The sequence below is a fragment of the Psychrobacter sp. ASPA161_6 genome (assembly GCF_051970285.1).
Lineage (GTDB): Bacteria > Pseudomonadota > Gammaproteobacteria > Pseudomonadales > Moraxellaceae > Psychrobacter > Psychrobacter glaciei.
In genome coordinates this window covers 1-57,671 of record NZ_JBEFNJ010000002.1, presented here as the reverse complement: position 1 = coordinate 57,671, position 57,671 = coordinate 1, and the positions used below count along the sequence as shown (strand labels likewise).

Annotated in this window: 48 protein-coding genes and 1 tRNA gene (1 of these 49 running past the window's edge); 20 read left to right on the top strand and 29 right to left on the bottom strand. The window is 43.5% G+C overall.

The window, feature by feature from the left end:
- Positions 1 to 675, top strand: the 3' portion of a protein-coding gene (locus tag ACTQ9T_RS06320; protein ID WP_440464499.1) for a metallophosphoesterase. 399 nt of this gene lie to the left of the window's left edge; 675 of the gene's 1,074 nt are visible here — the last part of the coding sequence; the start codon falls outside the window, past its left edge; its stop codon occupies positions 673 to 675.
- A gap of 157 nt (positions 676 to 832) precedes the next feature.
- Complete coding sequence (locus ACTQ9T_RS06315; RefSeq protein WP_440464498.1) at positions 833 to 1,960, top strand: metallophosphoesterase; 1,128 nt, start codon at positions 833 to 835, stop codon at positions 1,958 to 1,960.
- Here the strand turns inward: ACTQ9T_RS06315 and ACTQ9T_RS06310 are convergent.
- Positions 1,919 to 3,220, bottom strand: coding sequence for an alpha/beta hydrolase (locus tag ACTQ9T_RS06310; RefSeq protein ID WP_440464497.1), 1,302 nt, complete (start codon positions 3,218 to 3,220; stop codon positions 1,919 to 1,921). The two genes, ACTQ9T_RS06315 and ACTQ9T_RS06310, sit on opposite strands and share 42 nt — an antisense overlap.
- A 701-nt stretch (positions 3,221 to 3,921) precedes the next feature.
- Between ACTQ9T_RS06310 and grpE the strand changes: the two genes are divergently transcribed.
- Together grpE and dnaK are read left to right on the top strand one after the other, a co-directional pair.
- A complete protein-coding gene (gene grpE, locus ACTQ9T_RS06305) occupies positions 3,922 to 4,521 on the top strand; it encodes a nucleotide exchange factor GrpE (protein ID WP_189583952.1) in 600 nt (199 codons plus the stop codon).
- 256 nt (positions 4,522 to 4,777) lie between these two features.
- Positions 4,778 to 6,718 (top strand): molecular chaperone DnaK, encoded by a 1,941-nt coding sequence (gene dnaK / locus ACTQ9T_RS06300; protein WP_194620492.1) that lies wholly within the window; start codon positions 4,778 to 4,780, stop codon positions 6,716 to 6,718.
- A gap of 245 nt (positions 6,719 to 6,963) precedes the next feature.
- Here dnaK and ACTQ9T_RS06295 read toward each other — a convergent pair whose 3' ends face one another.
- On the bottom strand, positions 6,964 to 7,773 hold the full coding sequence (locus tag ACTQ9T_RS06295) for a methyltransferase domain-containing protein (protein WP_440464496.1): 810 nt from the start codon (positions 7,771 to 7,773) through the stop codon (positions 6,964 to 6,966).
- Between the two features lie 176 nt (positions 7,774 to 7,949).
- A complete protein-coding gene (locus ACTQ9T_RS06290) occupies positions 7,950 to 9,182 on the bottom strand; it encodes an 8-amino-7-oxononanoate synthase (RefSeq protein WP_440464495.1) in 1,233 nt (410 codons plus the stop codon).
- A 288-nt stretch (positions 9,183 to 9,470) separates the two neighbouring features.
- Between ACTQ9T_RS06290 and ACTQ9T_RS06285 the strand changes: the two genes are divergently transcribed.
- The 6 genes from ACTQ9T_RS06285 to ACTQ9T_RS06260 all read left to right on the top strand — a co-directional run bounded on the left by ACTQ9T_RS06285 (position 9,471) and on the right by ACTQ9T_RS06260 (position 14,651).
- A complete protein-coding gene (locus tag ACTQ9T_RS06285; RefSeq protein WP_010197225.1) occupies positions 9,471 to 10,016 on the top strand; it encodes a porin family protein in 546 nt (181 codons plus the stop codon).
- Positions 10,017 to 10,126: 110 nt separating this feature from the next.
- Positions 10,127 to 10,681, top strand: a complete 555-nt coding sequence (locus ACTQ9T_RS06280; protein ID WP_201592803.1) for a porin family protein — start codon at positions 10,127 to 10,129, stop codon at positions 10,679 to 10,681.
- Between the two features lie 207 nt (positions 10,682 to 10,888).
- Positions 10,889 to 11,434 (top strand): porin family protein, encoded by a 546-nt coding sequence (locus ACTQ9T_RS06275; RefSeq protein ID WP_440464494.1) that lies wholly within the window; start codon positions 10,889 to 10,891, stop codon positions 11,432 to 11,434.
- 224 nt (positions 11,435 to 11,658) lie between these two features.
- Positions 11,659 to 12,156, top strand: coding sequence for an NfeD family protein (locus tag ACTQ9T_RS06270; RefSeq protein WP_440464493.1), 498 nt, complete (start codon positions 11,659 to 11,661; stop codon positions 12,154 to 12,156).
- A 15-nt stretch (positions 12,157 to 12,171) separates the two neighbouring features.
- Entirely contained in the window at positions 12,172 to 13,032 is an 861-nt protein-coding gene (locus ACTQ9T_RS06265; protein WP_440464492.1) for an SPFH domain-containing protein, read from the top strand.
- Between the two features lie 203 nt (positions 13,033 to 13,235).
- Positions 13,236 to 14,651 (top strand): esterase-like activity of phytase family protein, encoded by a 1,416-nt coding sequence (locus ACTQ9T_RS06260; RefSeq protein ID WP_440464491.1) that lies wholly within the window; start codon positions 13,236 to 13,238, stop codon positions 14,649 to 14,651.
- 233 nt (positions 14,652 to 14,884) lie between these two features.
- On the opposite strand, the gene hemN is transcribed toward ACTQ9T_RS06260, so the two are convergent.
- Together hemN and ACTQ9T_RS06250 are read right to left on the bottom strand one after the other, a co-directional pair.
- Positions 14,885 to 16,426, bottom strand: coding sequence for an oxygen-independent coproporphyrinogen III oxidase (gene hemN, locus ACTQ9T_RS06255; protein WP_440464490.1), 1,542 nt, complete (start codon positions 16,424 to 16,426; stop codon positions 14,885 to 14,887).
- Positions 16,427 to 16,674: 248 nt separating this feature from the next.
- Positions 16,675 to 19,134: a penicillin acylase family protein gene (locus ACTQ9T_RS06250; protein ID WP_440464489.1), complete on the bottom strand. Its 2,460-nt coding sequence runs from the start codon at positions 19,132 to 19,134 to the stop codon at positions 16,675 to 16,677.
- A gap of 493 nt (positions 19,135 to 19,627) precedes the next feature.
- Here ACTQ9T_RS06250 and ACTQ9T_RS06245 point away from each other — a divergent pair, with 493 nt between their 5' ends.
- Positions 19,628 to 21,205 carry a YifB family Mg chelatase-like AAA ATPase gene (locus ACTQ9T_RS06245; RefSeq protein WP_440464488.1) on the top strand — a complete coding sequence of 526 codons (1,578 nt, stop codon included), beginning with the start codon at positions 19,628 to 19,630 and terminating at the stop codon, positions 21,203 to 21,205.
- Between the two features lie 33 nt (positions 21,206 to 21,238).
- On the opposite strand, the gene ACTQ9T_RS06240 is transcribed toward ACTQ9T_RS06245, so the two are convergent.
- Together ACTQ9T_RS06240 and ACTQ9T_RS06235 are read right to left on the bottom strand one after the other, a co-directional pair.
- Positions 21,239 to 21,910, bottom strand: coding sequence for a phosphoglycolate phosphatase (locus ACTQ9T_RS06240; protein WP_440464487.1), 672 nt, complete (start codon positions 21,908 to 21,910; stop codon positions 21,239 to 21,241).
- A 127-nt stretch (positions 21,911 to 22,037) separates the two neighbouring features.
- Complete coding sequence (locus ACTQ9T_RS06235; protein WP_440464486.1) at positions 22,038 to 22,538, bottom strand: DUF4385 domain-containing protein; 501 nt, start codon at positions 22,536 to 22,538, stop codon at positions 22,038 to 22,040.
- Positions 22,539 to 22,717: 179 nt separating this feature from the next.
- On the opposite strand from ACTQ9T_RS06235, the gene ACTQ9T_RS06230 reads away from it, so the two are divergent.
- A complete protein-coding gene (locus tag ACTQ9T_RS06230; protein ID WP_352310839.1) occupies positions 22,718 to 23,089 on the top strand; it encodes a hypothetical protein in 372 nt (123 codons plus the stop codon).
- Between the two features lie 105 nt (positions 23,090 to 23,194).
- Here ACTQ9T_RS06230 and ACTQ9T_RS06225 read toward each other — a convergent pair.
- Positions 23,195 to 23,270: transfer RNA gene (locus tag ACTQ9T_RS06225), tRNA-Phe, on the bottom strand.
- A 122-nt stretch (positions 23,271 to 23,392) separates the two neighbouring features.
- Positions 23,393 to 23,815 carry a hypothetical protein gene (locus ACTQ9T_RS06220; protein ID WP_010197267.1) on the bottom strand — a complete coding sequence of 141 codons (423 nt, stop codon included), beginning with the start codon at positions 23,813 to 23,815 and terminating at the stop codon, positions 23,393 to 23,395.
- 386 nt (positions 23,816 to 24,201) lie between these two features.
- On the opposite strand from ACTQ9T_RS06220, the gene hisB reads away from it, so the two are divergent.
- The 4 genes from hisB to ACTQ9T_RS06200 all read left to right on the top strand — a co-directional run bounded on the left by hisB (position 24,202) and on the right by ACTQ9T_RS06200 (position 27,379).
- Positions 24,202 to 24,867: an imidazoleglycerol-phosphate dehydratase HisB gene (gene hisB / locus ACTQ9T_RS06215; RefSeq protein ID WP_440464485.1), complete on the top strand. Its 666-nt coding sequence runs from the start codon at positions 24,202 to 24,204 to the stop codon at positions 24,865 to 24,867.
- A complete protein-coding gene (gene hisH, locus ACTQ9T_RS06210) occupies positions 24,867 to 25,511 on the top strand; it encodes an imidazole glycerol phosphate synthase subunit HisH (RefSeq protein WP_201592790.1) in 645 nt (214 codons plus the stop codon). The genes hisB and hisH overlap by 1 nt, the downstream gene beginning before the upstream one ends.
- 201 nt (positions 25,512 to 25,712) lie before the next feature.
- Positions 25,713 to 26,102 carry a hypothetical protein gene (locus ACTQ9T_RS06205; protein WP_201592789.1) on the top strand — a complete coding sequence of 130 codons (390 nt, stop codon included), beginning with the start codon at positions 25,713 to 25,715 and terminating at the stop codon, positions 26,100 to 26,102.
- 374 nt (positions 26,103 to 26,476) lie between these two features.
- Complete coding sequence (locus ACTQ9T_RS06200; RefSeq protein ID WP_440464484.1) at positions 26,477 to 27,379, top strand: DJ-1/PfpI family protein; 903 nt, start codon at positions 26,477 to 26,479, stop codon at positions 27,377 to 27,379.
- A 102-nt stretch (positions 27,380 to 27,481) separates the two neighbouring features.
- Here ACTQ9T_RS06200 and ACTQ9T_RS06195 read toward each other — a convergent pair whose 3' ends face one another.
- Positions 27,482 to 28,807 (bottom strand): valine--pyruvate transaminase, encoded by a 1,326-nt coding sequence (locus ACTQ9T_RS06195; protein WP_440464483.1) that lies wholly within the window; start codon positions 28,805 to 28,807, stop codon positions 27,482 to 27,484.
- A gap of 395 nt (positions 28,808 to 29,202) precedes the next feature.
- Between ACTQ9T_RS06195 and ACTQ9T_RS06190 the strand changes: the two genes are divergently transcribed.
- On the top strand, positions 29,203 to 29,919 hold the full coding sequence (locus ACTQ9T_RS06190) for a hypothetical protein (protein ID WP_440464482.1): 717 nt from the start codon (positions 29,203 to 29,205) through the stop codon (positions 29,917 to 29,919).
- A 93-nt stretch (positions 29,920 to 30,012) separates the two neighbouring features.
- Here the strand turns inward: ACTQ9T_RS06190 and ACTQ9T_RS06185 are convergent, their stop codons facing one another.
- The 15 genes from ACTQ9T_RS06185 to ACTQ9T_RS06115 form a co-directional block, all read right to left on the bottom strand.
- Positions 30,013 to 30,726, bottom strand: coding sequence for a hypothetical protein (locus ACTQ9T_RS06185; protein ID WP_440464481.1), 714 nt, complete (start codon positions 30,724 to 30,726; stop codon positions 30,013 to 30,015).
- 102 nt (positions 30,727 to 30,828) lie between these two features.
- A complete protein-coding gene (locus ACTQ9T_RS06180) occupies positions 30,829 to 33,432 on the bottom strand; it encodes an ABC transporter permease (RefSeq protein ID WP_440464480.1) in 2,604 nt (867 codons plus the stop codon).
- Between the two features lie 36 nt (positions 33,433 to 33,468).
- Positions 33,469 to 34,137 (bottom strand): hypothetical protein, encoded by a 669-nt coding sequence (locus ACTQ9T_RS06175; RefSeq protein ID WP_440464479.1) that lies wholly within the window; start codon positions 34,135 to 34,137, stop codon positions 33,469 to 33,471.
- Between the two features lie 52 nt (positions 34,138 to 34,189).
- The gene (locus ACTQ9T_RS06170) at positions 34,190 to 34,906 is read right to left on the bottom strand and encodes an ABC transporter ATP-binding protein (protein WP_440464478.1); all 717 of its coding nucleotides are present in this window, start codon (positions 34,904 to 34,906) and stop codon (positions 34,190 to 34,192) included.
- Between the two features lie 151 nt (positions 34,907 to 35,057).
- Positions 35,058 to 35,909, bottom strand: a complete 852-nt coding sequence (locus ACTQ9T_RS06165) for an arylesterase (protein WP_440464477.1) — start codon at positions 35,907 to 35,909, stop codon at positions 35,058 to 35,060.
- Between the two features lie 197 nt (positions 35,910 to 36,106).
- Positions 36,107 to 37,339, bottom strand: a complete 1,233-nt coding sequence (locus tag ACTQ9T_RS06160; RefSeq protein WP_440464476.1) for an MFS transporter — start codon at positions 37,337 to 37,339, stop codon at positions 36,107 to 36,109.
- Positions 37,340 to 37,904: 565 nt separating this feature from the next.
- Positions 37,905 to 38,150: a (Na+)-NQR maturation NqrM gene (nqrM, locus tag ACTQ9T_RS06155; RefSeq protein ID WP_010197291.1), complete on the bottom strand. Its 246-nt coding sequence runs from the start codon at positions 38,148 to 38,150 to the stop codon at positions 37,905 to 37,907.
- Between the two features lie 158 nt (positions 38,151 to 38,308).
- Positions 38,309 to 39,400: an FAD:protein FMN transferase gene (locus ACTQ9T_RS06150; protein ID WP_440464859.1), complete on the bottom strand. Its 1,092-nt coding sequence runs from the start codon at positions 39,398 to 39,400 to the stop codon at positions 38,309 to 38,311.
- 162 nt (positions 39,401 to 39,562) lie between these two features.
- Positions 39,563 to 40,363, bottom strand: coding sequence for an SDR family NAD(P)-dependent oxidoreductase (locus ACTQ9T_RS06145; RefSeq protein ID WP_440464475.1), 801 nt, complete (start codon positions 40,361 to 40,363; stop codon positions 39,563 to 39,565).
- Between the two features lie 177 nt (positions 40,364 to 40,540).
- The gene (gene nqrF, locus ACTQ9T_RS06140) at positions 40,541 to 41,776 is read right to left on the bottom strand and encodes an NADH:ubiquinone reductase (Na(+)-transporting) subunit F (protein ID WP_010197298.1); all 1,236 of its coding nucleotides are present in this window, start codon (positions 41,774 to 41,776) and stop codon (positions 40,541 to 40,543) included.
- Between the two features lie 123 nt (positions 41,777 to 41,899).
- Positions 41,900 to 42,508: an NADH:ubiquinone reductase (Na(+)-transporting) subunit E gene (gene nqrE, locus ACTQ9T_RS06135; protein ID WP_010197300.1), complete on the bottom strand. Its 609-nt coding sequence runs from the start codon at positions 42,506 to 42,508 to the stop codon at positions 41,900 to 41,902.
- Entirely contained in the window at positions 42,508 to 43,179 is a 672-nt protein-coding gene (locus ACTQ9T_RS06130) for an NADH:ubiquinone reductase (Na(+)-transporting) subunit D (RefSeq protein WP_010197301.1), read from the bottom strand. The genes nqrE and ACTQ9T_RS06130 overlap by 1 nt, the downstream gene beginning before the upstream one ends.
- Before the next feature lies 1 nt (position 43,180).
- The gene (locus ACTQ9T_RS06125) at positions 43,181 to 44,095 is read right to left on the bottom strand and encodes a Na(+)-translocating NADH-quinone reductase subunit C (protein WP_440464474.1); all 915 of its coding nucleotides are present in this window, start codon (positions 44,093 to 44,095) and stop codon (positions 43,181 to 43,183) included.
- Positions 44,076 to 45,311 (bottom strand): NADH:ubiquinone reductase (Na(+)-transporting) subunit B, encoded by a 1,236-nt coding sequence (locus ACTQ9T_RS06120; RefSeq protein ID WP_010197303.1) that lies wholly within the window; start codon positions 45,309 to 45,311, stop codon positions 44,076 to 44,078. Before ACTQ9T_RS06120 ends, ACTQ9T_RS06125 begins: the two co-directional genes overlap by 20 nt.
- 5 nt (positions 45,312 to 45,316) lie before the next feature.
- Complete coding sequence (locus ACTQ9T_RS06115) at positions 45,317 to 46,669, bottom strand: Na(+)-translocating NADH-quinone reductase subunit A (RefSeq protein ID WP_010197304.1); 1,353 nt, start codon at positions 46,667 to 46,669, stop codon at positions 45,317 to 45,319.
- 938 nt (positions 46,670 to 47,607) lie between these two features.
- Between ACTQ9T_RS06115 and hisA the strand changes: the two genes are divergently transcribed.
- The 3 genes from hisA (at position 47,608) to ACTQ9T_RS06100 (ending at position 50,455) form a co-directional block, all read left to right on the top strand.
- Entirely contained in the window at positions 47,608 to 48,348 is a 741-nt protein-coding gene (gene hisA, locus ACTQ9T_RS06110) for a 1-(5-phosphoribosyl)-5-[(5-phosphoribosylamino)methylideneamino]imidazole-4-carboxamide isomerase (RefSeq protein WP_440464473.1), read from the top strand.
- A gap of 75 nt (positions 48,349 to 48,423) precedes the next feature.
- On the top strand, positions 48,424 to 50,070 hold the full coding sequence (locus tag ACTQ9T_RS06105) for a mechanosensitive ion channel domain-containing protein (RefSeq protein WP_440464472.1): 1,647 nt from the start codon (positions 48,424 to 48,426) through the stop codon (positions 50,068 to 50,070).
- Between the two features lie 85 nt (positions 50,071 to 50,155).
- Entirely contained in the window at positions 50,156 to 50,455 is a 300-nt protein-coding gene (locus tag ACTQ9T_RS06100; RefSeq protein WP_440464471.1) for a hypothetical protein, read from the top strand.
- Positions 50,456 to 50,544: 89 nt separating this feature from the next.
- Here the strand turns inward: ACTQ9T_RS06100 and rnr are convergent, their stop codons facing one another.
- The 4 genes from rnr to thrS form a co-directional block, all read right to left on the bottom strand.
- The gene (rnr, locus tag ACTQ9T_RS06095; protein WP_440464470.1) at positions 50,545 to 52,812 is read right to left on the bottom strand and encodes a ribonuclease R; all 2,268 of its coding nucleotides are present in this window, start codon (positions 52,810 to 52,812) and stop codon (positions 50,545 to 50,547) included.
- A 139-nt stretch (positions 52,813 to 52,951) separates the two neighbouring features.
- Entirely contained in the window at positions 52,952 to 54,196 is a 1,245-nt protein-coding gene (locus ACTQ9T_RS06090) for a toxic anion resistance protein (protein WP_440464469.1), read from the bottom strand.
- 381 nt (positions 54,197 to 54,577) lie between these two features.
- Positions 54,578 to 55,081 carry a translation initiation factor IF-3 gene (gene infC / locus ACTQ9T_RS06085; RefSeq protein ID WP_010197324.1) on the bottom strand — a complete coding sequence of 168 codons (504 nt, stop codon included), beginning with the start codon at positions 55,079 to 55,081 and terminating at the stop codon, positions 54,578 to 54,580.
- Between the two features lie 23 nt (positions 55,082 to 55,104).
- A complete protein-coding gene (thrS, locus tag ACTQ9T_RS06080; protein ID WP_440464468.1) occupies positions 55,105 to 57,039 on the bottom strand; it encodes a threonine--tRNA ligase in 1,935 nt (644 codons plus the stop codon).
- Between the last annotated feature and the right edge of the window lie 632 nt (positions 57,040 to 57,671).

Sequence of the window (57,671 nt, the reverse complement as noted above, 5' to 3'; positions counted from 1 at the left end):
GCTAAGCCAATGGATATCGCGCTTGTCTCTGATACGCATCTGGGTAGATGGTTTGGCAATCGACAGATAAAGAAAATGGTAAACCTTATCGATGCACAACATCCCGATGTCGTGGTTATCGCTGGTGACATTATGAATGATAATACCATTGCTTACGATAATACGAACATGCATGAGCAGCTATCAAAGCTAAAGGCACCGCTTGGTGTCTATGCAACTTTAGGCAATCACGATTATTTCGGTTATGATCAGCAGATCACACAGGCGGTGGAAAAGGCTGGCATCAAAGCGCTTGATAATGAGAGTGTGCTATTAAATGACTCGGTATGGCTGGTGGGGCGCTCAGATGATATTGATCGTACTAGACTGTCAGCCGAGGAGTTATTGATGCAAGTACAGACAGACAAACCGGTGATATTTTTGGAGCATCGTCCTAGCGCGATGGGTGAGGTCAGCGCCCTGCCAGTCGATTTGCATCTGTCTGGACATACCCATGGCGGGCAGATATTTCCACTAACGATATTGATGGATTGGTTGACACCGCTAAACTATGGCAGCAAAAAAATAGCCGATACGCAGTTTTTGGTGACCTCTGGTTATGGCATCGGCCCAGTACCTTTTAGACTGGGTACGCGTTCTGAGATTTGGATAATTACGTTGCAATCTGGTGTATAAGCCATTTAAATAAACAATGTTACCCTAATGATAAAGCCTCTACCATGTCTAAATGGTAGAGGCTTTTATTTGCTGTTAGGCTGGCTAATAGCTACTTTGCTCGTCTAGTCAGCTAAAAATATACTGCATTGACGCCATCATACTCAGGGATTTTTTCATGCGCTACGCATTTTTCATTACCATTTTTGTGCTATTGCAGCTGTTTAGTGTCGGCGCAGCTCTAAGCGTGCAATGGTGGTTACAGCCTTGGCAGACAGCAGGTTTGCAAACTTCGGTATGGGTTATCATATTCATTATTACCAACGGTTTGCTGCTACTCAGTGTCAATAGAGCATTTGCCAATAGCTATCGCTGGATCAGTGGTTGGATGTTGGCCATGCACTTTATGCTATTGACGGCTTTAGTTACCAGCCTGTTTTATGGTGGCTATTGGTTAATCACATCGCTAACTGTTAATGTGCTGGCTACAACGGCTACCGTCGATTTTGGGTTGCGCATATTGGCATTGGCAGTGTTTATCGGGTTGTTTGTTTATGCCCTATATAGCGCTTATGCGCCTGTGGTACGTGAGTTATCTATTGATATTGATAAGCCTTTGGCCAAGCCGCTACGTATTGCGGTCGCTAGCGATTTGCATATCGGGAGATTGTTTGGCATTGGCGCAATAGATAGGCTGCATCATCTCATAATACAAAATGAAGCCGACATATTGCTGATGCCGGGCGATATCATGGATGACAATACACAGGCATTTACCAAATATAAAATGGCAGAAAACTTGGCTGAGTTATGCAAAAGTTTGCCGTATGGAGTCTATGCAACTTTAGGCAATCATGATTTATACGGGCACGAGCAGCCGATTGTCCAAGCGTTGCGTGGTGCTGGCGTGCAGTTGTTAAATGACGAAGTCATACGCCTCACGCACCAAGGGCAAGCACTTTGGTTGATGGGACGCTTCGACAATCATAAGCGTCAGCGCGTCCCGACGACTGATCTATTGGCACAGGTTAATAGCGCTGAGCCGCTGATATTGTTAGACCACAGACCGAGCGCTATTACCGAGCACAGTGAGTTACCGATTGATTTACAGCTCTCAGGGCATACCCATAATGGACAAATATTCCCTGCCAATTTTATCGTCAAAGCCATCAACCGCTTAGGTTATGGCTATGAGATGATCAATAACAGTCACTTCGTGGTGTCATCTGGTTACGGCTTTTGGGGTATCCCATTTCGCTTGGGATCACGCTCTGAGATTTGGCTTATCACCCTCACTGGTCAGTAGGTTTTGCACAAAACAAGCAAACTCATTGATGATATAAGTTGTCTGATTGCCAAGACCTTGATGGACGCTCATTAAATGGATAAAACCATGCGGCGCCCCTAGTACCGTATACGTTTGCACCTCAACGCCTTCTTTTTGCAAAAGCTCGGCATAGGCAAGTCCTTCATCTCGCAAGATATCTAATTCCGCAACGACAATATAGCTGGGACACAGTTGCGCATTGTCACCATGCATGACTGAGATAAGTGGATGCGTCTGTGGTAGACCACTGTTCTGAGTATAGGCGGAATTAAAGACTTCTGCATCGTTGTGATCGAGCAGCAACCCTTCACCATAAAGCTCCCAGCTTGGATATTCAGCTTCATAATCAGTGACCGGATACAGCGGCAATTGTGCTAAAGGTCGCGGTAAATCAGCCAGTGAGTTTTTAAAGGTGTCATTGATCTTTTTATCGGCTTTCGTACCTTGATTATTATCTTGCCATAACGCATCGATAGGTTTGATAACCTGCTGTGCAACCAATGCTGCCAAGCATCCGCCCGCACTATCACCAGACAGTACAATACGCGAGGGTGATGCGCCAAGCGACTGAGAATGTTCAGCCAGCCAAGCGTAAGCTGCCAGACAGTCCTTAAGGGCAGTTGGCGCTGGATATTCAGGTGCCATGCGATAGTCGACACTCACCACCGCCCAGCCCGTTTGAGCACAGACCGTATGACAAAACTCATGGTGCGTGTCGATGTCACCGATACAAAATCCGCCGCCATGAAAAAACAGCATGGCGACTTCATCCGCACTTTTTCCCTCATTATTCTGCTTCGACTGCTGGTAGCAGCGCACGGTCATGTCACCGCCATCAGCATTGGCAATGGTTTTATCTTGCCAGCTGACGGTGTTCTCTGCGCTACCTGAAGCATCCGCATTTTGTTGCCAAACGCTAGGCGCTTGCAAGGACACCCCATCAGTGCCAAATTTCTGCCGGAGGTTGGGCAGCTTATCTATTGCTAACGGTCGCTTGAGCTTATTACTGACCGCAAGTATCAGGCGCAGATGGGCGTCAGCGAGGGGATATTGCTCCGCTGTAGACGCTTTTAATTGGTGATTAACTCGTTCGAGTAGCGGCGTTGGCAAATTATCCAGCCCTTTTAGCGTATGGTGCAAAATATGATGCTGGTGCGCATTTTTAGCGGCTGTTGTTTTGACGGTCTTAAGCGTTTTTGTCAATAAAGCATTGAGCGATGGCACTGGTAAAATAGGCATAAACCCTCTCTTGTAATCGATGTTTAAACAAAGTTAATCGGCTTTATAAGTGAACGATTAATATAGCAGTTAATCATAAGATTTATATGAGGGTCTGTTGAACATTCAAATATTAGGACTGCTGATCGCTAAAATCGCATCAAACTAGGCGTAAACCGACGAGAATGTCGAGACCTTAGCTAGGTTTACAACAACGTTTGGGGTGGTTTTAGCATCAGCCCTTTGGGGCAGGGCTATTTTTTGCCAATACATGGCGAAATTATCTAACCTGGAATGACTAGGCGTCAAAAATTTCACTGCGTATTGTCTAAAAAATAGCCACTGCCAGTGCCACATTTGAGTGTTCAACAGACCCTACATTCCAATCTATCTTAAAAGCTGGTCACCATAAAGTTAAGCGTGGCTCGGTGACAAAAACATCATCATTTGTACCCGTCATTTATCTTAACGTTGAGTGCTTTTTATAGTGTTAGTGACGATAATCCCTACGCCTTGCAATGATTTATCTGGCTAAAGCGAAAAATTCCTCATATTAGGCTTGAAATTTATGGTCATCACCTTTATCAAGCAGCTATTGAAGCGCATTTAAAAAAGAATGAACAAAAACAGTTAGGCCATTAATAAAAGCACAATGATCAGCCCTTGGTCGGTTTGTTGTGCCTTAAAACCAACCATTATATTAATAATCCTAAGGAGCTACCATGAGCGAGCAGAATACGAACCAAGAATCTCTTGAGCAAAATGTGTCACATGACAATATTGACCACGATGAGAGCATTTTAGAAGAAACCTTGAAAGAGTTTGATCCACAGAATAACTCAGGTGAAGAGATGACGATCGAAAATGACATCAATCTTGACACTTTTAAAGCCCGTATCGCTGAGTTAGAAGGTGAAGTAAAGCAAGCTAAAGAAGGCACCGCCCGTGCCAATGCTGAAGCTTATAACGCGCAAAAACGTATGGAACAAGAAGCGGATAAAAGCAAAAAATTCGCCCTACAGAAATTTGCCAAAGAGCTATTGGACATCGTTGATAATTTAGAGCGTGCCATGGAAAACGCTGATGCCAATGACCCAGTCGCTGAAGGCGTTCAATTAACGCACAAAGCGCTATTAGCACTACTAACCAAAAATGGCGTAGAAGTCGTTGAACCTCAAGGTGAGAAATTCAACGCTGACTTTCATGAAGCGGTAGGCATTGATCCAGACGCCGAAGCAGATACCGTCGGTACGGTACTACAAAAAGGCTATAGCTTGAATGGTCGTCTGTTGCGCCCAGCGATGGTTCGTGTCGGTCAATAATATTTGAGCCGATATCGTCTGAAGTAGTAACGCTTTAAGTCATCGGTTTATTATATAAGTGGTGAACAATCAGTTTTTAATTGTGCTAAACCTCATTATTAGTAAGGGTTTTCACAAAAAGTCACACAAAAGACAGTTTTTGCGTGGCTTTTGACTTGAAAAAATTAATAAGTAAACCGATATATAGCAACAAGTGACCGACTATGGTCTGAACATATAAGTATTTATATTGAAAATAAATTAGGAGCATTTGATTATGGGTAAAGTAATTGGTATTGATTTAGGTACAACGAACTCATGTGTAGCAGTAATGGAAGGTGACAAAGTCAAAGTCATCGAAAATGCTGAAGGTACGCGTACCACACCATCGATCGTCGCTTATAAAGACGACGAAATTTTGGTTGGTCAGTCAGCCAAGCGTCAAGCCGTCACCAACCCAAACAACACCTTGTTTGCGATTAAGCGTCTGATCGGTCGTCGTTTTGATGACAAAGTCGTGCAAAAAGACATCGGCATGGTACCTTACAAAATCGCCAAAGCAGACAACGGCGATGCATGGGTAGAAGTTAACGGCAAAAAATTAGCACCACCACAGGTTTCTGCTGAAATCTTGAAAAAAATGAAAAAAACAGCAGAAGATTATCTTGGTGAAAGCGTGACTGAAGCAGTCGTAACTGTACCTGCTTACTTCAATGACTCACAGCGTCAAGCCACTAAAGATGCGGGTAAAATCGCTGGTCTTGATGTAAAACGTATCATCAACGAGCCAACCGCTGCTGCACTTGCCTATGGCATGGACAAAAAGCAAGGCGATAGTACTGTTGCTGTATATGACTTGGGTGGTGGTACCTTTGACGTATCAATCATCGAAATCGCTGACGTTGATGGCGAGCAGCAGTTCGAAGTACTAGCAACCAACGGTGATACATTCCTTGGTGGCGAAGATTTTGACTCAGCATTGATTGACTTCTTAGTAGACGAATTCAAAAAAGACCAAGACGTCAACCTAAAAGGTGACTCATTGGCAATGCAGCGTCTAAAAGAAGCGGCAGAAAAAGCGAAAATTGAATTATCAAGTGCCCAAAGCACCGAAGTAAACTTGCCGTATATCACTGCCGATAGCAATGGTCCTAAGCATTTGGTTGTGACCATCAGCCGCTCAAAACTAGAGAGCTTAACGGAAGCGCTAGTACAACGTACCATGGGCCCTTGTAAAATTGCCCTTGAAGATGCTGGCATAAAAATTGGCGACATCGATGATGTTATCTTGGTTGGTGGTCAGACTCGTATGCCACTGGTACAGCAAAAAGTACAAGAATTCTTCGGTCAAGAGCCACGTAAAGACGTGAACCCTGACGAAGCAGTAGCAGCTGGTGCAGCCATTCAAGGCGCGGTATTGTCTGGTGAAAAAACGGACGTATTGCTACTTGATGTGACGCCATTGACCCTTGGTATCGAAACGATGGGCGGTGTCATGACGCCAGTTATCGAGAAAAACACCATGATTCCTACTAAGAAATCACAGGTATTCTCAACCGCTGAAGACAACCAGCCAGCTGTAACCATTCAGGTATATCAAGGTGAGCGCAAAATCGCTAACCAAAACAAACAGCTTGGTCGTTTTGATTTGACGGACATTCCACCAGCACCACGTGGTCTACCACAAATTGAAGTGTCTTTTGATATCAACGCTGACGGTATCATGAACATCTCAGCAACGGATAAAGGTACTGGTAAAGCGCAAAGTATCCAGATCAAAGCGGATTCTGGCTTGTCGGACGAAGAAGTTGAACAAATGGTTCGTGATGCAGAAGCCAATGCTGCTGAAGATGAGAAATTCGCTAACCTAGCGCAAGTACGCAACGAAGCAGATGGTCGCATCCATGCCGTACAAAAAGCGCTGAAAGAAGCCGCAGATAAAGTGACTGATGAAGAAAAATCAACAGTAGAAACGGCTATCACTGAGCTTGAAACAGCGGCTAAAGAAGATGACCATGATGACATCAAAGCCAAGCTTGAAGCATTAGACAATGCTTTCTTACCAATCAGCCAAAAAATCTACGCTGATGCAGGTGCTGGCGCTGAAGGTATGGATCCAAGCCAATTCCAAGAAGGTGCGGATGCTGCTGGTGGCAACCAAGCTGATGACGACGTGGTTGACGCTGAGTTTACTGAAGTAGACGAAGATAAGAAGTAGCACCAAATCCAAAAATGCGATTAGCTGCGTCAAACTCGCTTAGTCTACTCAATGTAGTACTTACGCTTGTTTTCCTTGCTACTCAAGTTTTTGAAAATGGTAGAATCGATAAGCAGTTAAATTAAAAAACGCATCCTTCGGGGTGCGTTTTTTTATGGCTATAATTTCTGTTAGTAGGGTCTGTTGAACATTCAAATATCAGCAATACAGTCGCGTTTTTAGGATGTTTTGACTATATGGCTGATTTAGGGTTTAAACGCACTCACAGTCAGTAATTCATAAGTCAAATTAACGCAAGACTGACCATCTTCGTTTTGTGCAGAAAAATGCTGCCAATAATCTGACTCAAATTGTTGTAAACGCGCTTTCGTCCATCTGAAAGGTTGTGTGTTCCTTGACGATACTTGCGTTTGACTGGTTGAGACACCCGTCAGTTTCATATGCTTCAACACAGCATAAGGGTTGATAAATGGTAAGTCGAAACGCTCAATTGAAAGCTCGATATGCTCGAAATCAGCATTCGTCAATGCTGACTGCCACTCAGTGATATCTGGGTAATCAAGGCCTTGACCAGTTAGCGCTTTAATTTGCAAAAAATTATTGGGCGTAAAGGTGCTGAAGAGGAGTTGACCTCCAGTCTGTAGACGCTGTGCTGATTGCGTGACAAAATTCAACGGATTATCAAACCACTGCACTGCATTGGCACTGACTATCAAGCTGTGTATTCCTTCCAAGTCCATGGTTTCAGCATCGCCAATCGCTATGTCAGCCGTTGGTAAAATTGATTGCAAGGTAGCCGCTTGTTCAGCGCACAATTCATTGATCAGCCAATGCTGGCTTTGGACATGTTCAGCCAGTAGTCGTGTCATTTGACCTGTGCCCGCACCAATTTCTAATACGCTGCTTTGTTTGGTATGAGCAATATTTTCTAGTAAATACTGACAGACTGTCTGCTGAATACTGGCATGCTGGTCATAGTCGCTGGCACTGGCAAAATGGCGAGCGATGGTTTGTTTTCTAGCGCTAAAACTATCAGGTGTAACGAGTATTTCCATAGATCTTATTACATCCAATTGAGCCAATTATCAATCGATATAGTCATTCCACTATAAAAATATTACTGCGTTAACCTCGCTTGAAGTATTAAATATACATCTACGTTCGGTTGCCTTGTACTACTTTTAAATTGAATCGACTATAGTAGGACCATTGTCCTTGCTAGATAGTGGAATTATAACTGTTGTATTAGCCGTTCACAGTCTTCGTTGGTTAGTTTGGCATTCATGACTAAGCGAATACGCGCGGTGTTTGCAGGAACGGTGGGTGGTCTGATGGGCAATGCGTAAAACCCTGCTGCCTGTAACTGTTTTGCTTTAGCAAGCGCACACGCATTGTCGCCTAATATATAGGGGATAATAGGTGAATCATAGCTTATATTTTGAGCAGTTGGCGATGTGCGGTGTTGTTGGTCGATGGCTCGACTAAGCTTGATAGAGATCTGTGCCAGATGTGTGCGTTGGTGGGTCAAGTTTGGCATTTTTGCTAAAATAAATCGGGTCCAAGCGTGATTGATCGGTGGCAATGCAGTACTAAAAATTAGTGGGCGCATCGTATTAATCAGCCATTGTTTGACGGCCTCATCACACATGATATAAGCACCCATTGAAGCAAATGCTTTACCAAAGGTACCGACCAAATAATCAATATCCGCCAACGTGTGTGTTTCTTCCGCCAATCCTAGACCTGTATCGCCAAGCACTCCAACAGCATGTGCTTCATCGACATACAGCTCAATACGAGCATCCCTGGATTTGAGTTGTATTAACTGAAGTAAGTCAGCACGGTCACCATCCATACTAAATATACTCTCGGTGACAATAATGATGCGTTCAACCGTCTCGTCTGCTTGTTCAATAAACTTGGCCAAATGCTCATAATCGTTGTGACGGTAACGACGATAGGTGACAAGTTTGCTTTGGCTTAGCCGCATCCCATCAATAATACTGGCATGCACCAGTTTGTCAGCCAAAATGAGTGTTTTGACTGGTAGCGCCGTCAGAGCTGGCAGGATACCAATATTGGCATGATAGCCACTATTGAATACCAGCACAGATTTTGGGGTAGATAGGCCTTGTTCACCTATGGCAGCTTGATACCACGCTTGCAACTCAGACTCTAGTGCTTGCAACTGGGTATCGTTGCCGGTGAGTAACCGCGAGGAAGTCGCACTCATCTTTGGTCGTTGTGCCGCTGGTAACCGATCTATTTGCTTGAGAAACTCGCCTTGCAACTCTGTATCGCTACCCAAACCTAAATAGTCATTACTGGCGATATTCAGCAGTGTTTTACCTTGGCTCACCACATAACGTCCTTGATGTTCTAAGCTTGGTAAACTGCGGTATTGCTGCTGAGACTTCATATGCGTCAATGATTCTTGCAGTTGCACCACGATAGAACTTGTCATATTGATGTCTTCCTTTATCTTATTTTTGACTTTTTAGCATTCATTGACTGCCTGATAAGTAGGAAGTATTGCACAAATCGGCTACTTGTAACAAAAAATTTCATATCTCGACCTTTGTAACCCATAGGCTGACAAACGCTTGCAAATCTTAACTCTGATGCCATCAAACACAGACAGACTGTATGAAATACTTTGTTACTATATATTCATCGTTAGCAAGCAGGGCGATGAGGCTTAGAAAGCCATTAAGAATAACTTGCTTGCCCATATAAGTTAAAGGAGCTAATAATGAAAACTCTACAAAAAACTCTATTTGCACTAGCAGCTGGTTCTTTACTAACGGTCAGTGCACAAGCAGCCGTCTCTTATGGTAACGGTTATACCGGTCAGCCATACGTTGGTGTTAAAGTCGGTCAATTCGATCTAGACGTCGATAATGCTGATGATCCAACGGCCTATGGTGTATACGGTGGCTATAACTTCGATCCTAACTTCGGTGTTGAAGCAGAATATGTCGGTTCAGATGATGCTGATTACAGAAACGGTGATCTCGATGCCAAGACTTATGGCGCTTACGGTACTTACCGCTATGCTTTCCCAAACACGGGACTATACGCTAAAGGCAAACTTGGTGTCGCCAAAACTGAAGTAGAAGGTGACTATACTGTTGGTCCAGTTAGAGTGTCAAACTCTACTAGTGACACAGGTATCGCTGGTGGTGTCGGTCTTGGATATTCAGTAAACCCTGACTTCGGTGTTGAGGCTGAATACTCAATGATGGACAGTGATGTCGATGCTAAGTTGTTAACCGTTGGCGCACATCTTAAGTTCTAAATCTCAGATAGTTTCATGATAAAAGCAAGAAATGGTCAGTCTACTGGTCGTTTCTTACCCCAATAATTCATATAAAAGCAATTAAAAAAAGACGATATTAGGAGAACACAATGAAAATTCTACAAAAAACATTACTTGCACTAGCCGCTGGTTCTTTAGTAAGCATGGGTGCACAAGCAGCCGTTTCTTATGGCAACGGTTATACTGGGCAGCCGTACATCGGTGCTAAAGTCGGTCAGTTTGACGTAGACGTAGATGGCGCTGATGATCCAACCGCTTATGGTGTATACGGTGGCTATAATTTCGATCCTAACTTCGGTGTCGAAGCAGAATATGTCGGCTCAGACGACGCAGATTATCGCGGCGGTGATATCGATGCTAAGAGCTATGGCGCATACGGTACTTACCGCTACCAGTTCCCAAATACTGGCTTATACGCCAAAGGTAAACTAGGGGTCGCTAAAACTGAGATAGAAGGTGACTTCACCCGCAATATCGGTAACACTGAAGTCAGAACTGAGACTTATTCAGAAAGTGATACCAGTCTTGCTGGTGGTGTAGGCCTTGGTTATTCGGTGAATCCTAACTTCAGCGTCGAAGCTGAATACGACAAGCTAGGTAGCGATGCTGATCTTATGACAGTTGGTGCACAGCTAAAATTCTAAATGATTGCTAGTTAATTATAGAATAAGAAACGATCGCTTCGGCGGTCGTTTTTTTTGTACGAAAAAAACACGCTGCAAGTCACTAAAAAAGAATGCATTAAAAACAATCTTCTGCTAGAATCTCGAATTCAACAATAGTTCAGCTAACTTATATGCCCTGTTATGTTTACTCAGGCTACATTTTAGTTTTATTTAACAGGAATATAGATGAATACTTTACAAAAATCTTTGATCGCATTATCAATGGGTTCTTTATTAAGTGTGAGTGCGCAAGCGGCAGTTAACTATGCTGGTCAGCCGTACGTTGGTATTAAGGCTGGTAAATTTTTAGTAGATACTGACGATTTAGACGATCCCACTGCTTATGGTATTTATGCTGGTTATAACTTTGATCCTAACTTTGGTGCTGAAGTTGAGTATGTAGGCTCTAGTGATACTGACATTGAGACAGGTACTAGTGCTATTAAAGCTGAGTATGACCTTAAAACTTATGGTGCCTATGGTACCTACCGTTATCAATTCCCTAATACGGGTCTATACGCCAAAGGCAAACTAGGTTTTGCTAAAGCTGAGATTAATGTTTCTGCTAGTACTTCAGGATATTCTGATAGCGATAGTGATAGTGACAGCGGTGTCGCTGGTGGTATTGGTTTAGGTTATAACGTCAATCCTAACATGAGTATTGAAGCTGAATATGATTATGTTGCTGAAGACACTACCTTATTAACTGTTGGTGCACATTATAAGTTCTAATATGAATTTATAACTTTAACTTTGATATTTTCAAAGTTGAATCAGTTAAATAAAAAAACGATCACGGATGTGGTCGTTTTTTTTGGTTGAGGCATTTACAAATACTCATTAGGATTTTTCCTCCACTCGGCAAAGTCAGCAGTATATTAATGATTTTTAAGACATTATTAACCTAAAAATGTGCTACATTGAAAGCTAGAATGACAAAGACAGGGAATATATCAATGATTGAGATGCTCTGGATGATTGAACCGTGGCATTGGCTGGTATTAGGCTTTGTGCTACTGATTGTCGAGATGTTTGTTCCGACATTTGCCAGCCTTTGGTTTGGTGCTGCTGCTATTATCGTCGCGGCACTGTCGTGGCTATTACCTATCTCGTTAGCCGTCCAAATTGTTATTTGGCTGGTACTTTCTGCGGTGTTTCTATTGGCATGGTTTAAGTTTATTAAGCCTCTGTCAGTGGATCGTACCAAGGCAGGGCTAGGCGGCAGCGTCATTATCGGTGAGACTGGTATGATTATCGTACCGCCGCAGCCTGAAAGAGCGGGCATGGTACGGTTTAGTGTGCCTATCGTGGGAGCGGCTGAATGGATGTGCCGCACGAAAGGGGAACAAGTGGCGGTCGGTGATCGGGTGATCGTGACAGATATCGTTGGTAATGAATTGGTCGTTAGTAGTATGAAATCGCAGGCAGCGATAAATAAAAGTGTGCAAGTATAATAATAGGGGTGAAATATGGAAAGTTTCAATATCGTAATGGTGGTCTTGATCGCGCTGGTGGTGTTTACCGTATTTAAAGGTGTTCGGATCGTACCGCAGGGGTATAAGTGGGTCGTGCAGCGTCTTGGTAAATATAGCCAAACACTAGAACCAGGGCTAAACCTCATTATTCCTTATGTTGACGATGTGTCTTATAAAGTGACGACCAAAGACATCGTGCTCGATATTCCTTCTCAAGAAGTTATTACGAGAGATAACGTCGTTATTATAGCGAACGCTGTCGCTTATATTAATATCGTTCGTCCTGATAAGGCGGTATATGGTATCGAAGATTATGAATACGGTATTCGTAATCTGGTACAAACATCGCTACGTTCAATCATCGGTGAGATGGATCTGGATAGCGCATTATCTAGCCGCGACGAGATCAAGGCCAAACTCAAGCATGCCATCTCAGAAGATATTTCTGATTGGGGTATCACGCTAAAAACAGTAGAGATTCAAGATATCAACCCGTCAGCGACCATGCAGACAGCGATGGAAGAGCAGGCAGCTGCTGAACGTCAACGCCGTGCGACAGTGACGCGTGCTGATGGTCAAAAGCAAGCCGCTATCTTAGAGGCAGATGGGCGTTTGGAAGCCTCACGTCGTGATGCAGAGGCACAAGTGGTGCTTGCCAAAGGGTCAGAAGAGTCTATTCGTTTGATTACCAATGCCATGGGCACTGAAGAGATGCCGATTGTTTACTTACTGGGTGAGCAATATATCAAGGCGATTCGTGAGCTGGCTGAGTCTGATAACGCAAAAATGGTGGTATTACCTGCTGATATCCTCAGTACAGTGAAAGGTATGGTGGGTGATAAGCTGAAGGTTTAAGCAATGGTGCTTTGATTACATGTACTTTGATCACATGTTCTTTGATCACATAGCTACAACTTATAAAAATAGCCAGTGAGTATGCGAAGCACTGGCTATTTTTTTGACTTAAATTTGATCATACTATTTTTGCTGGTTTTTCAAGCGCGAAACATGAAACACCTTTTCTCACATAATAAAAATACTGATACAAGGAAAAAACAATGACCAAGCAAAATCCAGATATTAAAATAATCTCAATAGAGAATTTCCCTCAAGGCAGCCCATTACCTTATACCGTGCTTGATGCGACCCATATTAATGCCGCCTATCCTGAGCAAAAATTAGAGATTCGTAGTGGCGGCTACGGCTCAGACGCAGCGGCACATCCAACCAATGCCAATCAGTTTTATGTACTTACTGATCGAGGTCCCAATGCTGATTTTGATGGGATTGCGGGTAAAGGTAAGCAGTTTTTAGTGCCGAATTATACACCGTCTATCGGGCTATTTGAGTTACATGAGGACGGCAAAATTATCAAGGTAAAAGAGATAGTGCTAAAAGACAGCAATGGCAATCCTATCTCTGGGCTACCAAATCCAAAAGCATTGGGCGGGACTAATGAGGTGCCCTATGATATCGATGGTCAGCCGATAACCATGAATCCTAACTTGCCTTTTGATGCAGTGAGTAATCCTATCAAGACTGATATCAATGGTTTAGACCCCGAAGGACTCGCTGCACTTCCAGACGGAAGTTTTTGGATTAGTGATGAGTATGGTCCACATCTCGTCCACTATGACGCGGATGGGTTAGAGATTGAGCGTATCAACCCATTTGCTAGTGATGAGCGTAACAATGTGATGATTGATGGCACGCCAATTTTATTACCGATGGAGTTTACCAAGCGCCGCGCCAATCGTGGCATGGAAGCATTAACGATTACGCCAAATCAAATCACGCTGGTAGGCATCATAGAATCGTCAATGGACAATCCTGACAAATCAGGGCGCGGTTCTAGCGTGACACGGGTTATTACCATTAACCTAAAATCTGGCCAGATCGCTCAATACTTATATCGTCTTGATGTAGCGGAGCATGTGGTGTCAGGGTTAGTCGCGCTCAGCGATCATGAATTTTATCTCATTGAACATGATCGTAAATTTCCACTCCAAGATGAGTCGGCAAAAAAATATATTTATAAAATTAACCTCTCTCAGGCAACAGACATAGAAACCATTAGTACTGCCAACCAGCTAAAGGCGATTAAACAAGATGAGCATGTTGGTCTAACCGTCGAAGGAAAAACACTTGAGCAGCTTATTGCAGCTGATGAAGATAACTGGCAGGTACTTGAAAACATCAATATTATGCCCGTTAAGAAAACCTTAGTCGTCGATGTACTTGCTACTCTAGATTATCCACATGACAAACTTGAAGGTCTGTGGCTACGCCAAGATGGCTCACTTGGGTTGCTAAACGATGATGACTTTTCTATCACAGATTCAGCGATGATAGATACGGACATAGTAGGGCGGGATAATAAGAAACCAAAAAGCACCGTTGAACATAAATATCTCGATAAAGAAAAAACCATCATAGATGCCAATAGACTGTACATCGTCATGCCTATTGAGTAGTGATAGGTGGCGGATGGTAAGTCGCCGCATTTATCATAAAAAAGACCTCAAGCGAGGTCTTTTTTATTGCTAATAATTAACTCAAAAGCCAGTCTATAGTCAGTAAAAAGTAATATCTATACATGATGCACTGCTGATATCAATTTTCCTTGCTTGCTGTGCCTGCGCAGACAGAGGCTACAAAAAACCGATATCAGCAATACCGTCGCGTCTTTAGGATATTTTGACTATAGTTAGATGACTTTAGAAAAGCGATTTTGATGCTTCTTTGCCAAGTACTCGTCAAATACCATGGCGACGTTGCGACCGAGTAGGCGACCTTTTGGTAAGACCCGAATCCCAGCGGCATCCATATCGATGAGCTTGTCATCTTGCATCTCGCCCAATTGCTGAATCTCATCAATGAAGTAAGTAATCGCATCGACACCGAATTTCTGATTCACATCTTTAAAGTCGATATAGTCGTGGCAGAGCAAATTCATAATGACATATTCACGTAAGCGATCTTTAATCGACGTTTTAATCACTTTTACCGCTGGCATGATAGTAGGGTTGTTTTTCGACGCAGCGATATTGGCCTGATACGCTTGTAAATCAGTATCATTCTGCAAAATATAACGGGTATTGGCATTGGCAATTTGACTGATAGAGGAGACACCAAAGCCTAGCAAGTCGCAGTCACCCATAATGGTGTAACCTTGGAAATTACGATGCAGTTTGCCCTCGCGCTGCGCCACCGCTAGCTCGTCATCAGGCTTGGCAAAGTGATCAATACCAATGTATTGATAGCCCGCTTCGGTCAGTGTGTTGATGGTATTGCCGAGCATGGCAAGCTTAGCCGCTGGGTCTGGCAGGTCTGCTTCTTTTATTTGACGCTGGGCTTTAAAGCGTTCTGGCAAATGAGCGTAGTTAAATACCGACAGACGATCTGGTGACATCTCAATGATGCGGCGTACGGTTTTATCCAAGGTTGCAGGTGTTTGATGCGGCAGACCATAAATCAGGTCAATATTGATAGAACGGAAACCAAGCTCGCGTGCCTCAGTGAGCACATTCTCGATCATTTCTGCTGAATGCACACGATTGACAGCGATTTGTACTGTTTCGTCCAAGTCTTGCACACCTAAGCTGACGCGGTTAAAACCAAGATTGCGTAGCGTTTTTAACGTCTCGTCACCCAGCTCACGGGGATCAATCTCAATAGAGTAGTCGCCCTCACCTTCGGGTAAAAATTCAAACTGGGTCTGCAAAAAATCCCACAGTTGACCCATCTCTTCATCACTTAAAAACGTCGGCGTGCCTCCACCTAAATGGAGCTGCTTAACGAGTGGTTTACTGCTGCCCTCTGGTGCAGATAATAAACGGCGCTTGTGGCTAATTTCAGTGATTAAGTACTGCAAATAATCGCCTGAGTCGCTATTTTTTTTGGTGATAATTTTATTGCAGGCACAGTAATAGCAGAGATGGCGACAGAATGGGATATGGAAATAGAGCGATAATGGCGCACGGGCTTCGCGATTTTGGAGAATGGTTGTTTCAATGCCATCAGCGATTGGTGAAAACTCTAATGCCGTTGGATAAGAGGTATAGCGTGGCCCTGAACGATTGTATTTATTGATAATCGATTCATCAAATGTAGGTAGCTGCTTGGTCATAATACTGCCGCGCGTACTGGCGTAAGGGTTGTCTGGCTGCATGACAGGGCGTACCGTGGTGGGTTGCTCTCCTGCACGATTATAAGGCTGCTGGGTGTTTGTTTCAGAGTGTTCTGTCATGTGGCATTCCTTTTTGATGCTGTTTGCGCCTATTAAAGCAACCTTATCCACTGGTGATAATAGATAACGTATCAGCGTCTTTTAGCGATAGTAGTGACTTGGTTTGTAAAGGATAGTATAGCAAATCCTTGCTTATAATAGGGTGATTGGCAAGTTCCCTTAGCCTATGGATTTACTTTGTTTTAAAAATAGAAAAACCCCCAGAGTCTATCTGAGGGCTTTTGCTTATATTAAAATAACGAAGAATTTTATTCTCTTAACTCAATTTTAGCACCAACTGCTTGTTTAGATACTTCACCAGCACTAAAAGGCAGACGTATCCAGTCTTTGTCTGCATAACGACGGGTTTGATCACGATGGAAAGGACGTGTGGTATCACCAGCTTGCGAGAAAGCTAACAGCGCTTCCACGACCGGACCTTTGCTATCAAACGTTACCGATTGCATATAAGTTGGACCATTAGTAATTGGACCATAAGTGCCATCGCTGTTTTGACTTGAGCTGGCGACGTTGAAGATGCCTTCACCACCGAAGCCACCATGCATAGGGATTTTTTCACCGTTTTTGTCCGCATCAATAACGAATTGTAAGCTACCTAACGGTGCGTCAAGCGCAATATTTTTACTATTGTAATAGCTAATAGAGTCGCCCAAAGCTTTACGTGTTTTATCATTGATGATTAAGTCACGAGGCGTGTTAACAGGGTCAGCCTTATCGAAGGGAACACTAAATCCTGCATAACTACTAAACCCAAAATTGGTCCAGAATTTTCTAAAGACATGAGCACCTTTACTATCAAGATTGTTACGACGATCCCAGTTACTCAAGACAGTACAAGCTTGAGTGGCATCGATAGTCCCACCGTCAGTCAAAGGTAATGTCGGATTAGCTTGGCAATCTGCCAAAACATCATCAAGCACTAATTCAGCACCATAACTGCGATTTCCGTAGACGACTTGTTGCATATTATCAAGATTAAAGGTATTTCCGCCTAAACCATCTTTATTACTTAATCGATCAAATATTTGAGTAAAGGCCATACGAGTACGTGGAGATAATGGCGCGGCATCTTCAGAAAGCGGTAACAACCCACGTCTCAATAACGGTGAAAACCCTGTCAACGGCTGTTCTGCATTACTAAACCAATAGGAGTCATTCGAGTTTAGAGCGTAGTCATCACGAATTAAGAATGGCAAGTTTGAACCGCCAAAAATACCTGCTTGTGGTGAATCAGCATCATTGCCCCATTCACAGGCAGCTTTACTGCCATCTAGTGCGGGCAAGTCAGATGCAATCAGAGCATTCAGGAAAACCCCCGCATTAGTACCACAACTTTCTAGCTTTTCTCTAGTGACATTAGGTACGGTCGAGATATCAGCATAGAGCGCCTTGCCATTACGATCGGTGGCGATGGTATTAACAAAGCCTAGGCCTAAAGTAGTCTGCATTCTATCGACGAGATCCTCAACGCTAGTGGCCATGTTCATACTGCGCCACTGATTAAGTGCTCTTGGATTTTCAGAGGCGGCATCACGAATCGTATAAGCCAGATTGTTCGCACCCCATGTTGGCAAAAGACCATTGAGCAAGTTAGCCGCGAGCATAGGCCCATATTGAGACAAATAAATAGGTTGAACCAACGTTTGATTGTCTGGCAATTGAACCGTCACATCGACTTTTTCGATATCACGTTCCTCAACGACACCCGCGCTATTTGTGTATTTGTATTTCAAAGGGTTGCTATCTACTAGATTAAGCTGGTAAAGCGTAAAGCGTTTGGCAGTTGATACGGTATGACTCCAAGCAACGTCTTTATTAAAGCCAATATTGATAAAAGGTTGACCTTGTTGGGCGGCGCCCATCACGTCAAGCTCGCCTGGTATCGTTGTATGAAACTCATAAAAACGCTGGACACCGTTCCATGGCTCATGTGGGTTACCATATAGGACACCACTATCTGTCCCTGTCACCTCACTACCAAAGGCATAAGCGTTACTACCGCCATTCAATACATTGATAGTCGTCATGTCAAACTCTTCATCTGACTCTACTGTAGGCTCGACGCTACTCATTCTAGAGCTACCTTGAATGCCAGTAGTTGCAGGAGGAGCTGCCGCTACAATACGGCTGACAAAGTTAGAGAGCCCACCGCGTAGATTGGCTTTACCATAAACTGTCAGTAGGTCATCAATAGTAATCTCTCGAACCCACTCAGCGTTAGCACAAGCAGGATCAATATTCGCCACACCTTTATCTCGCAGATAACGGCTAAAGCCTGCTGCATAGCCTGTGACCGCATCGATAGTTTCAGGATCTTGAGCCGCTAAGAATTCAGCTTTTCTCTCTGGAGAGTTGTACCAAGTATAAAATACATCGCTATCAACATTACCTTCATCGCCTAGATACAGCATGCTCTGACCGCTAGCGACGACAACTTCTTTCGCTAGTGAGCAGAAGTTATCTTCAGCAAACGCATAGCCGACACCGTAGCCCAGCCCTTTATAATCCTTTGCGGTAATATGAGGTATACCAAACTCGGTACGTTGAATGTCAGCTTCATACGTCGATACAGGGGTAGGGGTATCAGTATCGCCATCGTCATCGTTAAAGCTATTATCACTATCAGAACAGCCGAATAATGCTAAAGAAACAGCCATTGTGAGTAGGGTGAGCGTGGGCGCTCGCCGATTTTTAATCAATATATTCATTGTTTTCACCATCCATGGTTAGTTTTTACGATTTAAGGCGCTGATAATCCATTTACCTAGCCTGCTTTAAACGCTCAATAAATTGCTATTGTTGCTTTTAGTGTACAAATACTCACTAATCATATACCCAAAAGAAAACACTTTGCTAGTCAGTTAACAAAATTATTTGTCAGACAAAAATAAAAGTTAATAATTATTTTATTCTTTTAAATCATAGTTTTAATCATTAAAAACTTAATAGGTAACATTTATTAAAAGATGAGGGCGTGAAGTAGTTGGGTAATATCTCGATATTATCTGCGCTGTTTTCCTCGTTTGACTGTAATTTACCTCCTTTTTATCACTATTTTTAAAATGAGGGCACGGTCTAGGATGCGTACTAGAAAATAGACGTTTAGCAGCAATCAAGCCATTCGAATGATAAAAAACACGACATTTGCGCGTTGATAAATAATGCTCTATTATCAATAGCTCCCTGTATCAGGAAACGCTGATGTCGTTTGCTCAAGTCTATACCCGTTCAGTCGTCGGTTTGCACGCACCCAAGGTCATTATTGAGGTGCATTTATCGCAAGGCTTGCCAGCATTAACCATCGTTGGTCTACCAGAAGCTGCTGTGCGCGAGAGTAAAGATCGTGTGCGCTCAGCCATTCTGAATTCTGGCTTTCAGTTTCCCAATCGTCGCCTGACGATTAATTTAGCGCCAGCAGATTTACCAAAAGATGGTGCAAGACTAGATTTGCCTATTGCTATCGGCATATTGGCAGCCAGTGACCAATTAGACCCAGATGTATTAGCAGGATTCGAGTTTATCGGTGAGTTAGCGCTCAATGGGAATTTACGGCAAGTCACTGGCAGCTTGGCAGTAGCACGAGCTATAAAGGCGGAAGTGTTGGCGTCCAAAGTATTACAGACGGCAGATAATGATGAACTAGAATTGACGGAGCAGGGTCAAGAACCACAAACGCCGCAGTTAATCGTCCCGATCGATAATGGTGCCGAGGCTAGCCGTGTCGAGGGTGTAGAGATATTGGCGGCGGATAGTCTAAAAGCCGTTTGCGATCATTTGCAATCATTGACCAATCCGAATGCCACTTACGAGCGTTTAGAGATTGTACCGCCCGCTGCGATAGAAAAACACACGGGTTATAAAGTAGACTTGGCTGATGTCAAAGGCCAACATCATGCTAGGCGTGCGCTAGAGATTGCCGCCGCTGGTGGTCATTCGCTGTTATTCACAGGGCCTCCCGGTTCGGGTAAGACATTGATGGCCTCGCGGCTACCGACTATCTTGCCGGATTTGAGTGCTGAGGATGCGTTAGAAGTTGCCAGTACTTATTCGGTGGCAGACAGTGATTATGATTATGGGACAAGGCCATTTCGGCAAGTTCATCACACTATATCAGCGGTGGCGCTGGTCGGTGGTGGCTCACGTCCCAAACCGGGCGAGATTACCCTTGCTAATAAAGGCGTGTTATTCCTTGATGAATTACCAGAGTTTGATCGTACCGTGTTAGAGGTACTGCGCCAACCGTTAGAGGCGAAGCAAATTACCATTAGCCGCGCCAATTCACAGATGACCTTTCCAGCCAACTTTCAATTGGTGGCAGCCATGAATCCTTGTCCGTGTGGCTATGATGGTGACGGCTCAGCAAGATGTCGCTGTCGTCCCGAGCAAATTAAACGCTATCAAGATAAGCTATCAGGCCCGCTGCTTGATCGCATTGATTTGCATATTACCGTACCCGCGTTACCGATTGCCGACTTGCAAAATGCCCAAGCTGGTGAAACCTCCGAACAAGTGCGGATTCGGGTGGCTGCCGCGCACAAGCATCAACTCAAGCGGCAAAAAAAGGTCAATAATGAGCTTAGCCCTAGCGAGATTGATAAATATATTCAGCTAGGAGAGGGCGAGCAACAGCTATTACAGCTCGCTCAACAACGTCTAAATTTATCGGCACGCGGCTATCATCGAGTCTTGCGCGTTGCTCGTACCATCGCAGACCTTGCCGACAGTATCGATATTACAAGCGCTCATGTGTCAGAGGCATTGAGCTATCGAAGTAAGTAGCTGGCGTGATGTTCAGTTATTTGTCATTTATCCTTATAAAAGATAATCAACCAAGGCAGCAAAGTCATCAAATGCTTTGGTAGGATTCAGTTCACGAATGTCTTGCCCGTAGTTGTAGCCATAAGACAGACCAAGGGTATCCATATTGGCGTTTTGTCCAGCTAAGATATCGTTTCTAGAATCACCAATCATGATTGCTTGCGCTGGGTTAATGTCTAACGCATTGCAGACATGCAGTAGCGGCGCAGGATCTGGTTTCTTAACAGGCAAGCTATCACCGCCCAGCACTTCAGCAAACAAATCCTGCCAGCCAAAAGATTGTAATATTTTAGGGACAAAACGAATGGGCTTGTTAGTCACTAATGCCAGTATATAACCTGCATCTTTCAGCTTCTTTAGTCCGCTATCGACATCTGGGTAAGCGACGGTTTTGCTACCGCTGATATTGTTGTAAGCCTCAAAAAACACCTGCTCGGCATGATCAGCTTCCTCGACCGTCAACTCACCTTCTAACACCTCTACCTGACCCACCAACGCGCGCTCGACCAGCATTCTGGAGCCATTGCCGACCCAATTACGTATGCTGTCAATAGGGTAGGTCTCTTTGCCAAGCGTGGTCAGCATCGCATTGGTCGCATCAGCCAAATCTGGCACGCTATCAATCAGTGTGCCATCAAAATCAAAAATCAAAAGTTGCTTATCCATTGTTCCTCACTATTGGAAGTCGTTATATTTATTATGTTTGGTATATCGTGCCATACCTTAGCACAGTAGTGTTTTGAGACCAGTCAATTTAGTGTTCTACTGTTCTTAATATCATAAACATCAGCAGTCACTCGATATCTTTGTAACGTTCACGATGCTCTTTCTTCATTTTTAGATAATCTTTGTTCTCGCGGCAATCATCCCATTTTTGTTTAAAGATACGCGCTGACTCTGCTTTGATTGGGTCTTCCTCTTGCCGTGGTAACTCTGCGCGACCATGTGCGCCGCTTTGGCCTTTTTTATCATCGGGCACTGGCCCTTTGTACTTCTTGCCGCCTTTGTGATTGGCATAGCGACGCGCACGCGTATAGCCCATTTGAATAAATTTACGCGCCATATCGGCACCGACAAAGTCATCAGCTGCCAGATAATCTAAAAACATTTGATAAATAGCCTCGCTACTTTCAGTCGCAATATCAGGCGTGGCAAAGCGCCAGTGCGGCAGTATCTCAGACTTATAAGGCTCTACCAATAATACGCCTTGCTCACCGCGACCGACGCGATACAGCTCAGGCTGCGCCCGCAAGTCTAGGTTTTTATAACCCAAATCATAATCAAACTCTCTCATCGCTTATCCCTATTAGCATTTATCTGTCTTATTTATCATTATCATTGCTATCGAGTATACTGAGCACTGCCGTCTAAAAAACAGCACAGAAATGTTATGCAACCGTGACAGTAAGCGTTTAGCATAAGAAGCGTAGCGAACAGAATCAATCATTGAGCAGGTCTGAGTAGGTTAAGGTCATGACAGTTAATAAAAATATCCTAAATAAAATCAGCTTAGCCGGTGCGACTTTTGCGATGTCGTTAAAAAGTACCTTTATGATATCAGCGCTGCTGCTCATAAGTGTGCTAAGCACCAATGCCGCCCATAGCGCATGGTTTGAGCGTTTGATTCCGCAAGGTGAGACCTATACGGTACGTGAGATAGATCGTGATTTGGCATTCGTCATTGATGGTTTTATCTATGATGCGCGTACTTCTTGTTTTTTGGCCGTGGGCGATCGGGTGGTTTTTTTTGAAGGCCGTCACGGTATTGATTACCGTGCGACCATTTATGACTTGGATTCACGCGAGCGTTGTAATTTATTATTACGTGGTCGGCTATACGAATAAGAGAAACGCATGAATAAAATCAATGCTAAAGAATACGATAAAAATTAAGCATAAAAAAAGCCCCAAACATTAAATGTCTGGGGCTTTTTAGAATTCTTAAACGAATGGTGGCTCGAGGCAGGTTCGAACTGCCGACACACGGATTTTCAATCCGTTGCTCTACCGACTGAGCTATCGAGCCGTCTTCGTTGAGGCGCTATTAAACTAAATATAGGCGTTACTGTCAAGTAGTTTTTGCATCATAAGCGATAAAAGATTAAAAAAATGACTTATTTATCAAAATATCGCTTTTTAACGCTAAAACTAATCTTTGACACGCAGAAGCTCATACTCGCTCATGATACGGTGAATATCCGCATCAGCAGGGACAAACTCACGCACGCCTTTTTTCACTTCGGCATCATAAACAAGTTTAATAAACTTGGCATCGATAGCACGACCACGATTTTGGGTATGAACAGTAAGATACTGTAAGCGCTTGGCATCAGTTTGCCCGTCATCAAAACAGGCAACGGCAGCGATAGGCTTGTCATTGAACATACCGACATATAGGTATTGCCCACGCTTAAAGCCTTGCTCAACGATATTTAATACCTCGAGACCATCAGGCTGCGCGTCATCGCTATCGTACAATGCCTGCAAGCGCTCTGCTAGCTCATTGTCGCGAGCAGGTTTTTTGATAAGTGGGGCATCCAAGCTATTAATGGCGATCGCTTCTAAAGGCATGGCAGTTCCTATAAACAAAGGGTTTTATAGTATAAAGTAGCAGTATGACACAGCACTATGCCATAGAGAGTAGGCTACAGAATATGATGTCTCACAGTCAGTGCGAGTCATGATTGATAATACTGAATACACTATTTTAGCAGAATGAGGTAATTTTGTGCGTGGTTTACCGCTTGACCGTGGCGGTAAATGTTAGGGTTTGCTATGATGAGGCTATATAATATTTAGTACGTATAAACCCTAATGCCTTGATATCTTTTGTATATATCATTTTCTAATACATTTTTCGCTAGTACTGATTCAAGTACTAGCGACAATGAAATAGGCGCTTTTTTGCCCTATTTATTGACCGCTTTTCACTGATAAAAAACTGATAGAGAGTAGCCATGACCGCCAATACAACGACGACTGCTGACACAACTGAGCAAACTGCACCAAAAAACCTAAATCTACATGGTCGCCCTGAACGTATCGCGACCGTTGAACGCATCACTGCTGAAACGCAAATCACTTGTACCGTCAACCTTGATGGTACGGGTCAAGGTACTGTAGATACTGGCGTACCGTTTTTGGATCATATGATTGATCAAATCAAGCGTCACGGTTTGTTTGACTTAGATATCAAATGCAACGGTGATACCTTTATCGATGATCATCATAGCGTGGAAGACACGGGTATTACGCTTGGGCAAGCTTTTAATAAAGCATTGGGCGACAAAAAAGGCATCCGTCGTTACGGGCACTTTTATGCACCGCTAGATGAAGCGTTGACGCGTGCGGTTGTCGATCTATCAGGTCGTCCGGGTTTGCATATGGACATTCCATTTACCCGCTCGCATGTGGGTCGTTTCGATGTTGATTTGTTCAGTGAGTTTTTCTACGGCTTCGTCAATCACTCATGGATGACGGTACATTTAGACAATCTAAAAGGCAAAAACAGCCATCACCAAATCGAATCAACTTTCAAAGCCTTTGCTCGTGCGCTACGTATGGCTTGTGAATATGATGAGCGTGCGTTGAATACCTTGCCATCGACCAAAGAGGCATTTTAATGGCTAAAGTGACCAAAATTGCACTACTAGATTATGGTATGGGTAATTTACATTCCGCCAGTAAAGCATTGTCAGTGGTAGGGGCGGAAGTCTCTATCACCAACGATCCTAAAGTGGTGGCGGCAGCAGATAAGATCGTCTTCCCAGGTGTCGGTGCTATGCGTGACTGTATCGCTGGCATGCACGAGGCAGGGATTGATGACGTCATACGCCATGCAGTGTTTAATAAGCCCGTTATGGCCATCTGTGTGGGCATGCAGGCGTTGTTTGAGCAGTCATCTGAAAATGGCGGTACAGACTGTCTTAGTATTTTGAACGGCACGGTAGAAGCCTTTAACCCTACGTGGAAAGACAAGCAAGGTGCTACGATTAAAGTACCACACATGGGCTGGAATACGATCAGTGGTATGGACTTTGAGCATCCATTGTGGACGGGTATCGAGGACAATGCGCACTTCTACTTTGTGCATAGCTACTACTGTGAGCCTGCCGATAGCTCACAAGTTGCTGCTGTCTGTGATTATGGTCAGCCGTTTTGTGCCAGCGTCATCCAAGACAATCTATTTGCCACCCAATTTCACCCAGAAAAGAGCCATACCGCTGGCTTGCAGTTGTTAAAGAATTTTGTAGAATGGGATATTTAGCAAAATATGCGTCAAATATTTGATTTAGCAATCAGGTATGTTCGCAGTGGCGTAACCTGAGCGAGGAAGGAGTAAAGCATTGCTTTGCCCTCACGCAAGAGAGTTTGCATTGTCGCAAACTCTTTTTTATTTTAAATTTATACTTAATTGGTTTTTATTTATACTCAGCTATTCTCTATCTCTTATACACGGAATAAAATCGTGGATTTTTATATCTTCAAAAATAGTGTCGTGAATGCCACAGGATTGGAAAAAGATGCTTTACATATTTATGTAGGCATCAGCGTTTATCTACTAAGCTTAATCCTGATGCGTCCAATTTTTAAGAAGTACAGCGTTAGGGCATTTATTGCTTTAATTATGGTGACAGCTATCGCCTTATTGGGTGAGTATTTGGATAATCGCCAGACGATTACCGAGCTTGGCCTCTCAGCGATAGGCAGCGCAGAGCTTAAAGCCAGCATTCATGATTTGATCAATACGTGTCTGCTCTCTTACGTACTATATGGTTTTACCGTATGGACAAAGAATTTTCAGTCAGTCAGTAAAGTTAAACCCATGATTAAACGACATCAAAAAACGGACTATTAGAGTCCGTTTTTTATTTTGCTCTTTGCGCTCATAATTGCTTATTTTCTGGCTTCATCATACAACTCGCGTACCACTTCACCAAATCACTTTGATACCATGCTTTTGCGTTTGTTCGTCAAGAACAATACTCCTATAAGAATATCCACACAAATGACGTCTAAAATAGCTTCTGCTTAAGTAGGTAGCTATTGCAGCGGTTGTAATTTGACAGATTAAACACGCTCTCTTTACAAAGCTTACGAAATATAAAAAGTCTTATCTATTTAACCCTTTCTCAGTTTGTTATTTTGTATTCAGACTATAGTTACATCGATATACCTAGTAGGTTTATCGACTCAGCTGTCCATGACTATTAATAATAACTAGGAAAAACTATGAATATCCAAGATTTATTAGGCAAGGCCAAAGATACTTTAGGTTTAGAGGCGCAAGAAACCGAAGCGGGGATTTTTATTCCTTCTAAATCATCACTGAAACTTGCCGCACCTAGTAAAACCAACTATGACCATACGGAGTATGACGCGCCGTACACTGGTGATAAAAAGATTCTAATGGTCTGCACCGAAGAGCAGTACATGACCATGGAAAATGGTAAAAAATTCGATACCGGCAATCATCCCGTTGAAATGATGGTACCTTTACTGCATTTTAAGCAAGCAGGTTTTAAGGTAGACGTTTTCACCCCTACAGGCGAGTCTGTGAAAGTTGAACAGTGGGCAATGCCAGACAATGATGACGACGTCAAAAAAATCTATGCTGAATATGAATCAACACTGAATAACCCAAAAAGTATCGCTAACTTTGTTAAAAACGATATGGCTGATAGTGAAGATTATGCAGCAATCTTTATTCCGGGTGGTCATGGCGCGATGTTAGGTCTGCCCGAAGACCAAAACCTTGGTGAATTGCTACGTTGGGGTCATAATAGAGATTTATTTACTTTAGCTATTTGCCATGGCCCTGCGGCTTTATTAGCCGCTAATCTCGACAGTCCTAATGGGTCGGATAAGTCTGAAAGCGACTTTATCTTTAAAGGCTATAAGATGGTAGCGTTTCCTACGGGAATGGATAAGCAAATGCCAAAGCTCGGTTACCTGCCGGGAACTATGCCTTGGTACTTCGGTGAAAAGTTAGAAGATTTGGGTGTCACTATTAGCAATAAATTGGCCACAGGTAACACTCATCAAGACAGAAAACTGATCTCAGGGGATGGGCCATTGGCTGCCAATGAGTTTGGTAAACTAAGTGCTAATGAATTACTAAAAGCGCTTAGCTAAAAGGTTGGTAAACTTTTCATCTAATATAAAATAGATCGTTTCATAGCATAAAAAAACGGACTATTAATAAGTCCGTTTTTTATTTGTTGTGTGAGTTTATGACTACTTGCTTTGTGCTTCATCATACAACTCACGCACCACTTTACCAATCGCTTTGATACCATCAGTGAGTGTCTGCTCGTCAGCCGCGATACTCATACGAATACACTCGTGTGCATGCTGATAATCGCTGATATCGACACCAGGGAAGAAGTACTGACTTGGTACAATGAGTGTGCCTTTTTCTTTTAAAATCTCGTACAGCTCAACCGTGCTAATCGGCAAGTCTTTAAACCATAGCCATAAGAAAATCGCGCCTTCAGGCTTATGAATCATCAATGGGTAATCGCCCAATGCTTCTTTTAACAGCTTCACGGCAAGGGTTGCCTGCTTTTGATAAAATGGCTTGATGTCGTTATCTGATAATTGCTTGATACGATCGTTTTCTACTAGTGGTGTCGCAATCGCTGCACCAAAGCGTGTCGGCGCTAGATTCACTACTGCATTCATTGCGCTGACCGCTTCGATCACTTTCGCATCGGCCACGATAATACCAGTACGCATACCGGGCAGGCCAATTTTAGACAGGCTAAAGCATAGAATCGTATTGTTATCCCACGTCAAATGCGCGTCTGAATAGATGATGTTAGGGAAGGGCATACCGTAGGCATTATCGATGATAAGGGGTATGTTATAACGTTTGGCAATCTCGGCCAAATGCGCCATTTCGTCATCGGTCAGTACGTTGCCAGTCGGGTTGGTCGGGCGTGAGCAGCAAATCGCGCCGATACGGCCTTCCTTTAGTGCTGGCAAGTTCTCTAATGCGTCAAAATCGACACGATATTTAAAGAAGCCTTCCTCACCATCATGAGTCACTTCATCGATATGTGGCAATACCGCAGCGAAATGCTGACCTTCGACATGCACGTCGCTATAGCCGATATACTCAGGGGTCAATGGTAGTAGAATGGATTTGTCGATAGATTCGTTATGCTCATCAGTGAACGCACCGCCAAATAGATTAAACAAATAGAAAAATGCATTCTGTGAGCCATTGGTCAGGGCAATATTTTCTGAGGTCAGATTCCAATCATAATGACGGTTAAAGAAGCCAACCAACGCATCGATAAAGGCCGAATCACCTTGCGGGTTAGAGTAGTTCGCCATGCTGATAATCGCGCTACTATTGGCCTCACCTGTATCGTTATCCGTGCCAAGCGCCTTATATGTCTCCAAAAACAACTCATTAACGGCATCAATTTTGGCAGGGTTACCACCGCCCAGCATGTTGACTGGCTGATCGCTTTTTAGCGCGTCGCCTAGATCGTCCATCAATTGTGAGATGCCAGTGGGCTGAGTAAATTTTTGACCGAATTTTGAGAATTTCATAAGGCTACCATGCTGTTTGGGAGAGTGTTATAAGTTGGTATTTAACCGATAAAGTTGGGCTAGTATAGCAAATGGTGTGTCAATTATATAAGTAATCAGGTAGCTTGATAGATATCGGTGTTTGAGTACTAAACAATTTATAGCAACCTATAAAATACTTTATCAGGTAACGTGATATTGTTAATTTCAACCTCATAAGAAAGTCGGTTAATTCAGTTATTTTTAAATTACATCCGTTAAGCAGTAATAAAAGCGACGCAAAGTTAGTATTTCAAGTTTTTATGCTGATATAAATTAACAACACTGACTAGAAAATATAAAAATGTAAAGCAGAAGGCAACGCTACAGCAGTTGTGGTTTGAGTGGATTTGTTTTAAATAATAAAAGGAGTGACAATGAATAGCGTTCACAATTTACTTAATGAAGTTAACCTCAAAACTAAACCAATCGAATCGTCAGGCTCAAAGTATACTATACCAAATGAAGTTTTTGAAAGATTGAAACTTAATACGCAATTTAAACTGTATCACCTTGAAGATAATTTCAACGCACCTTGTTGCTGTGCTTTCTTTTTAGTTGATAATGAGTGGGAAAAAGATAATCTTAGAGCATTAAAAGAACAGACAGGTGCAGATTTATTAATTGGCATACAAACTAGTGATAAATTTATGGCAACTAATAATGTCATAGACGGTATTGTTTGCTGCGAAATTGAGCAAGCTCATAGGATTGTGCATCAGCTCCAAGCTATGTTAAGTGTACATGGTAGCTACATTGCTATGGATCTAAATGACGTAATCAGTTTGTTTGATCAATGCCCATATACTCAATATGCTGAATCAAAACTCTATTTGTCAGACGACCTTACCAAGCAAAATAAACAAGAAGTAGATGAGTTTATAGATAAACTACCGATAAGGAATGTTAAAAATTTACTGCTATATACTCATTCAATTGAATCTACAAGTCTAGAACAGTTTAGTGAAATCGTAGAAATGATTGATCGTAGAAATGATGATTCTGACATGTTCTTACACGGAATGGCGCTGACGAATACATTAAACTATGCTTATATCAGCGTAATGTATCCTATAGAGCCACAACAAAGTTGATAGGCTAAGACTCACCTCGGTGTTTGAAATATTGTAAGATTTTTAATATGTTTCAGACTTTAATTAAAAATATATTGGCTCAGTAATTAGAATTTATATGCTTGGTAATAATTTAATCAGTTTTTGTCTTGCCTGCTTTTTCTCTGTGCTGAAAGAGCTAGGGTGGTGGATACGATAACATTGAGCTTCATAGTCAGGCAGTTTAAAAGCCCATAAATTCTTTATAGGATAGCCTTCAATAGTTGTACGCTCTCTTAATTCCGAATTTGGAAAATATCTACGTCTTGCAGTAACACCTTGATTGCCTGTCGCAAATATAATGATGTCGGGGTTTAGAACCTCAATTTGAGCGACAATAATTTTTTTAGAAATAGTTTCTATCTCTCTTATCATGTTCTTATCTTTCATGTGGTTAATATGCTTACCATTATAGTCAGTGGCATAAATATTAGCCCATAATATACCGTCTTTGCCGCTCTTTTTCGCAATATCACGTACGAAATTAAAAAATGATTTGCCACGAGTATCTTTTGTATCTTCTTTTAACTGATTTTGTACAAAGTCTTTACTTTTATTCATTGACCGCTTAATTCCATTTTCATTGTATTTGAAATCATTCCAATTATTTAACCAGCCTTTGGTTTCTCTACCAACAATTAATATTTTATTAGGTGCTTGTTCGTATTCATCATGTACACTACCCAAAAGTATTTTTGCTAAGCCTTCATAAGATAAAGATTCATCTAAAAAATCCTTATGCTCTTCAGAAATACTCATATAACGCTCAAACAATTTTTCTTGTAACATTTTCTTTTCCTAATTAAAATTATGTTTATTGAAAAACCCCTCTATAAAGGGGTTTTTCTTTGCAAAACCAAAAGTGAGTACAATTTTTTAACGCTTATCACCTTAAATCATCGCCCTTACCCTCGCCATAATCCCGCGACCAATCACCAATCTCACATAAATAATAGCAATGGCAAACAGCAACATGACTAACGCTACACCGCCAATCGCCAAGCTTGTCCACGGCACACTAAACTGTAGATTGAACCATTGCGTGATGGCTGCCCATGCGCCAACGCTGGCGATGACAACGGCAAAGGTCGCTGCACTAATACCAAGCACACCTAGCTCTAAAATATTGAGCATATATAGATCGCGCTTTTGCATACCGAGCAGTCTAAATGACGCGCTGTCCTTCATGCGATCTTGCGAGGTAGATAGTAGCGAGCTGATCAGCACCATGACCCCAGTGAGTAGGGCAAGCAAGGTGAACACATAGACCAAGCGGCTCATTTGTACTACTAGCTCTTGGATTTGCTTGGCAATGGCCGTACCATCAATGGTGGTGACAGCAGGGAACTCGCGTACCAGTTTGCCTTGTAGCTCTGGAATGGCACTCTCTGACACGTGGGCAGTAGCAAACTGAATCTGCGGAGCAGCGGACAGCACAGACGGCTCAAATAAGAAATAGAAATATGGACTTGGGCCACGCTCATAGCGCGTACGAATACTGGTGATTTGCCCGATGATCTCGATACCCTGAATGTTAAAGCGCACCTGATCGCCCATACCGACATTGAGCATACTGGCAGCGGTGTCCAATATAGACAAGGGTTTGACTTGTTCATTTGTCGCATCGATAGGGGTGTATAGCGCGTCATCTGTGAGTGACTCAGTAATGTATTCGGTCTCCATGACCGTATCTGCGTAGCTCAAGTTAAAGACACGCGTGGGATCATCAAACCCATCTGCAGGCACGATATCTTTTGCCACCACATCATTGGCCGTCTCCACACGCGCACGAATGACAGGATAATAAGTGACGGGCGCCTCAATGATCGCATCAATATCGTCGTGTTGATCGCTCTGCACATCGAGCAAGAATAAGTTAGGCGCGTCTTCAGGATAAGCATTGATAAACTGCGCATTGATACTGTGATTGAGCGTGGTGATAAGCGTCAGTACCGCCACCGATAGCGATAAGGTGACAAAGAACAACGCAGATTGGTTGCCTTTACGCGCAAGGTTATGGATAGCGATACGCTGCATCCAACTGATCTTGGTTTTCGTCGCCACCTTGGCAAGTAACCACAGCCACCCACGAGCCAGTAGCCAAAATATAGCCACCAGAGCAATCAAACCGCCCAATAGCTGTGCCCCTAATGACAGCGAGCCAACTTCATAAGCAAAGAAGGCATACAGCCCTGCCAGCATCAGCCCATACCACAGTAATGGCACGCGTCGATACCAAGGCAGATTTTGCGTCTGCGTGCTCGCACCTTGACTAAGTAGGGTCGCGGGCTTGGTGGTGCTCAGCGTACTCAAACCACGCTGAGCGATCAGTAGCGTCAGGACTAAGGCAATCACAATGGTCTTGATGGCGCTGATTGGATTGATGGCTAGACCAACGTCAGCAGGCAAGATAGCCACCAGATACGGCTGGCCTATTTTGAGTAAGCCCAGACTAAGGGCAATCGCTGCGATACAAGCGATGGCAGTCGTGATGATGAGCAATTGATAATAGCTACGTTTGAGTGAACCAAGCGGCTCGCCTAGCGCCAAACGAATGGCATTATTGGACTGCTGCTTACTGACAAACGCACTAATGACGCCATACATGGCGACCGCAGATAGTAGTAACACCGCGATGACCAGTAGTTTTAAAAACATCAATACATTGTCAGAGATACGTGAGACGGAAGTATCTGCTGACTCGGCATCAGAGAGCTCGATATCGGGATAATTGGTCAGGATATCTGTGAGCTTGTCACGCTGCGTAGTTATCAGCTCTGGATCGCCTGCCATCTCAATGCGGTAGTTTATTCGGCTGCGTTGACCCAATAGGTTGGTCGCTGCAAGCGAGTCTTGATGCATTAAGACACGACCACCGAACCCAAATGTGGTCAGCGGTCTATCAGGTTCTTTTGTCAGTACATCACTGATCGTAAACTGCGCATCGCCAATGGTGATACGGTCACCGACCTTAGCCTGTAGGCTACTGAGCACTTCTGGTGCGACGATGACACTGTCAGAGGTTAGCTGCTCCCACAGCGGCTGTCCTGAGGCAAGCTCCGCTGTACCGTACAAGGGATAAGACGGCGAGACCGCTTTAATGCTGGCAAGCAAGGTTTGCTCATCATTGACCAGCATGGCGCTAAACTGATAGTCATACACCGTCTGCGTATCGGGGATGGTTTCTACTTGCGTCAATACTTCACTTGGCCAGTCTTGCTTGCTGTTTAGAATCAAATCCCCACCAACGAGGGCGCGCTGATTATCATTGATATAGCGATCGACAGACTGCTGCACAGAATCGAGGGTTAGGTAAGTTGCAAGCGATAGGGTTAATGTCAGCAGAAACAATACCGGATATACCCAGCGCTGCCACCAACTACGGCTGAGTGCCTGTGAGCCCAGTGTTTGACCGCTAAAGAAACGGTTCCCTTTGGGATTAGTAGCCTTATTATTGATAGCAGTATCGCTTTTTGTGATCGTAGCTTTAGTCATAATTTTTTGCTTAATCGGTAGACGTATTAAGAAATTTTAGAGTGTATCATCAGGTAACCAGATATAGATAAAGTCAAACAACTCTGCATCTGTCATATCAGTTAATGAATGAACGAGTTTTTTATCTTTAACTGTCTTATATACTGCGCTAGCTACTACTTTCTGGTAAAGAAGAGGCTTACCTTTTGTTTGTTGTTCAAACCAGTGTTTATTTATTTTGCTAGGTAAATTATAGAACAAAGAAAAATCTAGCTGTTTACTGAGGTGGTTCAACTTTTCATATTTATAAGTATCAAAGTAATATAGATGTCTTAATGCATCATTTTGTAGTGTATTTTGCTCATTCTGTAGCAAGTCTAAAAAACAAAGATACTCATCATCATTTTCCATAAAGTACGTCAAAGGGTATAGGAAATAATTATTTGCTCTCAAATATCCCTTACTTATTGCTTGTAGAGTAAGCTGACTTATCTCGTCTCTGTTGGCATTGATGAAAGGTTTTGAGTAATGCTCTAATATAAAAGAGAGCGCAAAAGTAATGGAATAATCGTCTAAGTCAGCCATCTGTTTCAAATAATAAAGCGCGTTATCTAATTTATAGATCGAGATTAACTGATTAATTGCTTGGCTATAATCTTCGGTTTCAAAAGTGAACTTTCCAGCAAGTAAGTCTTTTGCCAAGTTTTCTATCTCAAGAGTTCCCATTGAACTAACCTTATTGAAGTAGAGCATTAAAGAATAAAGGGTGAACTCCTGTTTATTCATCAATTCGGCCATCATGCATGGTGATGACGCGATCTGCCATCTCGGCAAGCGCAGGATCATGGGTCACGACCACCAGTGCCGAACCGACTTGCTGTCTTAAGTCCAATAATAGTTGCATAACTTGATCGGCATTTTGCTCATCTAAATTGCCTGTAGGTTCATCCGCAAACACAATCTTTGGGTGCGATACCAGCGCTCGTGCCACTGCTGTACGTTGTTGCTCACCGCCTGATAATTGGTTGGGTAAGCTATTACGTCTATGCCCTAAATCGACCGCATCTATCAGTTCGTCTACCCGTGATGGGTTTGGACGTCTGGCAATATCAAGTGGAAAGGCGATGTTTTCGGCGACGGTCAGTGTTGGCAGTAGATGAAACGACTGAAAGACAAAACCCATGTCCTGTTGACGAATGACTGCCAGAGCATCTTCGTCAAGACTGCTAAGCATTTGACCTGCTAGCGACACCGTACCGCTATCGGGATAGTCTAATGCTGCGAGTAACCCTAGCAGAGTAGATTTACCCGAGCCTGATTTGCCCATGATGACCACAAACTCGCCCGCATTGACATACATATCTACGTCTTTAATGATGGACAGCTTTTGCTCACCGACTTGCACGGTTTTATTGAGTTTATTAGCGGTGAGTAGGGCTTCTTTTTTAGAATCGGCTTGTGGCATTGACGTGGCAATCGAAGGTGATGATGTCATTACAGTGTCTCATTTGTCGTATTTTTTGTCATATAGTCAGGTCAATATGAAAAGAGTCAGCGTGACTGATATAAATTTTTTGTCGCCTCTGTCTGCACAGCAAGCAAGAAAAATTTGTACCAGTCACGCCTCATAATGTCGTATATCTATTTTATTTCGTATCGACTATATCGTTTTGAACCGTATCAGTTGAACTGTCTGCATTGGCTGTTTTTAGTGCTTCCAGTTTGGGCGCTAAGATAGGCAAAATATTGTCATTGACGATAATTTTGTAGCCATCTTTAGTCGGATGAATCGCATCCGCTTGATTGAGCTCAGGATCACCGCCGACACCCTCTAAAAAGAACGGAATAAGCGTCAGGTTCATATCTTTAGCAATACGAGGATAAATGGCTGAAAACGAGGCGACGTAGTCACTGCCTAGGTTGTCATAGATCGACATGCCGCCCAAGATGACGACACTGCCATTGTCTTGTAAGTGCTTAACCGCAGTACGGATGTTGGCTTCAATTGTCGCCACATCGATACCACGTATGGCGTCGTTAGCACCGATGGTCAATATCGTAATATCGGGTTTAGTTTGCGATACCCAATCCAATCGATTGACTAACCCCGTACTGGTTTCACCGCTCAATCCTGAGTTGATAACTTTAGCGTTATCGTAACCCATCGCTTGCAGACGATCTTCCAACTGAGCAGGGTAGTTGTCATTTTTATCCACCCCAAGACCTTCCGTCAGGGAGTCGCCAAGCGCTAAAATAGTCAGTGAGGACGAATTGACTTGTTGTGCGGCAGCACTAGCACTTGTGGTTCCTTCAACCGCTACAGGCGCATTTATAGTTGCCGCTTCAGTGGTTTGTGGCTCGTTAGTCGTTTCTGTGTCAGGAGATTTTTGACAGCCACTTAGCACCAAGCCTACTGTCAATATGCCGATACTCATCTTGTAAATGGTTGTGCTATAAACAGGTCGTTTAAGTAGGTCGAAGTTGTTATTTTTCATCATAGATACATCTCTTAATCAATCGAACCAGTGTAGCAAAATAAGAGGATAATCAATATTATCTTAAAGTTACGGCAAGTATAGTCAAGGAATTTTAGAATCGCTACAAGGCGATCGACCGCAGATAGTACACTGAGTACATCTAGGCCGGGTAACACCGTATCGGTTTAAAAGTACTCTGACTATAGATTCATTCTATCTTAAAGTTTCTTGCCATCAACCATCGCTGGGCGACTCACTAGCCAAGCAATCACAACGTTGATGATCATCAAAATGAGCATGATGAATAGCGGCAAATCCCAGCTGCCAGTCGCCTCATGTAGCCCGCCTGTCCCTAGTGGACCAAAAAACGCAATCAAATAACCGACGAATTGCGCCATGCCAGACAGCTCACTAGATTGGTTGGTCGTATAAGTACGTAAGGAGAACAGCATCATACTCAACGTAAAAATAGCGGAGCAGCCAATGCCCATCAGGCCTGACCACAGCCAAGCGAGTTCAGTAGATAAATAACTGATGCCTAAAATACCAATGACATTTAACACCGCTGCAAACACCGCCAGTGCCTGAATAGGGCGACCACGGTTTACTAGCCATGTTAGGCTCAAGATGGCGATCGGTGCCATAAACTGGAACACCGAAGCCATTTGTCCTGCTTGGACTGCGGATAGCCCTTTACTCACCCAAATAGACGGCAAGAAACTGGCAACGGTATAAAATAATAGTGATTGCAGCCCCATAAAGACCGCAATCTGCCAAGCAAAAGGCGTACGCCACATGGATATTTCTGAATACTCGGACGTAGGTAGCACAACCGTTTGATGACTAGACGAGCCTAGACGCAAGCGTAAAAATATCCAAATAACGATGGCAAAAATACCCAATAGCGACCATCCACCCAGTGCCCATTGCCAGCCCACTTGCTCAGATAATGGTAGTACCACTCCTGCGACAATACCTGCCGTTACTGTCATCGTTAGACTAAATAGCCCTGTTATCAATGGAATATGCTTGGGCGTGCGCTGTTTAATAACAGGAGCAGCTAAGGTATTCGCAAAACCGATAGCCAAGGTCAGCAATAATGTACCAACTAAAAACCCAGACCAAGTCGGGATAACGGTACGGACAACCATCCCTACCGTTAATAATCCAATCATCGCAATGAGCGTATTCTCAAGCCCAAATCGCTTACCAATGGATGGTGCGATCAGTGCGCCCACCGCAAAGCTCAGCATGGGCACTGCCCCTAGCCAACCAATCTGCGTCTCAGAAATATTGAGTGCCTCTTGTACCACTGGCGCAATAGAGCCAAGAGCAACGATCGGTGCACGCATATTGGTGGCGAGCAAAATCATGGCGCATAAGACGAGCCAAAAAGTGAAGCGTGAGGAGGGTAGGTTGGATGAAGAGGATAGATTGGATGAGGTAGACATAGCAGCACAACGATGACAATGAAAAAGAACACGTTATAAAACAGCGCCGAAACATCGTCGCTTGTAAAATAACACCAAAGAGCATTTATCCAGACACGTACCTAGACGGCAATCGACAGCATAAATCAGAATGAGAGATCGTTGTATAGTCAGGTCAATATAAAAAAGAGACAGCGTGACTGGTATAAATTTTTCGTAGCCTCTGTCTGCGTAGGCACAGCAAGCAAGAAAAGTTTGTGCCAGTCACGCATCATAATGTCGTGTACCCATTTTATTTAGTAGCGACTATAGAGCGTAAACCATACGAGTTTTCTAGACTGACTTTGCTAAATCGGCAGGCAGGTTAGTAAGTTGTATGTATAGTTGCTTCGAAACTTTATTTGAGACATTGTTTTGAAGCGTTATCTCGAGTTGCTGCTTTAGAACAGTGATAATAAGGGATGGCGATAATAAAAGATGGCATCGCACAATAAAAATAGCGCCAAGTCGCTTTTAAAGGACTTGACGCTATTATAAGAATAGAGGCGACACAAATACTACCAGCGTATGGTAACAACTATGGCTGTTAGACTGATTTGCCTAATTGAGCCGCTCTGAGCGCATTTTCTTGGTGCTCTGCGATGATTGAGTCGCATTTATTGGGATCATTGCCACAAAACGAGCAATTTTCATCACCCATCAGTTTAGCAACACCGCCGCAAGATCCTCTAAGCGGCTTTTTTTTGACCATATAACCGATGCCCATAAACAGAAAGAACAGGACGAATACGGTAAAGGTAATAGCAAGCATGGGAAGCAATTGGCTAAGCATAGAGGAGACCTCGTTTTAAAAATGGGGCAGTTATCCATAGGGATAACCTATTAATAGTATAGCAAATTTTTACGCCGCTCGTTGATGCTTATGGTGTGCTTTATAGCATCACACTAGGGCGTGTCCTCATTTTAAAAATGAGGACACGCCCTAGAAATTTACGGTTGTTTATCTGCTCGCAAGTTTTTCATTGCCGATGTCTGTACTATTTGCCAATCATCAATACTGTCCAAAGAATCACTGGGTTTGATACCATCAGCTAATACAACAAACAGTGCGGCTAGATTTTGTTCGTTAGCGACTCTCAGTGCCTTTTTATAAGGCATGGCAGTCAGTGCTGTTGCCCATGCATCTGCCAATGCGACCGAGTCTGCAGCAACCGTGACCGAAGGGGCGCCGCCCACGATAGGCTCGCCAGTGGTGGGGTCGATCGTGTGACTATAGTGCTTACCATCAAAAACGATCGAGTTGCGATAGTTGCCAGACGTCGCTAGATGCATTTGAGTGGTAGTGTTTATAGGTTGACGAATGGCGGATATCGTTTGGCGTTCGCTGACGGTGCTGCCTTCAATAGGGGCATCAATCGCAATTTGCCACGGTTGTTGCTGGTTATTCACGCCAGAGGTCGCAATTTCGCCGCCGATCTCAACCATATAATTACGAATCTGATAATCGTCTCTAAGCACATCAGCGATGACATCGACCCCATAACCCTTGGCAACGGCAGAAAAATCTAGACCAACACCATCTTTGCTTTTATAGATCGATTTATCTTCTTTTATGATGCTTTCAAAGTCTACCAATGCTTTTGCTTGGGCAATCTCAAGTGCTGTTGGCGGGCTTTGTAGACGCTCGACGGTCATAGTGCTGCCGAATCCCCACGTATCGACCAATGGCATGACAGTAGGATCAAAAGCACCGCCAGATTGTTCATAAACGATTTGTGAGACATTGAGCACGCGACTAAAATCAGCGTCGATAATAATAGGGATATCTCTACCCAATTGATTAAACTTAGATATCGTTGAATCACTCTGGTAAGTCGACATGCTGTCATTAATTTGCTGCAAACGCTTATCAATCGTTGCTTGTATATCGGCTTCATCTGCATCATCGGGCAGTTGATAGCTAATATGATAGCTTGTGCCCATCGTCTCACCACTCAGAGAATTATAGTCTGGTGTTTGCTGGCAGGCACTAATACTTAAAGTGCCGACAAGACCAATGATGCCAAATAGGGCAAGATTCATAGTTTTTTTAGAAGATGAGCTGTATTCGGTATTATTCATAATATTTTCGGTATGGCGCAAAAATGAGTAGGGTGTAAAACAAGCCATGCTTATTTTACACCCCTTGAGCTCAAAAATACCAATGAAGGCACTATTCAATGACAATTCGTTCGGTTGAGCAGCTTATTTTACTTGTGACTCACGGATAAGTTTATAAAGTTTTGGCGGTGATACCCGATTGACTCTTGTTGCCAGTTTTTCTTGTTTGCCACCAACGATGATGTATTCTTTATTATTACCAAGCGCCTTCACGACCTGTTTAGCAAACTCAGTCGCGCTCAGTCCTTTACTGGTCGCCTCATCCATCGTGCCTTGCGCGCTACCATCTCCTGTCAGCGCGTTGATAGAAACGTTGGTTTGGATAAATCCTGGAAATATCGTCGCGACCTCTATGCCTTGGTCATGCAATTCCGCACGCAAACTGTTCGCCCACATATGCAAGGCGGCTTTGGCTGCCCCATAAGCGCCGCGATATTGCGTACCGAGTAAGCCTGCCACACTTGATATCATCACTACCTTGCCGCCACCTTGTACGATCATATCTGGCAATACCAATCTGGTCAGACGGGTTTGCGCAAAGTAATCTATCTCCATAATTTGCCGTTCGACATCTTCACTGGTCTCCATAATAAGCGAGCGTTGACTGACACCAGCATTATTAATCAGCCAGTCGATTTTTCCTGTCTGTGCGATAGCCGCGTCATAAGCTTCTTTCGCTTGCTCGGCATCACTAATATCAAAAGGCACTATGATGTGTTTTTTGCTGTGCTTGCAACTTTTTTTGACCGCTGCTAATTTTGCCTCATCACGACCACTCAAAATAATCCGAGCACCGCGTTTGGCAAAAGCAATGGCTAAGGCTTCGCCAATACCGCTAGAAGCACCGGTTATCCAAATGGTTAATTCTTTCACTTTGGTTTTCATAAGAATCCTTTCTTAAAGCAATAAATAATCAATCATATAGGAGAGGGCAGGTAATCTGCTATTTAGATTTGTAGTCTTATTATTTGAACTTGGCACTTAATCGAGGCCAAAAAAAGAGCCTCAATTGAGACTCTTTTTTTTAGAACTAATTTAATCGTGTTTCTCTAACCAGTCGGCTTAACCACCAAAGTCATCAAGCATGATGTTTTCGTCTTCAACACCAAGGCTATGTAACATGTCGATTACCGCCGCGTTCATCATCGGTGGCCCGCACATGTAGTATTCACAGTCTTCTGGGTTCGGATGGTCTTTTAGATACTCTTCTAGCAAGACATTATGGATAAAGCCAGTATAGCCATCCCAATTGTCTTCAGGAAGTGGATCAGATAGGGCAACATGCCATTCAAAGTTCGCAAACTCTGCTTCTAGTTGATCATAGTCTTCAACATAGAACATCTCACGAATTGAGCGCGCACCGTACCAAAAGCTAATCTTACGATCAGAGTTCAAACGTTTTAGCTGATCAAAGATATGCGAGCGCATTGGTGCCATGCCTGCACCACCACCGACGAAAATCATCTCAGTTTCGGTATCTTTGGCAAAGAACTCACCATAAGGACCTGAAACCGTTACTTTATCGCCAGGCTTTAAGCTAAATGTCCAAGAAGACATCTTACCTGGTGGGATACCGTCAGGACCACGTGGCGGTGGACTAGCGATACGAATGTTAAACTTAATCAGGCCTTTTTCTTCTGGGTAGTTGGCCATTGAGTACGCACGGATAACCGGCTCATCAACTTTTGAGACATAGTTGAAGATGCCGAATTTTTCCCAGTCTTCTCTATATTCTTCAGCCACATCGAAGTCTTTATAATGCACTTCATGCGGTGGCGCTTCTAGCTGTACATAACCACCAGCGCGGAAGTTAACTTCTTCGCCTTCTGGAATTTTTAGTACCAGCTCTTTAATAAAGGTAGCAACGTTATCGTTAGAGACAACCTCGCATTCCCATTTTTGCACATCAAAAAACTCAGGGTCAATCTCAATTTTCATGTCTTGCTTGACGGCTACCTGACAGGCTAAGCGCATGTGATTGCGGATTTCGCCTTGAGTAAAATAGCCTTCTTCAGTCGGCAAGATAGAACCGCCGCCTTCAATAACGCGGCAACGACACTGCGCACAAGTACCACCGCCACCACAGGCTGAAGATAAGAAAATACCTTCGCTCGCCAGTGTTTGCAGCAGTTTACCACCTGCGGGTGTCACGACGTCATTATCGGGATTATCATTGATATGGATGGTAACATCGCCTGAACTGACCAGTCTTGAGCGCGCCGCCAAAATAATGGCGACAAGGCCCATGATGATCAAGGTAAACATAGCAACGCCACCAATCGCCGTAGCGTAATCCATGGTAGGTATCCTTAATCTATGGAGTAGGGGTGCGAAAAGACGTCATTGCGTTTTTCCTGAACCCCTACCGAATAAATGAATTAAATAGGTCAAATCGCTAAATAGGCTTTTAAGCTTAGCGGTCTAGATTGACATACCGCCGAAAGACATAAAGCCAAGTGACATCAGACCAACTGTGATAAAGGTAATACCAAGACCACGTAGCGGTGCTGGAATGTCTGAGTATTTTAGCTTTTCACGGATACCGGCCAATGCGGTAATCGCCAATGCCCAACCGAAACCTGCGCCTACGCCATATACCATCGATTCGCCAAAGTTGTAGTCACGCTCCACCATAAATAGTACACCACCTAAGATGGCACAGTTGACAGTGATGAGCGGTAAGAATACCCCAAGGGCGTTATACAGACTCGGAACGAACTTATCCAAGAACATCTCTAGAATCTGTACGGTCGCAGCAATTAGACCAATATAACTGAGCAAGCCCAAAAAGCTTAAGTCAATATCTGGAAAACCTGCCCATGCCAGCGCACCGTCTTTTAGGATGAACTGAAATAGTAAGTTGTTTAATGGCACAGTGATGGCCATTACGACGACAACTGCAACACCTAAGCCGATAGCAGTTGAAACCTTCTTTGATACTGCCAAGAAAGTACACATACCTAAGAAGTAGGCAAGCGCCATATTCTCAATAAAGACTGAGGTTATAAATAAACTAACATAATGTCCCATTAGTGACCGCCTCCGTGTGCCATGCCTTTAGACTGCGGCTTCATTACAAACTCGGCTTCTTCAACCTGCTCTGGTTTCCAAATACGAACAATGGCAATGAATAATCCAATGATAAAGAATGCTGACGGTGGCAACAGTAATAGACCGTTTGGAATATACCAACCGCCATCAGTGACAGGCTGTAGGATAGTGATACCAAACCATGTACCTGAGCCAAGTAGCTCACGGATAGTCGCGACAAACAACAGTACCGCAGAGTAACCAAGACCATTACCAATACCGTCTAAAAAGCTGGGTACGGGTGGATTGCTCATCGCAAATGCTTCGGCACGACCCATCACGATACAGTTGGTGATAATCAAACCAACGAAGACTGATAGACCCTTACTGACATCATAAGCGACGGCTTTTAGCACCTGATCGACCAAGATAACCAGTGAGGCAATGATGGTCATCTGTACAATAATACGAATACTTGATGGGATTTGCTTACGAATAATAGAGATAAAGAAGCTCGAAAACGCCGTTACCAGTGTCAACGCCACACACATCACCAACGCATTGGCCATGCTGGTCGTCACCGCCAATGCCGAACAGATACCTAAGATCTGTAGAGCAATGGGGTTATTATCAAAGATAGGCGAGGTTAAAATACTTTTAGTGTCAGCCATGTTATGCCTCCTTGCCGTTTGCTACTGGTAGGGTCGCTGCCAGTTCGGTTGTCGGTTGAGCGCTCTTATTGTCTGGTTGTATCGACTGGCTCGCTTGGGCATCAACGCTATCAAGCGTTTTACCGTTCTGTTTACGTAGCAAATCTAGGTAAGGCTTATAACCTTGCTCACCCAACCAAAACTGAATCATGTTGCTCACACCGCGACTGGTTAACGTCGCACCGCTGATACCATCAACCCAGTTATCTTTTGGATTGCCCGCTTTGGTCACGCCAGTTGCCACGTCACCGTTTTCGTCATATGAGTGGATACCAGTCCACATCGCGCGCCATTTCGGCTCTTCGATGCGAGCGCCAAGACCTGGGGTTTCTTTATGCTCATAAAAGCTGATACCTTTGATGGTATTCATGTCACTTTCGAGCGTTAAGAAACCATAAATCGTACCCCATAGGCCATAGCCTTGAATCGGCAGTACAACCATCTCAGGCTTACCCGCGTCATCGTTTTTGACATAGACTTTGGCGTATTTAGGTTTACGACCAATACTGGCTGGATCGTTATCACCTAGGTCATCGCTTAGTGCTTTGTTTTTGGTGGCTTGGCTGGCGTCATAAGCGTTACGATCAGGGATGCCTGCCGCTTTTAGTGCGGCGTCATCTACATAATTGCCTTTATTCAAATCAATGATTTTTACTTCAAAATCTTTGAATCGCTCAGCAACGTCGTCAGCAGTATCAGATTCAGCATCGTACATATCGGCTGCGACTAAAATGTTTTTGTTGCGGTCTAAGCGCGCATTTTCGACTTGCGCTGGTTTTAGACCCACCGCGACTGCTGAGACCAATACGGAACACACCAAACATAGCGTCAACGCTACGCTGATGGTTTTCGCGTTGTTACTTTTGGGCTTGGACATAGCGAACCCTCCGAGCGGTTTGGCGTTTGATGTTTGCTTGAGTCACAAAATAATCAAACAATGGAGCAAATAAGTTGGCAAATAGAATGGCCAGCATGATGCCTTCTGGGAAAGCTGGGTTGATGACACGAATCAATACCGTCATAAAACCAATCAAAATACCATAAGCCCAGCGGCCTTTATTAGTATGTGCAGCTGAGACAGGATCGGTCGCCATAAAGACTGCACCGAATGCAAAGCCACCAATGACTAGATGCCAGTAAAAAGGCAAGCTCATCATCATATTGTCTTTAGAGCCAATCATATTGAATACAAGAGACGTAGCAATCAAACCGACCACACAACCTGCCATGATGCGCCATGAGGCAATACGCGTCCATAGTAGAACTGCTGCACCCATTAATATTGCTAAAGTCGATACTTCACCGATACTGCCTTGCATGTTCCCTAAGAACGCATCACTCCAAGTGATTGCATTACCATAGACATCGACGAAATCCTGAGGTACTACACCAAGTGCCGCTAGGCCAAGTGGTGTCGCTCCTGAGAAGCCATCAACCGCTGTCCATACTGAGTCGCCTGACATGTAAGCAGGATACGCAAAGTATAGGAACGCACGACCCGATAGGGCAGGGTTCAAGAAGTTTTTGCCCGTACCACCAAAGACTTCTTTTGCGACTACCACACCAAAGATAATACCTAGGGCTACTTGCCATAAAGGAATATCTGGTGGTAGACATAGTGCAAATAGTACCGAGGTCACAAAGAAGCCTTCATTGACTTCATGGCCACGTACTACGGCAAAGATAATCTCACAGAGAATACCAACACCAAAGGTCACAAGGTAGATTGGCAAAAACTGCATCGCGCCATAGACAAAACTTGCCCAGATACTGTCTGGGTTATAGCCTGCCATGCTGGTAATGATGGTACGCCAGCCTTCAGGTTGTAAGCCAAGCTGAGTGATAGCAGTTAGTGCTTGATGACCGATGTTGTACATACCCCAAAACATTGCTGGGAACGTACATAGCCATACGGTAATCATAATGCGTTTTAGATCAATACCGTCACGCACGTGTGAGGACGCGTATGCCGTTGAGCTTGGTTGACGCAAAAAAGTATCAAACATCTCAAAGATGGCATAGTATTTTTCATGTTTGCCACCTTTGGTGAAAGACGGCTCCATACGATCGAACATATTGTGTAAAAATTTCATCGTGGTTAGCCCTCCAGTTCAATGCGCGTCAAGTTATCACGCAAAATATCACCGAATTCATATTTGCCAGGAGAAACGAAGGTGCATAATGCTAAATCTTCTTCGTCCAATTCAAGTACGCCCAAGTCTACTGCCGTGATAATGTCTTCAACGATTAACGCGCGCAATAGTTGCGTTGGCAGATAGTCTTGTGGCATGACCTCTTCGTAAACCCCGATAGGCACCATCGCTCGCGGTGAGCCGTTACTCGTGGTGGTAAAGTTATACTTTTTGCCACCAAAAAACTGCGAAATATAGATAGGCAGTTTTGAGAAACGGTTTGCACCTGGACTAAAGAAGTGAAACGCTGGACGCTCATGACCTTCAGGTAAAACGCTGATCTGGTCATGGAAACGACCAACATAGGCACTATTCGAGAATGACTGGCGACCCGACAGCACTGAACCTGAAATAATACGGTTCTCGCCATCGATCAGCTGACCTTTCGTCAAGGCTGTGATATCAGCACCACGTTCAGTTGCGATTAGGTGCGGATTTTTGACCGCAGGGCCTGCTAAGCTAAGCATACGACGTGTATATAAGCGACCGGTGGTAAATAATTTACCAATCGCAATCACGTCTTGATAGCCAATCGTCCAGACGCTCACGCCGCGCATGATTGGATGCAAGAAGTGAATGTGTGTGCCAGCCAGACCTGCTGGATGTTTGCCAGCAAAGCTATGATACTCAGTGACATTATTAGCCGCGGTTTTCGCAACTGGCGTCAACTGGGCATCACCATGATGGCAGACAAAGGTCTTTGGGCTGAGCGTCGATAGTACCGCAAGTCCGTCATTGAATGCTTGCAGTTGCTCATTAATCAGCAGCATCGGGTCAAACGCTAATGGATTGGTATCCATCGCGGTGACAAAGATGGCATGCGGACGAGCACCGATTTCGGGAGCGCGGCTATAGGGACGCGTACGAAACGCCGTCCATTCGCCAGAGGCGAGCAGTTGGGTTTCAACGGTTTCTGAGTCTAGGTCAGCCAGTTGCTGGGAGTCATAGCGCTGAAAGTCTATTTCCTCACCATTGGGATCGACCGCAATGACAAGACTCTCGAACACACGACGCTCACCGCGTTTGATCGCGATAACTTTACCCGCAGCAGGTGCCGTATAGATAACGCCAACCCGTTTTTTATCTTCAAAAACGGGCTGACCTTTTGCTACGGTGTCACCTTCTTTGACATTCATTGTGGGCTTCATACCCACATAATCATAGCCAACGAGTGCCACATGGGCAGGTCTGTGCTCAGATATCTCGCGGGAGGGTTCACCAGTGATGGGCAAATCCAAACCTTTTTTGATGGTAATCATAAGCGAAAACTTAGTCCATAGTCTAAAACGATACCAGACGTCCTGTTTGGTATATCGGTAGCATGAACATCTGCGTCATTTAATAAAGCCCTCATGTATCTCTTCCCATAGCAAGGCGAAGAAAAAGTGCTCAAATATAACGCTGGATCATAACTACTAGTAAGAGTATTAACGCTGACCTTAGACTCCTTAACAACACGTTAATGTCTTATTCGAATTACCAAAGTGGCGACTGGCTACCAAGGTGTATGGCAAAATCATCCAATCAAAGTCTATTGTCAAAGCTGGTTGCTAAAAGTAATTGCTTTAAAAAAGACAGTTTTGCCATACGATTTATTAAAATCTTAAAATTTGTACATCCAGAGTGATGGGCTTAGAAACAAGAGTGAATCAAATAAATAACCGATGAATGCAAAGTATCATTCAAGCGAGATAGTCATTTAGAGCGTAATGGCGCAGATCAACCTATCGCAGATTGCCTGTTTAGAGTTCTAATATCATCCGTTCAACAATATATCAGCCAATTATCTACAAACACAATTGGCTGTTGCTCGATTCATCCTGACCGCCATGCAGCATTGGCTCACTTATGAGTGAATAAAAATGCACAGTACATGGTTACTATCACTTAGAAACAAATACAAATTTACCTAGGATTATACGCTAAATTGACCTAAAATTGCCAGTTAGTAATTGAATTTACCTAATGTTGCTAGTACCTTCGAGTGCTCAAACTTATGGTTATGGTTATCGATATTTTTATTTATTCATACTACACGATCATAAAGTTTTTGAGATAATCGTGAGTCGATTTTGAGAGCCAATTTCTATCAGATCATTTGTTGAATGAGGCTTGCTTATCACTGTTTAACTGATTTATTGTTTTACTTTGCCGTTTATTCTTATTTTTTAATATTACGTTTTATAAGGAATGCTATATGTGTGCTGTCCCTGTCATTATCCCCGCTATTGATTTAAAAGATGGTAAATGTGTGCGCTTAAAACAAGGCCGTATGGAAGATGATACGGTGTTTTCAGATGACCCTGTCGCTGTAGCAGCACGTTGGGTAAATGAGGGCGCGCGCCGTTTACATCTGGTCGATTTGAACGGCGCATTTGATGGGGTGCCAGTACATAAGCAAGTCGTCAACGACATCGCCAAAGCTTTTCCGCAGCTGCCTATTCAATTGGGTGGCGGTGTGCGCAATATGAATACCATTGAGCAATATATTACCGCAGGGCTGACATACATTATCATCGGTACAAAGGCCGTTGAAGATCCTAATTTTGTCGCTGAAGCTTGCCGCGAGTTCGGTGGTCATATTATCGTCGGTATCGATGCCAAAGACGGTATGGTTGCTACCCATGGTTGGGCAAATGTCACAGATACCAAGGCAACTGAGCTCGCCAAGCGTTTTGCTGATGTGGGTGTTTCCTCTATCGTTTATACTGATATTGCCCGCGATGGTATGATGCAAGGCGTCAACGTCGAGCAGACTGTCAACCTAGCACGTGAAGGCGGCCTACCAGTGATTGCATCAGGCGGCGTGACTAACATGAAAGATATTGAGCTATTAAAGCCTTATGGCGATTGTATCGAAGGCATCATCACTGGCCGTGCTATATATGAAGGTACGCTAAGCTTAACTGAGGCGCAGATTTATCTAGATCGTAAATAAGCAGTAAAAGCTTATTTATAACAATCAGTCATAAAAATGAGCAATAAAACTCAGTAACGACAGCAAAGGATGCTTATGGCCGCTTATCTTGACCGCCTAATGACACGCAAGTTTTTAACGGTATGGGGTCAGCTGCTGTTAATACTAAGCCTCGTTTTTACTTTACCCGCTTATGCTGCTGGTGAAGATATAGCCAGTGTCACGACGGCCTTGGGTATAGAGAGTACGCTAGAAGAAGTGCCTAATCCTGTTGCCACAGAAGGCGAGACCTCTGTAGAAGCCGATTCACAAAGTTTGCCACCTCCTGCCGATCCACCCGTGATTAGTGGCGAGAGTACCAACAATGCTCAAATCGAAACCACACCTACCCCTCTAAAAGACAATGACATTCGTCAACGTATCAACGGTATTTTTTCTGAAATAGAAGGGCTGCAGGCGGTCAGTGTCAGCGTTACTCAAGGCGTTGTGACGTTAGCAGGAGAAACTCCCAACGAAAAAAAGGCACAACAAGCCATTAATTTGACCAATCGTTTGACGGATGTAGTCACCGTCGAGGACAATATCAATCGAACGCTGGATATTCAGGATAATGTCACGACGGTCTACCAAGGTCTTAGAACGCAAGTTAAAAACCTAGTCAAAGCCGTGCCCTTACTGTTGGTTGGCATTGTTATCTTTGGATTGGTCACATGGTTTGGTAGTTGGTTCTCCAATCGAAAAAAAATGTGGCAACGGCTCACGCCCAATCCTTTCGTTGCTGAGCTGTTGGCACAAACCGTCAAAGTAATCTTTATCATTTTTGGTTTAATTTTGGCGCTGAGTTTGATAGGGGCAGAGACGATATTAGGCACGCTACTTGGCGGTGCTGGAGTCATCGGTATCGCGGTTGGTTTTGCGGTCAAAGATACCATTGAAAACTACATCGCCTCTTTGATGCTGAGTATTCGTCAGCCGTTTCGCGCTCGTGATCAGATTGTCATCAACGGGCAAGAAGGCATTGTGGTGCGTTTGACCTCACGTGCGACGATTTTAATGACGTTAGATGGCAATCAGCTACGTATCCCAAATGCCGAAGTCTTTAAAGGCACTATTCTAAATTACACCAAAAACCCTGAACGGCGCTTTACCTTTGAGTTGGGTGTCGATGCCAATGACGACCCGCTTGCGGCCATTAAAGTTGGTATCGATGCGATATGTCAGCTGGATTTTGTCTTAGATGAACCCAAAGCCATTGCGGTCATTACCAATGTTGGTGACTCCAATATTATTCTAGAGTTTCAGATCTGGGTGGATCAATCAGAAACCGATTTTGCCAAGGCACGTAGTATTGCTATACGCGAAACCAAGCACGCCTTAGAAAACGAAGGATTTAGTCTCCCTGAACCCATCTATCGTCTACGCTTTAATGATGAGTTAGAAAAAGCCTTGGAACATCTGCAAGGCAATAACCGCTCTAACCAAGCTAATGGGACTAATGCTGATATGACAATTACACCGACGACACCAGAATCTATAGATATCAATAAAGTCGATAATAGCAGTGCTGATGACAAAGACAAAAAACAAGCCAAAGCCCGCGCTAAATATATCCTACAAGGACGTAATGCTGAAGAGGTGTTGAGCGCCCGTCCTGACGAAAAGTTAATGGAAAAAGTCGAACAAGAAATTGCTGAAAGTTCAGATGAGACCGATTTGTTGAGTAATAATAGTCCGCAAGAGTAAATATCTAAGCAACCTCAAAACTAGGCATAAAAAATGCAGTGAAACGTATAAGACAGTTATCATATAAAATATACGAGACATTTTTATGCAAATGAAGCATCTGATTATATTCGCCCTAGCTGGTATTGTTCTCTTAATTGGTTTCAATATGTTTAACAGCAATCGCCATGAGAGTCGGATAGCGGCGGCGACCAGTAGCACCACCACTACCACATCACCGGCTACTGCTATCAGCTCTGAAGATACCGTGAACACCAACACCGATATCGCAAGCCAGCCTCTTGGGCAGCAGCCTAAAGCCATTCTTGATAATGCCACTGCCCAAATAGAGCAAGCAGAGCAGGTCAATCAAGAGCGCGTAGAGCAGATGAGCGACGCGCAGTAGTTGACCAGTTATCACTTATTCATCGCGCACAAAAAAAAGGCTAAAGATAAACTTTAGCCTTTTTTATTACGTTCAGTTTTTATTGAGAGTTAGGTTTTTTGGCTTGCGCCTTTATTGTTTCGGCTACTGCTTTTTCTAGCGGGGCTCTTCTTTGGCTGATCTTTTTTCGTTTGATTCATCTCGCTAGATTGCAGCTTCGCTTTAAGATCAAAGTCGATTTGTAGCAGATCCATATTGACCCCAGCTACTTTTACTTTGACCAAATCGCCCAAGCCAAATAACGTACCTTTATCTTTACCAATGAGTTGCTGTTGTTGCTCATCATAGACAAAGAAGTCATCGCCGACATTAGAGATATGAACCAAGCCGTCGATATATAGGTCAGTTAAGGTCACAAATAAACCGAAGCTAGTAACCGTCGTTACCACACCGTCGAACTCTTCACCGACGTGATCTTTCATATAGTGACACTTGAGCCAAGACTCTACGTAGCGCGATGCTTTTTCAGCACGGCGTTCAGTATCTGAAGTCTGTGTGCCAGCACCTTCTAAAGAGAAGTCCATCACTGGCTGCTGACTTTTAGTTACTTTTGCTTTAATCGCGCGATGCAGCATGAGGTCAGGATAACGGCGAATCGGCGAGGTAAAGTGGCTATACTCGTCATAAGCCAAACCAAAGTGACCAATATTGTCAGGCGAATAATTCGCTTGCATCATTGAGCGCAATAGCATGCTATGGATACTAATCGCATCGGGTCTCTCTTTGGTGGCTTCGATAATCCGCTGGTAATCCGCTTGCGTTGGGTTTTCTTCTGGGAAGCTTAAACCAAAGTTTTTCGCATATTCATGGACACGTAACGATTTTTCGCCATCAGGTTTATCATGGTTACGATATAAGACCGGTAGCTCATTTTTTAGCGCAAAATTGGCAGCACAGGTATTGGCGAGCAGCATACACTCTTCAATAAGCTTATGTGCATCACCACGAGTACGCGGCAAGATGGCTGCGATACCACCTTTTTCATTGAACTTGATATAAGTTTCAACCGTTTCAAACTCCATTGCATGACGCTCTTCACGCTTTTGCAGTAGTAGCTCATACAATTGATGCAGGGTATCGACAGATTTTTTGACTGCTTTATTGCCTGTTAATGAATCAGGGATACTAGGATCTTTTGGATTCTCAAGATAGGCATTCACTTGGTTATAAGTCAAGCGTGCTTGTGAATGAATCACTCCAGGATAAAAATCATAACCGGTGACCTTGCCTGCACGAGATATCTTGATATCAGCAACCATACACAAACGATCAAGGTCTGGGTTCAATGAGCATAGACCGTTAGACAATACTTCAGGAAGCATCGGGATCACACGATGTGGGAAATATACTGACGTCCCACGCTCGTAAGCATCTTGATCAAGCGGCGAGTTTGGGGTGACGTAATGACTCACATCAGCAATCGCTACCAAGACACGGTAGTTACCACCAGAGCGCTTTTCAGCGAATACCGCATCATCAAAGTCACGCGCATCTTCACCATCGATGGTAATGAGAGGTAAATCACGCAAGTCTGTACGACCTTTTATATCTTTTTCAGTCGGCTCTTTATAGTCGTTGGCCTGTTTAAGCGTCGCTTCACTAAAATCAGACGGAATGTCGTAGTTGAGCAGGGTAGTCTCGATGATTAATTCACGATCGTTATCATCAGATAAGACTTCAGTGATTTTACCTGTAGCAAACTCATGCTGATTTGGCCAGTCGATAATATCTACTTTGACTGGTGCGCCTTGCTTAACTTCGAGAGCTTGCACATTTTCTTCAGTCACTGTAATCGGCTGATGGTTATTGGGACTGCCAAGCTCGACACAGTAGCCATCTTCATCACGCGCAAGCGTACCGATGAAATTATTTTGACGACGTTCGACGACATCGACGATACGCCCTTCGGTACGACCACGGTTATCTGTTGAGGTACCAACCGCTTCAACGGTATCGCCATTAAAGACCCAGCGCATTTGTTTTTCATGCAAGAATAGGTCAGGCATGTCGCTTAGTAACACGAAACCAAAACCTTTTGGATGCGCAGATACTGTACCCGTTACGATATCTTGCTTGGTCACTGTGCGGTAGCGATAAGGACGACCTTCGCGGTTTACTTGTCCATCGCGTGCCATTGCTTTGAGGCGATTGCCTAAAGCGTCAAACTGATCAGGATCATCAATATTAAAGGCTTTTGCCAATTGTTGATGCGTGACTTCGCCATGCTCATTAATCGTGCCGAGTATCAGCTCACGACTAGGAATGGGATTGTCATATTTTTTTGCCTCACTTGAGGCGTTTGGATCGTTCCAACTCATAAATTACCGTATCTATTTTTAAAATTATTAATAATGGCTATCTTAACACGAACGACATGGCAATATCTTGCGTCAATTGTCTTAAGTGTATTCGGTAGCAGGAAGTTGTCATCTTTAATCGGCAACAACTATCAAAAAATCAAATGTCGATATCGACTGTACTTGATTTATTGGTTATCTTATTACTGTCTATCTCTTTCGATACTTCTAATACTGTCGTTTGATTAGACTTATCCAAATATTTTTGTGCTTTATCGACTTCAGTGGTCAAGGTATTGACCGTCTGCTTCATATTTTCTAGCGCTTCAATTTTGTAATTACTGATCATATCCATCGTATCATAGACATTATTAAAGGCATTTTGTAGTTTATCAAGCTCAATAGTGCTACTGGTTGCTTGCTCATGAATTTCACCAGACTGGCGTTTGAGCATGGCTGAGGTTGACTCAATTAAACTGCTTGTTGTTTTGTTTAAAGCAGTAATTTGATCAAGTACTAGTTTCTGATTGGTCATCGCTTGTGCAACGACGACGGCCGTCCGTAGCGCAGATACGGTGGTTGTGGTTGCTCGATCTACGCCTTTAATCAACTCTAGATTGTTTCTACGAATGGTATCAAGCGCCAGATAGCCTTGGACATTAACCGCCAACTGGGTTAAAAAGTCCGTATTTTTTTGACGTACATAAAACAGCATCTCTTCTTTAATAATACGAGCTTTTTCAGGATCAGTTGCTTCGATTGCATAGACTTTTTGCTCTAGTTGCTCATCGATTTTTTTGCCGACGTAGACATACTGGCGAATAGATTGCATCAGCTCCCACATATTGATTTTTTCTTGCTCAATCATTGCATTGTCTTTAAGCAGTTCATCTTTACCATTATATAGACTGGTGACCACCGCGTTAATATGTGATTGTGCTGATTCATATTGGCGGAAGTAATCTTGTACTTTATTGCCAAATGGAATGAGACCAAACAGCTTGCGCGAGCTGGTCAGCTCTTTTTTGCTCGGATCCAAATCTTCGACAATACCGCGTAACTCAGTCAATGATTTTGCAATAGGGGAGTTATCGAACAAGCTGTCATTGAGGCTTTTCGCAGGCAACGCTAACATACGATTGGATATTTGTGCTGATTCGCGGATTTCTTTATTGCCCAAATTATGAATAGATTGCACGTTTTGTTGAAACTCAGCGCTACGTACAGAGTTATTCAGTACATGATCGACGAACGCATCGACCTTGGCATCAAGTTCTGGGATTTGGTTTTCATCCAACTTGACCATCTGATCAGCTTCACTTTTTTGTATTTCTTTGACCGGTTCAGGTGGTGTTAGAGAGATACTTGGCGTAGAGGCGTTTTCGGGTGGGGTCAATTCTTGCATGAAGTTTCCTATAATATCTGAGAGAGGCAGTGTTTTTGGCCAATAACGTCAATAGTCGTGGTACACGGTATCTTTATACATTTAATAATTTTTATTTGCACAGGGTTTTTTGCATAGGAAGAAATGGATATACAACAGACCTTTAGACTACCTTAGACCTTTAGACTACCTTGTAATTAAAAGACTGAGAAGACAGATTTTGTAAATCACGGTCAGTTTAATATATCTATGGAACCGTCTATGACACTATTATTTGTAAGGTTAAATAGTAAAAAACCACCAATATCCCGCAGCATATTGATGGTTAAGATTATAAATATCTACGTCGACTTACAACTATGTCAACTCACAGCCACCACTAACAGTCATCTAACGAATAGATTACTTTTTCTTAGTTGGTCCAAGCAGCATACCCATTTGACGACCTTCCATCTTAGGGTACTGCTCGACGTTTGAGATATCAGCGGTATCTTCAATGATACGATCAAGTTGTTTGCGACCAATATCTTGGTGCGCCATTTCACGTCCGCGGAAACGGATGCTAATTTTAACTTTGTCTTGATCTTCCAAGAAGCTAACGATTTTTCTCAGTTTTACCTGATAATCGGCTTCTTCGGTACTTGGACGTAGCTTCATCTCTTTGAGCTGAGTCTGCTTTTGGTTTTTCTTAGCTTCTTTTGCCTTTTGCTTTTGATCATAGAGGAAATGCTTATAATCCATGATTTTACATACTGGCGGCTTAGCTTCAGGAACCAATTCAACCAAATCTAGACTGTCTTCACGTGCCGCTTTCATCGCGGTGTCGATATCGACCACGCCCATTTGTTCACCGTCTTCTTTGACCAGACGGACTTCTTTGGCACTGATATCTTCGTTGATGTTCAAACGGTTGGACTGTTTAATAGGTATTACTCCTCATCTGTTTTTGGGTTCTGTCGGCCTTTCTCAGCGACAGCTGTCTGTACTAATGCAATAAATTCAGGAACGCTCATCACGCCAAGGTTTTCACCTTCGCGAGTACGGACATTAACACTGCCCGATTCGACTTCTTTATCCCCTAATACTAGCATATAGGGAATACGTTCTAATGTTTTCTCTCGTATCTTAAATCCAATCTTTTCGTTACGCAAGTCACTAATAGCGCGCAAACCTGCATTTTTTAGTTCACTGACCACGTTTTCACAAGCTTCGCCTTGTTTATCGGTTATATTCATGACGACTACTTGCTGTGGTGCCAACCATACTGGCATCCAACCCGCATAGTTTTCAATCAAGATACCGATAAAACGCTCGAACGAACCCAAGATTGCACGGTGTAGCATAATAGGTACTTCGCGCTCATTTTGCTCGTTAACAAATTCCGCATCGAGACGCTCTGGCATATTCGGATCAACCTGAATGGTACCGCACTGCCACACGCGACCTAACGAGTCTTTTAGACTGAATTCAATCTTCGGACCATAAAACGCACCTTCACCTGGCAGATAATCCCAATCAAGCCCTGAATTATCAAGTGCATCGGCCAAAGCTTTTTCTGCAAAGTCCCAAGACTCATCGCTACCGACGCGTTTTTCAGGACGTGTCGAGAGTTTCATAATAATGTTATCGAAGCCGAAATCTTCATAGACTGCAAGCGTTAGCTTAATGAAATCAGCGACTTCTTGCTGAATCTGCGCTTGCGTACAGAAGATATGCGCGTCATCTTGAGTAAAGCCACGAACACGCATCAAACCATGCAATGAGCCTGAAGGCTCGTTGCGGTGACATGAGCCAAACTCTGCCATACGTAAAGGCAAGTCACGGTAAGATTTGAGACCCTGATTAAAGACTTGTACGTGGCAAGGGCAGTTCATCGGTTTTACCGCATAATCACGGTTTTCACTTGAGGTTGTAAACATATTGGTTGCATAGTTGCCCCAATGTCCAGAACGCTCCCACAAGCTACGATCAACAATTTGTGGCGTTTTGATTTCTTCGTAGCCATTATCGTATTGTACTTTGCGCATATATTGCTCAAGTACTTGATAGATCGTCCAGCCATTGGCATGCCAGAACACCATGCCGGGTGCTTGCTCTTGCATATGAAACAAATTAAGCGCTTTACCAATCTTACGATGGTCACGTTTTTCAGCTTCTTCAATACGCTGGATATACGCTTTTAGATCTTTCTTATCCGCCCATGCTGTACCATAGATACGTTGCAGCTGCTCATTCTTAGCATCACCGCGCCAATAAGCACCAGACATTTTCGTCAATTTAAATACTTTTAGGAATCGTGTGTTTGGCACGTGAGGGCCACGGCACATATCGACGTATTCTTGATGATGATATAGACCGAAAGCTTCTTCACCGGGCATATCATTAATCAGCTTGAGCTTATAATCTTCGCCGCGCTCTTCAAAAATCTCAATCACTTCAGCACGTGGCGTTATCTTCTTTATGACGTCATAGTCCTGCTTTATCAACTGCACCATACGTTTTTCTATGGCTTCCATATTCTCAGGTGTGAATGGCGTCTCACTATAGATGTCATAATAAAAGCCGTCTTCGATTACTGGACCGATGACCATTTTTACATCAGGATAGAGCTGCTTGACTGCGTGCCCTAATAGATGGGCCGCCGAGTGACGAATGATATCGACACCATCAGCATCTTTCGGGGTAACGATTTCCACCTTGGCATCACGGGTAATTGGATCAGAGGCATCAACCAACTGACCATCTACACGTCCCGCAACCGTCGCTTTGGCAAGTCCTGCACCAATACTTTGCGCCACTTCCATGACAGTCGTGTTGCCTTCAAACTGTTTTACGCTACCATCGGGTAAAGTAATCGCTACCATAATCTATTCACCTTTTTGCGTCCGTTGGCAGTGATGATTGCAACAATCAATCATGTAACCGTAAGACTGCGTCAATTATATCCAACCACTGTGATATGTTGTAAGAGATAGGCATTACTTAAAAGCGCAGACATATAATCGCGTCACGATAATAGAAAACAAGCTGCCTTCTATATTAAGGTTAAGCAGAACTGCTCTTAAGCAATGTTATAAAAGCGGCTATTATAGCAAAAACCGTCTATAAACACTAGATAGCAAGGGATTAGGTCAGCTTCTATATATAGGTGCGCTGTGATCAATATCAAGAGTGATGAATATAGGGGTGATCCGTAGCTACAGATGAACTGTATATTTCATAGCGTAATAAAATGATTCACAGTTTTTGAGGGGCAGACTGAGCTTATTTATAAGTAGGCTTAGCTTATCTATAATAGACAGGAGCTAAACGCCAAAGACTATGTTTAGAATCTAACTTCAACTTTTAATAATTTTTAGCTAAATAATTGAAATATATAAAGTATTATAGGTATCGCAAAATTAATTTAAAAACCTTCAGTAAAATGGTTGACACAGAATTTAAAGCGTCTATAATACGCCCTCATCAAGACGAGCTGGAAGTAACTAGTGTGTAA

Excerpts from the sequence above, each read along its gene's own strand:
- ACTQ9T_RS06315 (WP_440464498.1), top strand. The coding sequence starts at position 833 with ATGCGCTACGCATTTTTCATTACCATTTTTGTGCTATTGCAGCTGTTT.
- ACTQ9T_RS06310 (WP_440464497.1), bottom strand. The coding sequence starts at position 3,220 with ATGCCTATTTTACCAGTGCCATCGCTCAATGCTTTATTGACAAAAACG.
- grpE (WP_189583952.1), top strand. The coding sequence starts at position 3,922 with ATGAGCGAGCAGAATACGAACCAAGAATCTCTTGAGCAAAATGTGTCA.
- dnaK (WP_194620492.1), top strand. The coding sequence starts at position 4,778 with ATGGGTAAAGTAATTGGTATTGATTTAGGTACAACGAACTCATGTGTA.
- ACTQ9T_RS06295 (WP_440464496.1), bottom strand. The coding sequence starts at position 7,773 with ATGGAAATACTCGTTACACCTGATAGTTTTAGCGCTAGAAAACAAACC.
- ACTQ9T_RS06290 (WP_440464495.1), bottom strand. The coding sequence starts at position 9,182 with ATGACAAGTTCTATCGTGGTGCAACTGCAAGAATCATTGACGCATATG.
- ACTQ9T_RS06285 (WP_010197225.1), top strand. The coding sequence starts at position 9,471 with ATGAAAACTCTACAAAAAACTCTATTTGCACTAGCAGCTGGTTCTTTA.
- ACTQ9T_RS06280 (WP_201592803.1), top strand. The coding sequence starts at position 10,127 with ATGAAAATTCTACAAAAAACATTACTTGCACTAGCCGCTGGTTCTTTA.
- ACTQ9T_RS06275 (WP_440464494.1), top strand. The coding sequence starts at position 10,889 with ATGAATACTTTACAAAAATCTTTGATCGCATTATCAATGGGTTCTTTA.
- ACTQ9T_RS06270 (WP_440464493.1), top strand. The coding sequence starts at position 11,659 with ATGATTGAGATGCTCTGGATGATTGAACCGTGGCATTGGCTGGTATTA.
- ACTQ9T_RS06265 (WP_440464492.1), top strand. The coding sequence starts at position 12,172 with ATGGAAAGTTTCAATATCGTAATGGTGGTCTTGATCGCGCTGGTGGTG.
- ACTQ9T_RS06260 (WP_440464491.1), top strand. The coding sequence starts at position 13,236 with ATGACCAAGCAAAATCCAGATATTAAAATAATCTCAATAGAGAATTTC.
- hemN (WP_440464490.1), bottom strand. The coding sequence starts at position 16,426 with ATGACAGAACACTCTGAAACAAACACCCAGCAGCCTTATAATCGTGCA.
- ACTQ9T_RS06250 (WP_440464489.1), bottom strand. The coding sequence starts at position 19,134 with ATGAATATATTGATTAAAAATCGGCGAGCGCCCACGCTCACCCTACTC.
- ACTQ9T_RS06245 (WP_440464488.1), top strand. The coding sequence starts at position 19,628 with ATGTCGTTTGCTCAAGTCTATACCCGTTCAGTCGTCGGTTTGCACGCA.
- ACTQ9T_RS06240 (WP_440464487.1), bottom strand. The coding sequence starts at position 21,910 with ATGGATAAGCAACTTTTGATTTTTGATTTTGATGGCACACTGATTGAT.
- ACTQ9T_RS06235 (WP_440464486.1), bottom strand. The coding sequence starts at position 22,538 with ATGAGAGAGTTTGATTATGATTTGGGTTATAAAAACCTAGACTTGCGG.
- ACTQ9T_RS06230 (WP_352310839.1), top strand. The coding sequence starts at position 22,718 with ATGACAGTTAATAAAAATATCCTAAATAAAATCAGCTTAGCCGGTGCG.
- ACTQ9T_RS06220 (WP_010197267.1), bottom strand. The coding sequence starts at position 23,815 with ATGCCTTTAGAAGCGATCGCCATTAATAGCTTGGATGCCCCACTTATC.
- hisB (WP_440464485.1), top strand. The coding sequence starts at position 24,202 with ATGACCGCCAATACAACGACGACTGCTGACACAACTGAGCAAACTGCA.
- hisH (WP_201592790.1), top strand. The coding sequence starts at position 24,867 with ATGGCTAAAGTGACCAAAATTGCACTACTAGATTATGGTATGGGTAAT.
- ACTQ9T_RS06200 (WP_440464484.1), top strand. The coding sequence starts at position 26,477 with ATGAATATCCAAGATTTATTAGGCAAGGCCAAAGATACTTTAGGTTTA.
- ACTQ9T_RS06195 (WP_440464483.1), bottom strand. The coding sequence starts at position 28,807 with ATGAAATTCTCAAAATTCGGTCAAAAATTTACTCAGCCCACTGGCATC.
- ACTQ9T_RS06190 (WP_440464482.1), top strand. The coding sequence starts at position 29,203 with ATGAATAGCGTTCACAATTTACTTAATGAAGTTAACCTCAAAACTAAA.
- ACTQ9T_RS06185 (WP_440464481.1), bottom strand. The coding sequence starts at position 30,726 with ATGTTACAAGAAAAATTGTTTGAGCGTTATATGAGTATTTCTGAAGAG.
- ACTQ9T_RS06180 (WP_440464480.1), bottom strand. The coding sequence starts at position 33,432 with ATGACTAAAGCTACGATCACAAAAAGCGATACTGCTATCAATAATAAG.
- ACTQ9T_RS06175 (WP_440464479.1), bottom strand. The coding sequence starts at position 34,137 with ATGGGAACTCTTGAGATAGAAAACTTGGCAAAAGACTTACTTGCTGGA.
- ACTQ9T_RS06170 (WP_440464478.1), bottom strand. The coding sequence starts at position 34,906 with ATGACATCATCACCTTCGATTGCCACGTCAATGCCACAAGCCGATTCT.
- ACTQ9T_RS06165 (WP_440464477.1), bottom strand. The coding sequence starts at position 35,909 with ATGATGAAAAATAACAACTTCGACCTACTTAAACGACCTGTTTATAGC.
- ACTQ9T_RS06160 (WP_440464476.1), bottom strand. The coding sequence starts at position 37,339 with ATGTCTACCTCATCCAATCTATCCTCTTCATCCAACCTACCCTCCTCA.
- nqrM (WP_010197291.1), bottom strand. The coding sequence starts at position 38,150 with ATGCTTAGCCAATTGCTTCCCATGCTTGCTATTACCTTTACCGTATTC.
- ACTQ9T_RS06150 (WP_440464859.1), bottom strand. The coding sequence starts at position 39,400 with ATGAATCTTGCCCTATTTGGCATCATTGGTCTTGTCGGCACTTTAAGT.
- ACTQ9T_RS06145 (WP_440464475.1), bottom strand. The coding sequence starts at position 40,363 with ATGAAAACCAAAGTGAAAGAATTAACCATTTGGATAACCGGTGCTTCT.
- nqrF (WP_010197298.1), bottom strand. The coding sequence starts at position 41,776 with ATGGATTACGCTACGGCGATTGGTGGCGTTGCTATGTTTACCTTGATC.
- nqrE (WP_010197300.1), bottom strand. The coding sequence starts at position 42,508 with ATGGGACATTATGTTAGTTTATTTATAACCTCAGTCTTTATTGAGAAT.
- ACTQ9T_RS06130 (WP_010197301.1), bottom strand. The coding sequence starts at position 43,179 with ATGGCTGACACTAAAAGTATTTTAACCTCGCCTATCTTTGATAATAAC.
- ACTQ9T_RS06125 (WP_440464474.1), bottom strand. The coding sequence starts at position 44,095 with ATGTCCAAGCCCAAAAGTAACAACGCGAAAACCATCAGCGTAGCGTTG.
- ACTQ9T_RS06120 (WP_010197303.1), bottom strand. The coding sequence starts at position 45,311 with ATGAAATTTTTACACAATATGTTCGATCGTATGGAGCCGTCTTTCACC.
- ACTQ9T_RS06115 (WP_010197304.1), bottom strand. The coding sequence starts at position 46,669 with ATGATTACCATCAAAAAAGGTTTGGATTTGCCCATCACTGGTGAACCC.
- hisA (WP_440464473.1), top strand. The coding sequence starts at position 47,608 with ATGTGTGCTGTCCCTGTCATTATCCCCGCTATTGATTTAAAAGATGGT.
- ACTQ9T_RS06105 (WP_440464472.1), top strand. The coding sequence starts at position 48,424 with ATGGCCGCTTATCTTGACCGCCTAATGACACGCAAGTTTTTAACGGTA.
- ACTQ9T_RS06100 (WP_440464471.1), top strand. The coding sequence starts at position 50,156 with ATGCAAATGAAGCATCTGATTATATTCGCCCTAGCTGGTATTGTTCTC.
- rnr (WP_440464470.1), bottom strand. The coding sequence starts at position 52,812 with ATGAGTTGGAACGATCCAAACGCCTCAAGTGAGGCAAAAAAATATGAC.
- ACTQ9T_RS06090 (WP_440464469.1), bottom strand. The coding sequence starts at position 54,196 with ATGCAAGAATTGACCCCACCCGAAAACGCCTCTACGCCAAGTATCTCT.
- thrS (WP_440464468.1), bottom strand. The coding sequence starts at position 57,039 with ATGGTAGCGATTACTTTACCCGATGGTAGCGTAAAACAGTTTGAAGGC.